Source organism: Bacillus sp. TL12, from assembly GCF_022625245.1.
Taxonomy (GTDB): Bacteria; Bacillota; Bacilli; order Bacillales; family Bacillaceae_G; genus Bacillus_A.
The window spans coordinates 57,672-113,106 of the sequence record NZ_JAJJBY010000001.1; the positions used below are offsets into that span (position 1 = coordinate 57,672).

The 55,435-nt window shown below is 36.1% G+C and carries 72 protein-coding genes and 1 pseudogene (2 of these 73 only partly in view); 19 read left to right on the forward strand and 54 right to left on the reverse strand.

Annotated features, from left to right (window positions below; genetic code table 11):
- A protein-coding gene (locus tag LOK41_RS00325; protein WP_241814716.1) for a sigma 54-interacting transcriptional regulator crosses the window boundary here: on the reverse strand, window positions 1-1,468 show its 5' portion. The gene continues 605 nt to the left of window position 1, outside the view; the window shows 1,468 of its 2,073 coding nt (coding positions 1-1,468); it begins with the start codon at window positions 1,466-1,468; the stop codon falls past the left edge of the window.
- Between the two features lie 138 nt (window positions 1,469-1,606).
- Between LOK41_RS00325 and LOK41_RS00330 the strand changes: the two genes are divergently transcribed.
- Window positions 1,607-1,840: a DUF2627 domain-containing protein gene (locus tag LOK41_RS00330; protein WP_174099075.1), complete on the forward strand. Its 234-nt coding sequence runs from the start codon at window positions 1,607-1,609 to the stop codon at window positions 1,838-1,840.
- A 40-nt stretch (window positions 1,841-1,880) separates the two neighbouring features.
- On the opposite strand, the gene LOK41_RS00335 is transcribed toward LOK41_RS00330, so the two are convergent.
- Window positions 1,881-2,609 (reverse strand): glycerophosphodiester phosphodiesterase, encoded by a 729-nt coding sequence (locus tag LOK41_RS00335; RefSeq protein ID WP_241814717.1) that lies wholly within the window; start codon window positions 2,607-2,609, stop codon window positions 1,881-1,883.
- A gap of 49 nt (window positions 2,610-2,658) precedes the next feature.
- Here LOK41_RS00335 and LOK41_RS00340 point away from each other — a divergent pair, with 49 nt between their 5' ends.
- Window positions 2,659-2,805, forward strand: coding sequence for a YycC family protein (locus LOK41_RS00340; RefSeq protein WP_241814718.1), 147 nt, complete (start codon window positions 2,659-2,661; stop codon window positions 2,803-2,805).
- A 301-nt stretch (window positions 2,806-3,106) separates the two neighbouring features.
- Here the strand turns inward: LOK41_RS00340 and LOK41_RS00345 are convergent, their stop codons facing one another.
- The 15 genes from LOK41_RS00345 to accB all read right to left on the reverse strand — a co-directional run bounded on the left by LOK41_RS00345 (window position 3,107) and on the right by accB (window position 19,299).
- The gene (locus LOK41_RS00345; RefSeq protein WP_241814719.1) at window positions 3,107-4,432 is read right to left on the reverse strand and encodes a glycosyltransferase family 2 protein; all 1,326 of its coding nucleotides are present in this window, start codon (window positions 4,430-4,432) and stop codon (window positions 3,107-3,109) included.
- A gap of 291 nt (window positions 4,433-4,723) precedes the next feature.
- Window positions 4,724-5,518, reverse strand: a complete 795-nt coding sequence (gene spo0A / locus LOK41_RS00350) for a sporulation transcription factor Spo0A (protein ID WP_241814720.1) — start codon at window positions 5,516-5,518, stop codon at window positions 4,724-4,726.
- A 286-nt stretch (window positions 5,519-5,804) separates the two neighbouring features.
- Entirely contained in the window at window positions 5,805-7,106 is a 1,302-nt protein-coding gene (spoIVB, locus tag LOK41_RS00355; RefSeq protein ID WP_241814721.1) for a SpoIVB peptidase, read from the reverse strand.
- Window positions 7,107-7,224: 118 nt separating this feature from the next.
- On the reverse strand, window positions 7,225-8,964 hold the full coding sequence (gene recN / locus LOK41_RS00360) for a DNA repair protein RecN (protein ID WP_241814926.1): 1,740 nt from the start codon (window positions 8,962-8,964) through the stop codon (window positions 7,225-7,227).
- Between the two features lie 260 nt (window positions 8,965-9,224).
- Window positions 9,225-9,674: an arginine repressor ArgR gene (gene argR / locus LOK41_RS00365; protein ID WP_017150893.1), complete on the reverse strand. Its 450-nt coding sequence runs from the start codon at window positions 9,672-9,674 to the stop codon at window positions 9,225-9,227.
- A gap of 142 nt (window positions 9,675-9,816) precedes the next feature.
- Window positions 9,817-10,656 (reverse strand): TlyA family RNA methyltransferase, encoded by an 840-nt coding sequence (locus LOK41_RS00370; protein ID WP_241814722.1) that lies wholly within the window; start codon window positions 10,654-10,656, stop codon window positions 9,817-9,819.
- Between the two features lie 3 nt (window positions 10,657-10,659).
- On the reverse strand, window positions 10,660-12,552 hold the full coding sequence (gene dxs / locus LOK41_RS00375; RefSeq protein ID WP_241814723.1) for a 1-deoxy-D-xylulose-5-phosphate synthase: 1,893 nt from the start codon (window positions 12,550-12,552) through the stop codon (window positions 10,660-10,662).
- Window positions 12,553-12,904: 352 nt separating this feature from the next.
- On the reverse strand, window positions 12,905-13,798 hold the full coding sequence (locus LOK41_RS00380; protein ID WP_241814724.1) for a polyprenyl synthetase family protein: 894 nt from the start codon (window positions 13,796-13,798) through the stop codon (window positions 12,905-12,907).
- Window positions 13,798-14,028 (reverse strand): exodeoxyribonuclease VII small subunit, encoded by a 231-nt coding sequence (xseB, locus tag LOK41_RS00385; protein WP_241814725.1) that lies wholly within the window; start codon window positions 14,026-14,028, stop codon window positions 13,798-13,800. The genes LOK41_RS00380 and xseB overlap by 1 nt, the downstream gene beginning before the upstream one ends.
- A complete protein-coding gene (gene xseA, locus LOK41_RS00390; protein WP_241814726.1) occupies window positions 14,018-15,376 on the reverse strand; it encodes an exodeoxyribonuclease VII large subunit in 1,359 nt (452 codons plus the stop codon). The genes xseB and xseA overlap by 11 nt, the downstream gene beginning before the upstream one ends.
- 26 nt (window positions 15,377-15,402) lie before the next feature.
- A complete protein-coding gene (folD, locus tag LOK41_RS00395; protein ID WP_174099065.1) occupies window positions 15,403-16,263 on the reverse strand; it encodes a bifunctional methylenetetrahydrofolate dehydrogenase/methenyltetrahydrofolate cyclohydrolase FolD in 861 nt (286 codons plus the stop codon).
- 23 nt (window positions 16,264-16,286) lie between these two features.
- A complete protein-coding gene (gene nusB / locus LOK41_RS00400) occupies window positions 16,287-16,679 on the reverse strand; it encodes a N utilization substance protein NusB (protein WP_174099064.1) in 393 nt (130 codons plus the stop codon).
- A 346-nt stretch (window positions 16,680-17,025) separates the two neighbouring features.
- Window positions 17,026-17,418, reverse strand: coding sequence for an Asp23/Gls24 family envelope stress response protein (locus LOK41_RS00405; RefSeq protein ID WP_017150885.1), 393 nt, complete (start codon window positions 17,416-17,418; stop codon window positions 17,026-17,028).
- 23 nt (window positions 17,419-17,441) lie between these two features.
- Window positions 17,442-18,794: an acetyl-CoA carboxylase biotin carboxylase subunit gene (gene accC / locus LOK41_RS00410; RefSeq protein ID WP_241814727.1), complete on the reverse strand. Its 1,353-nt coding sequence runs from the start codon at window positions 18,792-18,794 to the stop codon at window positions 17,442-17,444.
- 16 nt (window positions 18,795-18,810) lie between these two features.
- Complete coding sequence (gene accB / locus LOK41_RS00415) at window positions 18,811-19,299, reverse strand: acetyl-CoA carboxylase biotin carboxyl carrier protein (protein WP_241814728.1); 489 nt, start codon at window positions 19,297-19,299, stop codon at window positions 18,811-18,813.
- 402 nt (window positions 19,300-19,701) lie between these two features.
- Between accB and LOK41_RS00420 the strand changes: the two genes are divergently transcribed.
- Entirely contained in the window at window positions 19,702-19,899 is a 198-nt protein-coding gene (locus LOK41_RS00420) for a DNA recombination protein RecO (RefSeq protein ID WP_241814729.1), read from the forward strand.
- A gap of 91 nt (window positions 19,900-19,990) precedes the next feature.
- On the opposite strand, the gene LOK41_RS00425 is transcribed toward LOK41_RS00420, so the two are convergent.
- Genes LOK41_RS00425 through LOK41_RS00465 form a run of 9 tightly spaced genes read right to left on the reverse strand, consistent with a single transcriptional unit; the run spans window position 19,991 to window position 25,494 of the window.
- Window positions 19,991-20,629: a SpoIIIAH-like family protein gene (locus LOK41_RS00425; RefSeq protein WP_241814730.1), complete on the reverse strand. Its 639-nt coding sequence runs from the start codon at window positions 20,627-20,629 to the stop codon at window positions 19,991-19,993.
- Between the two features lie 12 nt (window positions 20,630-20,641).
- Window positions 20,642-21,307 (reverse strand): stage III sporulation protein AG, encoded by a 666-nt coding sequence (gene spoIIIAG / locus LOK41_RS00430; protein ID WP_241814731.1) that lies wholly within the window; start codon window positions 21,305-21,307, stop codon window positions 20,642-20,644.
- Window positions 21,297-21,929 carry a stage III sporulation protein AF gene (spoIIIAF, locus tag LOK41_RS00435; protein ID WP_241814732.1) on the reverse strand — a complete coding sequence of 211 codons (633 nt, stop codon included), beginning with the start codon at window positions 21,927-21,929 and terminating at the stop codon, window positions 21,297-21,299. The genes spoIIIAG and spoIIIAF overlap by 11 nt, the downstream gene beginning before the upstream one ends.
- A gap of 12 nt (window positions 21,930-21,941) precedes the next feature.
- Window positions 21,942-23,114, reverse strand: coding sequence for a stage III sporulation protein AE (gene spoIIIAE / locus LOK41_RS00440; protein WP_174099058.1), 1,173 nt, complete (start codon window positions 23,112-23,114; stop codon window positions 21,942-21,944).
- Window positions 23,115-23,124: 10 nt separating this feature from the next.
- The gene (spoIIIAD, locus tag LOK41_RS00445) at window positions 23,125-23,508 is read right to left on the reverse strand and encodes a stage III sporulation protein AD (RefSeq protein ID WP_001167588.1); all 384 of its coding nucleotides are present in this window, start codon (window positions 23,506-23,508) and stop codon (window positions 23,125-23,127) included.
- Window positions 23,509-23,531: 23 nt separating this feature from the next.
- Complete coding sequence (gene spoIIIAC, locus LOK41_RS00450) at window positions 23,532-23,735, reverse strand: stage III sporulation protein AC (protein WP_000020914.1); 204 nt, start codon at window positions 23,733-23,735, stop codon at window positions 23,532-23,534.
- A gap of 14 nt (window positions 23,736-23,749) precedes the next feature.
- Window positions 23,750-24,265, reverse strand: coding sequence for a stage III sporulation protein SpoIIIAB (gene spoIIIAB / locus LOK41_RS00455; RefSeq protein WP_241814733.1), 516 nt, complete (start codon window positions 24,263-24,265; stop codon window positions 23,750-23,752).
- Window positions 24,259-25,185 (reverse strand): stage III sporulation protein AA, encoded by a 927-nt coding sequence (gene spoIIIAA / locus LOK41_RS00460; protein WP_241814734.1) that lies wholly within the window; start codon window positions 25,183-25,185, stop codon window positions 24,259-24,261. Before spoIIIAA ends, spoIIIAB begins: the two co-directional genes overlap by 7 nt.
- A gap of 27 nt (window positions 25,186-25,212) precedes the next feature.
- The gene (locus LOK41_RS00465) at window positions 25,213-25,494 is read right to left on the reverse strand and encodes a YqhV family protein (protein WP_017150874.1); all 282 of its coding nucleotides are present in this window, start codon (window positions 25,492-25,494) and stop codon (window positions 25,213-25,215) included.
- A 299-nt stretch (window positions 25,495-25,793) separates the two neighbouring features.
- Between LOK41_RS00465 and LOK41_RS00470 the strand changes: the two genes are divergently transcribed.
- The gene (locus tag LOK41_RS00470) at window positions 25,794-26,096 is read left to right on the forward strand and encodes a hypothetical protein (RefSeq protein ID WP_241814735.1); all 303 of its coding nucleotides are present in this window, start codon (window positions 25,794-25,796) and stop codon (window positions 26,094-26,096) included.
- A gap of 36 nt (window positions 26,097-26,132) precedes the next feature.
- Here the strand turns inward: LOK41_RS00470 and efp are convergent, their stop codons facing one another.
- From efp to LOK41_RS00490, 4 genes are all read right to left on the reverse strand, one after another.
- Complete coding sequence (gene efp, locus LOK41_RS00475; RefSeq protein ID WP_174099054.1) at window positions 26,133-26,690, reverse strand: elongation factor P; 558 nt, start codon at window positions 26,688-26,690, stop codon at window positions 26,133-26,135.
- A 20-nt stretch (window positions 26,691-26,710) separates the two neighbouring features.
- Complete coding sequence (gene pepQ, locus LOK41_RS00480; protein ID WP_241814736.1) at window positions 26,711-27,772, reverse strand: Xaa-Pro dipeptidase; 1,062 nt, start codon at window positions 27,770-27,772, stop codon at window positions 26,711-26,713.
- Between the two features lie 4 nt (window positions 27,773-27,776).
- Entirely contained in the window at window positions 27,777-28,217 is a 441-nt protein-coding gene (gene aroQ, locus LOK41_RS00485) for a type II 3-dehydroquinate dehydratase (protein WP_174099052.1), read from the reverse strand.
- A 73-nt stretch (window positions 28,218-28,290) separates the two neighbouring features.
- Window positions 28,291-28,755: a YqhR family membrane protein gene (locus LOK41_RS00490; RefSeq protein WP_241814737.1), complete on the reverse strand. Its 465-nt coding sequence runs from the start codon at window positions 28,753-28,755 to the stop codon at window positions 28,291-28,293.
- Window positions 28,756-28,998: 243 nt separating this feature from the next.
- Between LOK41_RS00490 and LOK41_RS00495 the strand changes: the two genes are divergently transcribed.
- Window positions 28,999-29,922 carry a DUF1385 domain-containing protein gene (locus LOK41_RS00495; RefSeq protein ID WP_241814738.1) on the forward strand — a complete coding sequence of 308 codons (924 nt, stop codon included), beginning with the start codon at window positions 28,999-29,001 and terminating at the stop codon, window positions 29,920-29,922.
- 79 nt (window positions 29,923-30,001) lie between these two features.
- The gene (locus tag LOK41_RS00500) at window positions 30,002-30,403 is read left to right on the forward strand and encodes an SA1362 family protein (protein WP_241814739.1); all 402 of its coding nucleotides are present in this window, start codon (window positions 30,002-30,004) and stop codon (window positions 30,401-30,403) included.
- 17 nt (window positions 30,404-30,420) lie between these two features.
- Here LOK41_RS00500 and LOK41_RS00505 read toward each other — a convergent pair whose 3' ends face one another.
- The 3 genes from LOK41_RS00505 to splB all read right to left on the reverse strand — a co-directional run bounded on the left by LOK41_RS00505 (window position 30,421) and on the right by splB (window position 32,780).
- Window positions 30,421-31,077: an HAD family hydrolase gene (locus tag LOK41_RS00505; protein WP_241814740.1), complete on the reverse strand. Its 657-nt coding sequence runs from the start codon at window positions 31,075-31,077 to the stop codon at window positions 30,421-30,423.
- 104 nt (window positions 31,078-31,181) lie between these two features.
- The gene (gene mntR, locus LOK41_RS00510; RefSeq protein WP_241814741.1) at window positions 31,182-31,610 is read right to left on the reverse strand and encodes a transcriptional regulator MntR; all 429 of its coding nucleotides are present in this window, start codon (window positions 31,608-31,610) and stop codon (window positions 31,182-31,184) included.
- A gap of 144 nt (window positions 31,611-31,754) precedes the next feature.
- Window positions 31,755-32,780, reverse strand: coding sequence for a spore photoproduct lyase (gene splB / locus LOK41_RS00515; protein ID WP_241814742.1), 1,026 nt, complete (start codon window positions 32,778-32,780; stop codon window positions 31,755-31,757).
- A 113-nt stretch (window positions 32,781-32,893) separates the two neighbouring features.
- Between splB and LOK41_RS00520 the strand changes: the two genes are divergently transcribed.
- The 3 genes from LOK41_RS00520 (at window position 32,894) to LOK41_RS00530 (ending at window position 34,931) form a co-directional block, all read left to right on the forward strand.
- Window positions 32,894-33,211 carry a PadR family transcriptional regulator gene (locus tag LOK41_RS00520; protein ID WP_241814743.1) on the forward strand — a complete coding sequence of 106 codons (318 nt, stop codon included), beginning with the start codon at window positions 32,894-32,896 and terminating at the stop codon, window positions 33,209-33,211.
- Between the two features lie 5 nt (window positions 33,212-33,216).
- Window positions 33,217-33,888, forward strand: a complete 672-nt coding sequence (locus tag LOK41_RS00525) for a DUF1129 family protein (RefSeq protein ID WP_241814744.1) — start codon at window positions 33,217-33,219, stop codon at window positions 33,886-33,888.
- Window positions 33,889-34,088: 200 nt separating this feature from the next.
- Window positions 34,089-34,931 (forward strand): hypothetical protein, encoded by an 843-nt coding sequence (locus LOK41_RS00530; RefSeq protein WP_241814745.1) that lies wholly within the window; start codon window positions 34,089-34,091, stop codon window positions 34,929-34,931.
- A gap of 29 nt (window positions 34,932-34,960) precedes the next feature.
- On the opposite strand, the gene LOK41_RS00535 is transcribed toward LOK41_RS00530, so the two are convergent.
- The gene (locus tag LOK41_RS00535) at window positions 34,961-35,797 is read right to left on the reverse strand and encodes a lipoate--protein ligase family protein (RefSeq protein WP_241814746.1); all 837 of its coding nucleotides are present in this window, start codon (window positions 35,795-35,797) and stop codon (window positions 34,961-34,963) included.
- A gap of 170 nt (window positions 35,798-35,967) precedes the next feature.
- Here LOK41_RS00535 and LOK41_RS00540 point away from each other — a divergent pair, with 170 nt between their 5' ends.
- On the forward strand, window positions 35,968-36,351 hold the full coding sequence (locus tag LOK41_RS00540) for a rhodanese-like domain-containing protein (RefSeq protein WP_241814747.1): 384 nt from the start codon (window positions 35,968-35,970) through the stop codon (window positions 36,349-36,351).
- A 29-nt stretch (window positions 36,352-36,380) separates the two neighbouring features.
- On the opposite strand, the gene LOK41_RS00545 is transcribed toward LOK41_RS00540, so the two are convergent.
- Window positions 36,381-36,926, reverse strand: coding sequence for a DNA polymerase III subunit delta (locus tag LOK41_RS00545; RefSeq protein WP_241814927.1), 546 nt, complete (start codon window positions 36,924-36,926; stop codon window positions 36,381-36,383).
- A 326-nt stretch (window positions 36,927-37,252) separates the two neighbouring features.
- Between LOK41_RS00545 and LOK41_RS00550 the strand changes: the two genes are divergently transcribed.
- From LOK41_RS00550 to LOK41_RS00570, 5 genes are all read left to right on the forward strand, one after another.
- Window positions 37,253-38,230, forward strand: coding sequence for a LacI family DNA-binding transcriptional regulator (locus LOK41_RS00550; protein WP_241814748.1), 978 nt, complete (start codon window positions 37,253-37,255; stop codon window positions 38,228-38,230).
- Window positions 38,231-38,325: 95 nt separating this feature from the next.
- Window positions 38,326-38,907 (forward strand): TetR/AcrR family transcriptional regulator, encoded by a 582-nt coding sequence (locus LOK41_RS00555; RefSeq protein WP_241814749.1) that lies wholly within the window; start codon window positions 38,326-38,328, stop codon window positions 38,905-38,907.
- A gap of 72 nt (window positions 38,908-38,979) precedes the next feature.
- Window positions 38,980-39,312, forward strand: coding sequence for a DMT family transporter (locus tag LOK41_RS00560; protein ID WP_241814750.1), 333 nt, complete (start codon window positions 38,980-38,982; stop codon window positions 39,310-39,312).
- A 1-nt stretch (window position 39,313) separates the two neighbouring features.
- The gene (locus LOK41_RS00565; protein ID WP_221782413.1) at window positions 39,314-39,628 is read left to right on the forward strand and encodes a DMT family transporter; all 315 of its coding nucleotides are present in this window, start codon (window positions 39,314-39,316) and stop codon (window positions 39,626-39,628) included.
- Window positions 39,629-39,643: 15 nt separating this feature from the next.
- A complete protein-coding gene (locus tag LOK41_RS00570; RefSeq protein ID WP_241814751.1) occupies window positions 39,644-39,901 on the forward strand; it encodes a DUF3975 family protein in 258 nt (85 codons plus the stop codon).
- A 675-nt stretch (window positions 39,902-40,576) separates the two neighbouring features.
- Here the strand turns inward: LOK41_RS00570 and LOK41_RS00575 are convergent.
- The 9 genes from LOK41_RS00575 to gcvT all read right to left on the reverse strand — a co-directional run bounded on the left by LOK41_RS00575 (window position 40,577) and on the right by gcvT (window position 47,901).
- On the reverse strand, window positions 40,577-41,170 hold the full coding sequence (locus LOK41_RS00575; protein WP_241814752.1) for an ABC-2 transporter permease: 594 nt from the start codon (window positions 41,168-41,170) through the stop codon (window positions 40,577-40,579).
- Window positions 41,171-41,190: 20 nt separating this feature from the next.
- Window positions 41,191-41,859, reverse strand: coding sequence for an ABC-2 transporter permease (locus LOK41_RS00580; protein ID WP_241814753.1), 669 nt, complete (start codon window positions 41,857-41,859; stop codon window positions 41,191-41,193).
- Window positions 41,840-42,712: an ABC transporter ATP-binding protein gene (locus LOK41_RS00585; protein ID WP_241814754.1), complete on the reverse strand. Its 873-nt coding sequence runs from the start codon at window positions 42,710-42,712 to the stop codon at window positions 41,840-41,842. Before LOK41_RS00585 ends, LOK41_RS00580 begins: the two co-directional genes overlap by 20 nt.
- Before the next feature lie 5 nt (window positions 42,713-42,717).
- Window positions 42,718-43,092, reverse strand: coding sequence for a GntR family transcriptional regulator (locus tag LOK41_RS00590; protein WP_241814755.1), 375 nt, complete (start codon window positions 43,090-43,092; stop codon window positions 42,718-42,720).
- 116 nt (window positions 43,093-43,208) lie between these two features.
- Window positions 43,209-43,400 carry a hypothetical protein gene (locus LOK41_RS00595; protein ID WP_241814756.1) on the reverse strand — a complete coding sequence of 64 codons (192 nt, stop codon included), beginning with the start codon at window positions 43,398-43,400 and terminating at the stop codon, window positions 43,209-43,211.
- 70 nt (window positions 43,401-43,470) lie between these two features.
- On the reverse strand, window positions 43,471-43,695 hold the full coding sequence (locus LOK41_RS00600; protein ID WP_098358946.1) for a DUF3929 family protein: 225 nt from the start codon (window positions 43,693-43,695) through the stop codon (window positions 43,471-43,473).
- Window positions 43,696-43,964: 269 nt separating this feature from the next.
- Entirely contained in the window at window positions 43,965-45,440 is a 1,476-nt protein-coding gene (gene gcvPB, locus LOK41_RS00605; protein WP_174099029.1) for an aminomethyl-transferring glycine dehydrogenase subunit 2, read from the reverse strand.
- Window positions 45,437-46,780: an aminomethyl-transferring glycine dehydrogenase subunit 1 gene (gcvPA, locus tag LOK41_RS00610; RefSeq protein WP_174099028.1), complete on the reverse strand. Its 1,344-nt coding sequence runs from the start codon at window positions 46,778-46,780 to the stop codon at window positions 45,437-45,439. Before gcvPA ends, gcvPB begins: the two co-directional genes overlap by 4 nt.
- Window positions 46,781-46,800: 20 nt before the next feature.
- Window positions 46,801-47,901: a glycine cleavage system aminomethyltransferase GcvT gene (gcvT, locus tag LOK41_RS00615; RefSeq protein ID WP_241814757.1), complete on the reverse strand. Its 1,101-nt coding sequence runs from the start codon at window positions 47,899-47,901 to the stop codon at window positions 46,801-46,803.
- Between the two features lie 350 nt (window positions 47,902-48,251).
- Here gcvT and LOK41_RS00620 point away from each other — a divergent pair, with 350 nt between their 5' ends.
- On the forward strand, window positions 48,252-49,934 hold the full coding sequence (locus tag LOK41_RS00620; RefSeq protein ID WP_241814758.1) for a DEAD/DEAH box helicase: 1,683 nt from the start codon (window positions 48,252-48,254) through the stop codon (window positions 49,932-49,934).
- Window positions 49,921-50,733, forward strand: coding sequence for a YqhG family protein (locus LOK41_RS00625; protein WP_241814759.1), 813 nt, complete (start codon window positions 49,921-49,923; stop codon window positions 50,731-50,733). The genes LOK41_RS00620 and LOK41_RS00625 overlap by 14 nt, the downstream gene beginning before the upstream one ends.
- 13 nt (window positions 50,734-50,746) lie before the next feature.
- On the opposite strand, the gene LOK41_RS00630 is transcribed toward LOK41_RS00625, so the two are convergent.
- Window positions 50,747-50,893 carry a hypothetical protein gene (locus tag LOK41_RS00630; protein WP_000064866.1) on the reverse strand — a complete coding sequence of 49 codons (147 nt, stop codon included), beginning with the start codon at window positions 50,891-50,893 and terminating at the stop codon, window positions 50,747-50,749.
- A gap of 92 nt (window positions 50,894-50,985) precedes the next feature.
- Complete coding sequence (locus tag LOK41_RS00635) at window positions 50,986-51,213, reverse strand: hypothetical protein (RefSeq protein WP_000032697.1); 228 nt, start codon at window positions 51,211-51,213, stop codon at window positions 50,986-50,988.
- Between the two features lie 84 nt (window positions 51,214-51,297).
- Here LOK41_RS00635 and LOK41_RS29070 point away from each other — a divergent pair, with 84 nt between their 5' ends.
- Together LOK41_RS29070 and LOK41_RS00640 are read left to right on the forward strand one after the other, a co-directional pair.
- On the forward strand, window positions 51,298-51,405 hold the full coding sequence (locus LOK41_RS29070; RefSeq protein WP_337678462.1) for a GTP pyrophosphokinase: 108 nt from the start codon (window positions 51,298-51,300) through the stop codon (window positions 51,403-51,405).
- A gap of 238 nt (window positions 51,406-51,643) precedes the next feature.
- Window positions 51,644-52,276 (forward strand): VC0807 family protein, encoded by a 633-nt coding sequence (locus LOK41_RS00640; RefSeq protein ID WP_241814760.1) that lies wholly within the window; start codon window positions 51,644-51,646, stop codon window positions 52,274-52,276.
- Window positions 52,277-52,435: 159 nt separating this feature from the next.
- Here LOK41_RS00640 and LOK41_RS00645 read toward each other — a convergent pair whose 3' ends face one another.
- The 8 genes and pseudogenes from LOK41_RS00645 to comGB form a co-directional block, all read right to left on the reverse strand.
- The gene (locus tag LOK41_RS00645) at window positions 52,436-52,636 is read right to left on the reverse strand and encodes a YqzE family protein (RefSeq protein WP_000106078.1); all 201 of its coding nucleotides are present in this window, start codon (window positions 52,634-52,636) and stop codon (window positions 52,436-52,438) included.
- Window positions 52,637-52,674: 38 nt separating this feature from the next.
- Complete coding sequence (locus tag LOK41_RS00650) at window positions 52,675-53,172, reverse strand: shikimate kinase (RefSeq protein WP_241814761.1); 498 nt, start codon at window positions 53,170-53,172, stop codon at window positions 52,675-52,677.
- A gap of 167 nt (window positions 53,173-53,339) precedes the next feature.
- On the reverse strand, window positions 53,340-53,714 hold the full coding sequence (gene comGG, locus LOK41_RS00655; RefSeq protein WP_241814762.1) for a competence type IV pilus minor pilin ComGG: 375 nt from the start codon (window positions 53,712-53,714) through the stop codon (window positions 53,340-53,342).
- Window positions 53,711-54,262 (reverse strand): competence type IV pilus minor pilin ComGF, encoded by a 552-nt coding sequence (gene comGF, locus LOK41_RS00660; RefSeq protein WP_481748790.1) that lies wholly within the window; start codon window positions 54,260-54,262, stop codon window positions 53,711-53,713. The genes comGG and comGF overlap by 4 nt, the downstream gene beginning before the upstream one ends.
- Window positions 54,159-54,476 (reverse strand): competence type IV pilus minor pilin ComGE, encoded by a 318-nt coding sequence (gene comGE / locus LOK41_RS00665; protein ID WP_241814763.1) that lies wholly within the window; start codon window positions 54,474-54,476, stop codon window positions 54,159-54,161. The genes comGF and comGE overlap by 104 nt, the downstream gene beginning before the upstream one ends.
- A pseudogene (gene comGD / locus LOK41_RS00670) lies at window positions 54,457-54,900 on the reverse strand (competence type IV pilus minor pilin ComGD); the annotation flags it as partial. The gene comGE and the pseudogene comGD, both read right to left, overlap by 20 nt.
- On the reverse strand, window positions 54,897-55,202 hold the full coding sequence (gene comGC, locus LOK41_RS00675) for a competence type IV pilus major pilin ComGC (RefSeq protein WP_174099019.1): 306 nt from the start codon (window positions 55,200-55,202) through the stop codon (window positions 54,897-54,899). The gene comGC and the pseudogene comGD, both read right to left, overlap by 4 nt.
- 12 nt (window positions 55,203-55,214) lie before the next feature.
- On the reverse strand, window positions 55,215-55,435 hold the 3' end of the coding sequence (gene comGB, locus LOK41_RS00680) for a competence type IV pilus assembly protein ComGB (RefSeq protein ID WP_277818421.1). 820 nt of this gene lie beyond the right edge of the window; only the last 221 of its 1,041 coding nucleotides appear in the window; the start codon falls outside the window, past its right edge; its stop codon occupies window positions 55,215-55,217.

Below are 55,435 nucleotides of genomic sequence, written 5' to 3' on the forward strand. Positions count from 1 at the left end.
CTTTTTCCTGCAAAACGCGTAGTAATTTCGCTTGTGTACTTGCAGATAATTCTCCAATTTCATCTAAAAAAATACTTCCATTATTCGCTTCTTCAAAGAAACCTCGTTTACCGCCTCTTCTTGCCCCAGAAAAAGCTCCTTCTTCGTAACCAAATAATTCGCTTTCTAATAAAGTTTCTGAGATAGCAGCACAATTCACACGCACAAACTTATTATATTTCCGGTTACTTCCATTATGGATAGCATGTGCAAATAACTCTTTTCCAGTCCCTGATTCCCCTCGAAGCAATACTGTTGCTGGTGTATTGGCACCAAGCTTCGCTTGTTCTATTGCCGCCATCGTTTCATCAGACGATCCTACAATATCCTCAAAAGAATATTTTGCTTCTAGCGTCCGAATAATTTGTCTTGCCCGATTTAATTCATGAGTTAACTTTTGAATTTCCGACACATCACGAATAACACCAACGCTACCTTTCAATATGCCATCAACAATAACCGGTGCAACATTTACAATTACATCACGTTTTTTCTGACCGATTTTCATATGAATCCCTCGTACCGCTCTACGCGTCCGAAGTACTTTCATATGCATACTTTCACCCTCTACAATATCAGTCGTTGCAGGTTTTCCAATTATGTCATCCTCCGCAAGACCTGTTAGCTTCGTATAGGCGGGATTTATAACAAGACCTCTTCCCTTCTCATCTACAACAGAAATTGCTTCCTCAGATGAATGAATAATTGCTTCCAATAAGGTTTGAATTTCTTTTAAATCCGTAACCTCTTCTGCTAAATCTACAACTTCTGTAATATCTTTAAAAATGGCAAAAGCTCCTTGAACCTCTCCATCTTCTTTTAAAATAGGAATACGAGTTGTAATAATCTTTTTTTCATTCCCTAACGTCAACTCATGATTCACTTCTATTTGTTTCGTTCGTATAATACGAAGTAATTTACTAGTCGGAATTACTTCTAAAATATATTTCCCTACCGCATCTCCAGTTTTATAACCAATTATACGTTCTGCACTTTTATTAAACAGCTTTATATAACCCTCTGCATCGATGACGATCATTCCATCGTGAGTAGAATTTAAAATCAAATTTCCTCGCTGTGTTTGTTCTTTCAGTTTTTCAATTAAATCCTCTTTCTCATGCGCCAACTTCGTAACGATTTTCGCAATATCCCCTGGTATAAGAAGTGTATTTTCACGCTTTTTTGCTAAAAGAACTTTATGTAAATGATAATCCCCCGTCATATCAAACATTACGTCAATATCAACTTCCAAAAAAGGCTCTATATCCACTCCGATCGCAATATGTTGTTCCTTTGCAAATTGTAACCCTTTCGCCTTGGGATTTATATCTATCATCCCTATAATTTCAAATATATTTGAACTCTGTAGCAAACTAAGAATCGTACTTCCACCTTCGCCTGCTCCAATAATTAATACTTTTTGTTTCACACATTCCACTTCCCCTCGAAGTACCTCTGCAAAATTTTTCACACCTTTATCTTACTCGTTCAGCAATCACTTGACAAATCCCCTTCCCATATAACATCATTTAATATATACAAAATTATCTGAAAAGGAGCGTTACCTATGCAGCGTTACCTTGCTCTTCTATTAGCACTCATTCCTATTTCATTAGCAGTGCTAGGTATAAAATTAATGCGAGATACTGTATTCGGTATTCTTTTATCTCCAATTCCTGCACTATGGTTACAATTTTTAATGGGTATATTCTGCTTTGCAATTGGTTTTTATATCTTCGGTGGGTTCGTTTTATACCGCGATCGTAAACGAAACAAAGTACAAGCTCGTTTTCGAAGATAAGTAAACATAAAAAAAGTGAGACCTTTTCTAATAAAAGGTCTCATTTTTTTACTGGCAATAACACTCTAGCCGTTTCTGGATAATCTGTAATAATTGCAGAAATGTTCATATCAAAATATTTCCGCATAACTGTTTCATCATTTATTGTATAAGGACGAACCTCTACTCCACTATCCATTGTTAATTCAGCAATCGCATCTTGGAGATAGCGATGATTCGGATGAATAGCAGTAGCTCCCATTTTTTTCGCATACGCCCATGGACTATGTAAACCTTCTCGGTATAAAATAGCCGTTTGAATATCCGGAGCCATCATATGACATCTTTTCATACTGTAATGATTAAAAGATGAAAAAACGGTCCTCTCTTCCAAATTAAATTTTCGTATAAGTGTTATAACCTCTTCTTCTAAACCACGATACGGAATTTTATTATTTTTAAATTCAATATTCAGAAGTAATCGATTAGATTGCAGCCACTCTAATACTTCTTCTAATAAAGGAATCGGACAAAAACCAACCTTTTCCGAAAACTTGTGACTCGCATCCAATTTTCGTAAATCTTCATATAAGTAATTACGAACAGCTCCCTTTCCATTCGTTGTACGATCGACAGTTTCATCATGAATTACAACAACTTTTCCATCCTTCGTAAATTGCACATCTAATTCTATTCCATCTGCCTGAAACGATTCAGCAGCCTCAAACGAAATCATTGTATTTTCTGGATACGTGCCCGCCGCACCGCGGTGCGCAAATATATGAGTCATCCTCACTCCTCCAATCTATGCTATACTATACGAAAAAGGAGGTACTTCTATGAAACCATTACAAATTTCTCCAGAAACAGCAATCCGTCTATCAAAAACGCTCGGTGTTCCACTTGAGCAAATCATGCATATGCCACAACACATTTTAGTTCAAAAGTTAGTTGAATTAGAAAAACAAAATAAAGATGAAGAGTAATAGTCCTGTTTTTGCAGGGCTTTTTATTATTTCTCTTTACTATATTTTTATCTCATATATCATAATATCACAAGCGGTTTCTTACATAAATTTAAGAAACATATGTATAACAGAACTAGATCTAAATAAATTAAAATTCTTCACCCTTTATTCATCTTCATTATTCAACCTTCTACTGACACCTATTTATTTTTGTTAAACTTTATGGCGAGGAATCCACAAACTAAAACAAGAAGGAGTGATATCAGACAGCATCTCTCCTTCTTGTCTATTTCTTTATTCATAGTAAGTTATGCGATTATTATTTGCCTTCTTTATGGTTTATAGATGTTTTGTTATGTTCCGTTTTCACCCATGTATGTTGTTGTTTCCACTTGATTAACCCCATAATTTGGGCATATATAAACGTGTATGCATAATAGAAAATTGAGAAACTCATCTGAAGCAATTTATATTTCCGATTTGTATCTACCTTGACTGCATAATACATACAAACAACAAATTGATAAGTAAACAGTACCAAAGAAATAATACTCGCTCCCAAAATCAGCGCTACAAGTCGTTTCCCTATACCCGGAATATCCTGATATGATTTCGTCACAATCACATAGCCAATAGCAATTAAAATTCCCATTAAAGTTATTGTCATTTGAACTGCACGTGTCATACCAAATAAGTAAAATAACTGGTCAATAATTTTCATCTTACCTTTTTCAGTAAATAATTTTTTCATCATCGGTTTAAAGTTCGTAAACGCTACATACCAATGCCCCTGTGACCAACGTGTACGTTGTTTAATACTTACTTTAAAATCATCTGGCTTTTCATCATATACACGAACAAAGTGATTCCATAATACTCGCCCATTCTCTTTAACGATTTCCATTTCTAATTCTAAATCCTCCGTTAAAGAATCAAAACGAAAACCACCGTGTTTCATTAAGTACTCCATTTTAACAATAAATCCAGTTCCACCAATAGCATTCGGTAATCCTACACGATACTTCGCCAACTGAAAAAAGCGATTTGTTAAATAATAACTCATAGCGTATCCGAGAGATAAATTAGTCGCTGAATTCTTTGAATCTAAATAAATTTGAATCGCTTCTGGTTTTTTCTTTGCAATGTACTGAGAATTTAATTCTTGTAAAACATTAGAATCAACGTGATTATCGGCATCCAGAATCATTAAACAGTCATATTTTTGGGTTAACTCTTCAAACCCTAAATAACGTAATGCATATTGCAATCCTGCTGGTTTACCGACTCCCTCGCGTGTAAATAACTGCTCACTTGTATTTATATATCGCATTCCTTTTTCTTCACAAATAACACCTGTTCTGTCGGTACTATTATCATTTACAACATAAATGTCATATAAATCGTCACGATATTGAATTTTTTTCAAATTGTCAATAGTTGAGCCAATTACCTTCTCCTCATTATGCGCTGCTACTAAGATTAAAAACTTTGTCTTATCTTCGACTAATTCATAATCCCGTTTTGCTCTACTAAAGCCAAAAAAAGATAAAATCACATAGTATAGAGTATTAACGTTAACATATAAAGTAATTAAAAAAAATATACCCAATAACACCGTTACTACTTTGCTACCCACGAATTCCATTTTGATCCTCCTACAGTTCGTGTTTTGATTGAATATTCAGTTATTTATAAGCGTTATAACAACTTATATACAATATTCAACCCAATTTTTAATATGAACGAATAACTGTAACTATATAAAGGAAAGAAATTACTCAAATTCAAACAAAAAATACCACCATTCGTTTGATGTGAAAATTAATACAGGGCAGTGTTTATCGAATTATATTACATGTTATTTATTGGCATAAAAAGAAGTTTAGTGGTAACTTTACATTACCACTAAACACTAAAAACTCTATAATATCAATCTTTATGATGCCTTATGTTCAAGCCTCAACTTATCCGCAACCATTGCGATGAATTCAGAATTTGTAGGTTTTGCTTTTGACATTGATACAGTATAACCAAATAAGGACGAGATTGAATCAATATTCCCACGACTCCACGCTACTTCAATCGCATGACGGATTGCTCGTTCCACACGGCTCGCTGTCGTATTATATTTTTTCGCAATATCTGGGTATAAAACTTTTGTAATAGAACCAAGGAGCTCGATATCGTTATATACCATAGAAATTGCCTCTCGCAAATACATATATCCTTTAATATGAGCTGGTACACCAATTTCATGAATAATGCTTGTAATACTCGCATCTAGATTCTTCGGTTTTCCATCTACTGTTGTTGCAGATCGGAAAGATGGTAGTGGACGTTTAATTGCAGTATTCGCTTTACCGCTCACTTGACGAATATGACTCGTTAAATTTTCCATATCAAATGGCTTTAAGATGAAATAAGAAGCACCTAAATCAACTGCTTTTTTCGTTACATCTTCTTGTCCAAAAGCTGTTAACATGATGACATTTGGCTGCTTTAATCGTTCAATATGTCGCATTTTCTCTAATACCGCTAAACCATCTAAATGAGGCATAATAATATCTAAAACGAGTACATCTGGTTGTTTCTCTTTCAGTAAATTTAAACACTCTTGACCATTATAAGCGATTCCAATTACTTCCATATCGTCTTGAGCAGCAACATAACTTTCTAACATTGATACGAGTTCCTTATTATCATCCACAAGACACACTTTAATTTTCTCCACAGCTTTTCCTCCCTTACCGAATCGATTCTCCCGACATGTGTAAGCTTCTAGGCTACATGAATTGTTCGACAATTGTGTGAAATTTCCCTTTTAAAGTTTCTTAATTTCCGATAAAATCACAAAAAAATATGTTTATCGTTCATTTATTCTCTTTCTTTACACATTCCATCATAGGATTACAACGAAACGTTCACTCTTTTCTTTTATTTTACAACAAAAAACAGCTCTTGCGGAGCTTTTACAAAATTTCAACGAATTTCTCAAGAAAAAAGCAAGCTGATGTGAATCAGCTTGCTTTTTTCTCTTGCTCATAAATATTAATTCCTGCTTCATGTAACATCCATTCAATATGGACACCATATCCTGAAGTTGGATCATTAACAAATACATGTGTAACAGCACCAATCATTTTTCCATTTTGAACAATCGGACTACCACTCATCCCTTGAACAATACCACCCGTTTTGGCCAAGAGACGTTTATCTGTAACTTTTACAACCATTCCTTTTGTGGCTGGAAACTTTTGTGGTACCGTGCTTACGATCTCAATATCAAATGCCTCTACTTTATCTTGATCGATAACTGTTAATATTTTCGCTGGTCCTTCTTTCACTTGATGTGATAATGCAATCGGCATCGCTTCATCCATTATGCCATTTTTTATCCCTGTATTTAACTTACCAAAAATACCAAACGGACTATTTATTGTAATATTCCCAATCACTTCACGATCCGGTGAAAATCTTGCTAATTTCTCTCCCGGATTTCCGTGACTACCACGCTCGATGGAAGTAACTGTCGAACGTACAATTTGTCCATCCTCCACTTGAATTGGTTTTTTCGTATCGTTATCAGAAATAACATGACCAAGCGCTCCATATTTCATGGAATCCGTATGAACAAAAGTCATCGTTCCAATACCAGCAGCTGAATCACGAATATATAAACCAATTCGATAAGACGACTCACCATTATCTTTTTCTGGGGTTAGTTTTGTACGAATATACTTACCATCTCGCAATAAGACAAGGTTAAGTGGTTCACCTGTTTTTCCACTATCATGAATGAAAGGTGCCACATCACTCATTCTCTCAATGGTTTTTCCATTAATTTCAGTAATCATATCCCCAACTTGTACACCAGCTACTTCTCCAGGCGATACTTTTCCTTTTTCTGTTTGAATTAAATGATGCCCAACAACAAGTACACCTTTTGTATTCAATTTCACTCCAATTGATTGTCCACCTGGAATTACTTTAAAATCTTTTAATACTTTAACATTTACTTTTTTTACTGGAAAGCCAGCAAGTTGAAATACCATATCCGCTTCACCATTTTGGTGCGAATTTACTACAAGTCCAGAATTCTGTTCTTTATTTGAACTTACCGTAAAAACATTATGATTTGTGGATGAAGCCTGAAAAACCGGAAATGATGCTATTTCTGATTGTTGTCCTTCAAAAACAACGAGTTGCTTTGGGGATGAAATAAACGTACGAAGCGGTTTAAAACATCCGATAAAAATTAATGAAACAAGGAGACAAAGACCTATTATTTTTCGGAATTGCTCTAATTTCAATTCGTTCACTCTCCTCGCTCCTACCCCACATTCAGCCTAACGACTTCATCTTTTAATCTCTCCTTGCAACGCTCTGTTTATAACCGGAAGAATTAAGAAATCATCATTTGAACAAAAAAGCTATCCATTATTGGATAGCCTCTGCTGTCTGTTTAAAATGATGTGCTTGCGTAAGTAACTCTTTTGCATGTTCCGTCGTTAAATCGGTAATTTCCACGCCAGAAATCATTCGAGCAATCTCCGTTACCTTATCCTCTGTACTTAATACAGTAACTGATGTAATCGTCCGATCATTTGCAACTTGTTTGCGGATAAATAAATGCGAATCCGCCATCGACGCTACTTGAGGTAAGTGCGTAATACAAAGTACTTGTGAGTTTACAGATACACGATAAATTTTTTCCGCAATCGCTTGTGCCACTCGACCACTTACGCCTGTATCTACTTCATCAAAAATAACAGATGCAACACCTTGATGCTTAGAAAAAATGCTTTTCAAAGCTAAAATAATGCGGGATAATTCTCCGCCAGAAGCTACTTTTGAAAGTGGTTTTAAAGGTTCACCTGGATTTGTTGAAATATAAAATTCCACATAATCATAGCCATCTACCGTAAGTTTCACTGGCGTCCCATCTACAAGCGGATCATCCATAATTCCAGCTCTTTTCGCAATCCTCACTTCAAATTTTGTTTTTTCCATATACAGTTCTTTTAATTCTTGGTGGATTGCGTTCGTAAGATGATCTGCAAGCTGATGGCGCATATTACTCAACATCGTTGCTTCTTTCAAAATCACGCTTTCTAATTCTTTTAATTTCTTTTTCGTCGTTTCAATATGTACATCTTTATTTTCAATTGTAAAAATTTCCTGCTCTATTTTATCAGCATACGCTAAAATCTCTTCTACAGTATTTCCATACTTTCTCTTAAGCATACGAATTTCATTTAAACGCGTTTCAATTTCATCTAAACGATTCGGGTCATACTCCATCATATCTAACTTTTCCCGAAGCTGATAGGCAACCTCTTCTAATAAGTAGTAGCTATTCGCAATCGAATCATGATTCTCTTGATACGCCTCATCTAGGTGCGTAATACTCTCCATTTGTCCCATTGCATTTCGTACATGGTCAAGTCCGCTACCATCTTCACTTAATGCACGATATGCATCACCCAGCGCTTTATAAATTTTTTCGAAATTTGAGATTTTTAATCTCTCTTCCGTCAATTCATTTTCTTCATCAGCTTTCAAATCTGCTTTACGAATTTCTTCGTGCTGGAATTGAATTAAATCTAACCGATGGGCCATCTGTTGCTCATTCTCTGTTAAAGATTTCAGTTGTTTTTTTAACTGCTCATATTCACCGTATACATCTTGATATATTTCTAATTGATTCGTAATCCGATCTCCATCGAAATGATCAAGCATAAACAAATGGCGTTCCTCATTCATCAAATCTTGGGTTTCATGCTGTCCATGAATATCGACAAGCGTTTTGCCAATTTCTTTTAATATACTCAATGTAACAAGCTTACCATTTACACGGCATACACTTTTTCCATTCGCAGCAATGTCACGCTTTAAAATGATCATCCCATCTTCAATTTCAATATCCAGCTCTTTAGCCTTCGCAATACACGGATGTCTATCATCCTCTATATAAAATAATCCTTCAATTTCAGCTTTCTCTGTTCCGTATCTAACAAACTCTGCTGAACCACGGCCACCAACAAGTAAGCTAATTGCATCAATAATAATTGATTTCCCAGCACCTGTTTCACCACTCAAAACCGTTAAACCTTTTTGAAAAGAAATATTTAATGACTCAATAATAGCAAAGTTTCTAATCGATAATTCCGATAACAATGCCCCATTCACCTCGTTATAAACTAATCCCCTACTAAGTGCTTTCATTACAAACTTTTCACTCAAGTAGTTATTGTATGTATCGTTTACTCTTCTAGACCGCTCCATTGTACCAAACATTTGTTTTACGGGTCAATCCATCGATTTCCTCATTTCACTCTAAAAAATACTATATCTCACTTCACACTCATCCATTTCTCCTAACAAAAAAATATCTTGTTTACTTTTTGCTTTTAGCAAAAAAGTAAACAAGATCCTTTTTACAACATATTCAAGAACCGATCTGATACAAAACCTGTATCTTCAGGCGTACGGCAAATGATTAAGCAAGTATCATCACCACAAATAGTTCCAATAATCTCATCCCATTCTAAATGATCAATAAGTGCTCCAAGCGCGTGCGCGTTACCAGGTAGTGTTTTTAACACCAGCATATGTCCTGCTGTGTCTAACTTTACAAACGAATCAACTAGATTACGTTTTAATTTTTGCAGTGGATTAAATCGTTGATCTGCTGGTAAGCTATATTTATAGCGACCATCATGCAATGGCACTTTTACTAAGTGCAACTCTTTAATGTCACGCGATACAGTTGCTTGCGTTACATTAAAGCCTTCATTACGTAAAATATCAACTAGTTCATCTTGCGTTTCAATTTCTTTATTCGCGATAATTTCTCTGATTTTAATATGGCGCTGACCTTTATTCATACATTTGCACCTCACACTATCTCTTACCATAGTTTAAACATTGGTATACTTCACTTATTTATGTTAACTTATAATCGTTTACTTGTACATAATTGTTTTTACAATCATTATACAATTCCAGCAAAAAGAGGAACAACAACAGTTATTCCCCTTTCCCTTTTTGTTTTAAAATTTCATGAGCTTCTGCTACCACTTGTCTTGCAGAAACTAGAGAATGATTCGCACCACTCTCGCGCTCTCCATGCCATTTTAAATGAATTAAAAACTCAATATTTCCGTCCCCACCTGTAATTGGAGAGAATGTTAAGTTTTCAACATCATATCCTTCTTTTATTGCGAAATCAACGATCATTTCTACGACAGCTTCATGAACTTTACGATCACGAACAATGCCTTTATTCCCAACTTGCTCTCTTCCAGCTTCAAATTGTGGTTTAATTAAAGCCGCAACATCACCATTTGGAGTCAATATCGTTTTTAAGACCGGAAGAATTAATTTTAATGATATAAATGAAACATCAATGCTAGCAAACTGCGGCAAACCACGCTCTAAATCAGCCGGTGTTACATAACGAAAATTCGTTCGCTCCATAACAACAACGCGCTCATCTTGACGCAATTTCCAAGCAAGTTGATTGTAACCTACATCTAAAGCATAAGATAGCTTTGCACCATTTTGCAACGCACAATCTGTAAAGCCACCAGTTGATGAACCAATGTCTAACATAATTTTATCTTGTAAATCAAGATGAAAAGTCTCTAATGCCTTCTCTAACTTATAACCACCGCGGCTCACATATGGCATAACTTGTCCTTTTACCGTAATCGGTGTATCTTGTGGAATTTTTTCCCCTGGCTTATCGAGCCTCATTTCATTTGCATATACAAGTCCCGCCATAACAGCGCGTTTTGCCTTTTCACGCGTTTCTATAAGCCCTCGTTCTACTAATAGTACATCTACTCTTTCTTTTTTTACACTCATTTGTTACGCCCTTTTTTGTTTTGATGGAATCATTGTATGAATACGGTCCACAACAGCATCTGTCGTTAAACCAATTTCTTCTAATAGCTTTGTAACACTACCATGCTCAATGAAATGATCCGGAATACCCATTCGTTCAATTAAATTGCTATGATACCCATGGTCAGTAGCAAATTCAACTACACCTGTTCCAAATCCACCAATTAAGCAAGCTTCTTCAATGGTTAAAATTGGCATATTCTTACCTAAAAGTTCATGTAAATACGTTTCATCCATCGGCTTAATAAAGCGAGCGTTTACTACTTTCACTGAAATACCAGCCTTTTCAAGACGCTCCGCTGCTTCCATCGCCATCGAAATCGTTGTACCAAACGTTAAAATTGCCGCTTGCGTGCCTTCTTTTAACGTTTCCCATGTCCCAATTGGAATAGCCTGCAATTCGTCATCCATTGGAACGCCAAGCCCATTTCCACGTGGATAACGCAGAGCAATTGGACCATCTTCATATTGCATTGCCGTGTACACTAAATGCTGACCTTCATTTTCATCTTTCGGCATCATGAGCACCATATTCGGCAAGTGACGTAAAAACGCAATATCAAATACACCTTGATGCGTTTCACCATCCGCTCCAACTAGTCCTGCACGGTCAATTCCAATGAAGACATTTAAATTTTGACGACATATATCATGAACAACTTGATCATATGCCCGTTGCAGGAATGTTGAATAAATTGCTAAAAACGGCTTCATTCCTTGCGTTGCCATTCCAGCCGCCATTGTTGTCGCATGCTGCTCAGCAATCCCAACATCAATCATACGATTTGGAAATTCTTGATGAAATTTCTCAAGTTTAGATCCAACTGGCATCGCTGGTGTAATAGCTACAATCCGCTCGTCCGTCCTTGCAAGCTTACGAACTGTCTCACTCACAACGGCACTCCATGCTGGTGCAACTTCTTTCGGCTTCACAAAATCACCAGATTCGATTTTATATGGACCTGTTCCATGCCAAGTTCCAATTACATCGCTCTCTGCTGGTTTATAGCCTTTTCCCTTTTTCGTAATCACATGAACAAGTACCGGGCCTTTTGTTTTCTTTGCATATTGAAGCGTTTCAAATAGGTTTTCATAACTATGTCCATCCACAGGACCTAAATATGTAAACCCTAACTCTTCAAAAAAGACACCTGATACAAGCAAATATTTTAAGCTATCTTTTACTTTTTCTGCTGTTGCTGCAACTTTCCCGCCAACTGCTGGGATTTTCTTGAGTAAATATTCTAACTCGTCTTTCACCCATTGATATTTTCCAGCAGTACGCAGACGGCCTAGAACATTATGAAGAGCGCCAACATTCGGAGCAATCGACATTTCATTATCATTTAAGATAACAATCATATCTGTTTTTTCATGCCCAATATGGTTTAATGCTTCTAAAGCCATTCCACCAGTCAAAGCACCATCCCCAATAATTGGTATAACACACTCTTTCGTTTTCTTTAAATCACGCGCTAGAGCCATTCCCATTGCAGCGGATAATGAAGTCGAACTATGACCTGTTTCCCATACATCATGCTCACTTTCACAGCGCTTCGGGAAACCACATAGGCCTTTATATTGTCTTAATGTGCCAAACTCTTTTGCACGCCCTGTTAAAATTTTATGCACATAGGATTGATGTCCTACATCCCATAAAAATTTATCTTTTGGACTATCGAATAATTTATGCAGAGCAATTGTGAGTTCTACTACACCTAAGTTAGGAGCAATATGTCCACCCGTTTGAGAGAGCTCTTCAATTAAAAACTTCCGAATATCCTCACTCAATGCCTCTAGTTCACTGATAGACATATCTTTCAAAAAACTAGGGTTTTGAATTTGCGTTAGATCCACATGGATCACTCACTTTCGTTTCATAATCTGTCAACATGTCAAATACTGTGAAAAATATTTGCACAATACAAGAAATTCTTCAATATCTTTCCTATTACGCTCTATTCTATCGTGCTTGAACAGACAATCTGCCATCTTTCTCTACGTTCTTAGAAAGCGAAATATGCCTTTCAGCTAAGAAGCCGTCAGTTATCGTCTCTTCTCTATCCGATGAAAAAAAGAGCCGCTAACACAAAGTGATAACGGCAACGTAATCTAGATATATTTTTGCCAATAACGAGTAAAGAAAAACCTTTTTCTACATTTATACCACAAAATGATAAATGACTCAACAAATGAAAACGCTCTTACATTAGTTATTACGCTTTGCGATTAAATCACAAATAGATAATAAATGCTCATCTTGTAATTGTAAAGATGCAATCGCATCTTTCGCTTTGACAATTGTTTCTTCTAAGATACATTTTGCCTCATCTATAGTAAATAACGTCGTATATGTACTTTTTTCATTGAAAGCGTCACTACCAATAGGTTTTCCGATTTCTTCTTCTGTACCTTCTACATCTAAAATATCATCTCGAATTTGGAAAGCCAGACCAATATATTTTGCAAATGCAAGTAGTTTTTTCTCTTGTTCTGGTGTTGCTCCTGCAAGTATAGCTCCTGCAAGCACAGCATATTCTAATAATCGTCCTGTTTTGTGCTTATGAATATATTCTAATTCTCTAAGCGTAAGCTGCTTTCCTTCCGCTTCCATATCTGCTACTTGTCCAGCAACCATCCCTTCTGGCCCAGCTGCTTTTGCAAGTTCAAGAGCAAGTCTTAGCTTTGTTTCTGTAGAAACATCTTGATGATCGTACGCTGTCACTGCCTGAAAAGCATATGTCAACAAGCCATCTCCTGCTAAAACGGCCATCGCTTCACCAAACACTTTATGGTTTGTTGGTTTTCCTCGTCTTAAATCATCATCATCCATACATGGTAAATCATCGTGAATTAACGAATATGTGTGAATCATTTCAAGAGCACAAGCTGCTCCTATACCTAATTCTCTTTCTTTTTCAAACGCTTGCAACGTTGCAAATAAAAGTAACGGACGGAGACGTTTTCCGCCCGCTTCCAATGAATATATCATCGCTTCGCGAAGTACATTTGGACATTGTAATTGATTTGCATAGCGCACAAGCTGCTCCTCAACGAAAGCTTTACTCTCTTTCACAAAAGCATCAAAAGCTACATATGCCACTATGCTTCATCTCCTACAGCAGTAAATGGTTTAAGTTCTCCATCCTCTCCAAGGATAACTGCCATTTGTTCTTGAACATCTTTTAATTTCTCATCACATAGCTTAGATAACTCCATACCTTCTTTAAAATATGAAATTGCCTCTTCTAATGGAACATCACCTTGTTCAAGCTTAGAAACAAGTTGTTCAAGCTGAGAAATCGCTTCTTCAAAACTTAATTTATTTTCCATTGTTCAATTCACGCTCCTCTATGCCCGATACATTACAATCTAACACTCCATCTTGTAATTGTACGGAAACACCCTCACCAAGGCTAACATCTTTCACGCTTTTTAACACTTTCTTTTTCTCGCTATATACGAGCCCATATCCCCTCATCATTACTTTAAGTGGACTAAGTGCTTCTAGTTGCTGAGCCGCCCTCATAAAAGTAAACTCTTTCGTTTGCAGCAATGTTTGCATTTCACGTTGTAATTGCTTTTGCAACGTTTCTACCCTTGTCTTCGTTTGCAAAATTTTTTGAGATGGATGATGCTTCTCAACATAAAATGAGAGCTGTTTCAATTGATTTACCTTTTTCTCTATATAACGTTCTTTTGCTAAAATAAGCTGTTCAAGAGTGCGATCTAACTGCTCTTCTTTTTGCTCGTACACTTGCTTTGGATAACGAAATGCATACGATTTTTGAAGGGTTTGCAGTTGTTCTTGCTTTTTATGTAACATCTCTCGCATTGCTCTTTGCATACGAAGAGTTCTTTGTAACACTTTCTCTTGTAATTCAAGTATATTCGGTGCTGCAAGTTCTGCTGCCGCCGTTGGAGTTGGCGCACGTAAATCGGCTACAAAATCAGCAATTGTAAAGTCCGTTTCATGTCCAACAGCTGAAATGATTGGAATTTCACTTGAAAAAATCGCCCGTGCAACACTTTCTTCATTAAAGGCCCATAGTTCTTCAATAGAACCACCCCCACGACCAACAATCAATACATCTATCTCTTTCATCTCATTCGCTGTTTGAATCGCTTGTACAATTGAGGGAGCCGCAGACTCCCCTTGTACAAGTACCGGAAATACAATCACATCCCCAATTGGATAACGGCGTTTAATTGTCGTTATAATATCTCGAATCGCAGCTCCTGTTGGTGATGTAATGACACCAATTGTTTTGGCATAGGCAGGAATTGGTTGTTTATAAACTTGAGAAAACAGCCCTTCCTCCTCTAATCGAACCTTTAATTGCTCGTAAGCTAAGTGAAGATTCCCAATCCCATCAGGCTGCATATCCTGAATATAAATCTGATAGGAACCACTCGCTTCATAGACAGAAATTTTCCCTTTTACAAGTACCTTCATTCCATCTTCTGGTCTAAACTTTATATTACGATTATGCCCCGCAAACATAACCGCTGCTATCCTTGCATTTTCATCCTTTAATGTGAAATACATATGGCCACGGCTATGATATTTAAAGTTTGAAATTTCTCCTTTTAACCAAACAGACTGTAGATGCGGGTCATACTCTATTTTTGTTTTTATATAGCGTGTTAATGCTGTAACGGTTAAATATTGCTTTTCCATCTCTCTCTCCTCATAGCCGATTCAAATTATTTACAAACAACCCCTGCACGTTTTGCAGATTCAACTGTATTATGAAGGAGCATTGTAATTGTCATCGGGCCGACTCCTTTTGGTACTGGTGTAATATAGCCTGCGATATCCAGTACATTATCAAAATCAACATCACCGCATAGTTTTCCTGTTTCTAAGCGATTGACGCCAACATCAATTACAACTGCACCTTCTTTTATATAGTCAGCTGTTACCATTTTTGGTCTTCCAACAGCTACAATTAAAATGTCAGCTAACTTTGATAATTCTTTTATATTCTTCGTTTTGGAGTGACAGTATGTTACAGTTGCATTTTCATTTAAAAATAGCTGTCCCACTGGTTTCCCAACGATATTACTTCTTCCAATCACCACAACATGTTTTCCTGAAATATCAAGATTTGTTTCTTTTACTAATTCCACGATGCCATGCGGTGTACACGGAAGGAATGTATCTTGACCTGTCATCATACGGCCAACGCTGATTGGATGGAATCCATCTACATCCTTTTCAGGTGAAATTCTTTCAATGATAGCTTTCTCTTCAATATGTTTCGGTAAAGGTAATTGTACTAATATTCCATTAATACGGTCATCCTCATTTAAGCGATCGATTTCAGCTAACAAACGCTCTTCTGTAATTGTATCTGGAAACTCAATTAACTCTGAATAAATCCCAACTTGTTCACAGCCCTTTTCTTTTCCTTTTACATAAGAACGAGATGCTGGATCTTCTCCAACTAAAATAACTGCTAATCCTGGTACAATCCCTTGCTCTTTCAATTTCACAACTTCTTCTTTTAATTGTGCTCGTTTTTTCTCCGCAACTTCATTTCCTTTGATGATTACTGCTACCATTTTAAGATTCCCCCTTAAAGAAATTAAATTGTGTCTTTTATATTAGATAAAACGCCGTTTATAAAACGACGAGATTCCTCATCCCCAAATGTTTTTGCAATTTCAATTGCTTCATTAATTGTTACATTGTGTGGAATTTCTTCCATGTACTTCATTTCATACACAGCTAGACGTAAAATACTGCGGTCCACAATACTAATACGTTCTAATTTCCACTTTTTTAAATTTTGACGAATTGCTTCATCAATTGTTTCTTTATGTTCTACAAAACCAACAACAAGTGAATCTAAAAACTCATTTGTTTCTTCGCCTTCTTCTAGCGTATTTTCCACCGCTACTTTTGGCTCTAATTCTCCAGTAATGTCCATTTGATATAATGCTTGCATGGCTCTTTCTCTAGCCGTCCTACGTTTCATTGTAACTCTCCTTTATACTTCAAGTCTTTCCTTATGTTTTGTTATATTATTATAATTTATAAGCCGTCAATTTACTTACTCTTACAGTTTTCATTGATTTTTCAACCTTATAATACAATGATAATAACACAATTTATCGTTTCATACACGAGTTACAAGGCTGAAAAATAATAAAAAGATTAACTTCAAGTTCCATATCCTATCACAATGTACGTTTTTTGGAAAAACACATCACTTCTTTTTTATATTCTTTATTTTTAAAATAGTATAATAATTAGAAAGTTTTGTGCATGAAGAGATGAAACGAGAAAAAAGGTGCCCATTTGACAAGGCACCTTCCCATTTTTTACACTGGCTCGATTTCTGTTTTTTGCGTTTCGAATGTTACTCCAACGATGTGAACATTCACTTCTTTCGGCTCAAGACCCGTCATTGTAAAGAGTGCTTGGCGAATATTATCTTGAATTTTTTGTGCAACAACTGGGATCGCTACACCAAAATACATGACAACATAAACATCAACGATAATATCGTCGTTTACTAATTCAACCTTCACGCCTTTACCGTGATTTTTCTTCCCTAACTTCTCAACAACATCTGTAGCAAAGTTACCACGCATTGCTGCTACACCATCTACTTCAGCAGCAGCGATGCCTGCAATTACTTCAATTACTTCTGGTGCAATTTCTACTTTTCCAAGGGTTGTATCTTGACCCATATCTAACATATGTTCAGCCATGAAAAAAACCTCCTTTAAATGTATCACTGCGTCACAAGTTCATGCTCTTCCAAGAATTTCGTATTAAATTCCCCTTTTATAAAGTCAGGATGATCTAGCAATTGTAAATGGAACGGGATTGTCGTATGTACGCCTTCAATGACAAATTCACTAAGTGCTCGCTTCATTTTTGCAATTGCTTCTTCACGTGTTTTCCCATGAACAATTAATTTTGCAATCATTGAATCATAAAAAGGTGGTATTGAATATCCAGGATAAACAGCTGAATCGACGCGAATACCATATCCTCCTGGCGGTAAATACATTTCTACCTTACCTGGAGACGGCATAAAGTTTTTGGCAGGGTTTTCCGCATTAATTCGACATTCCATTGCCCAACCGTTAAATTTTACTTCTTCTTGCTGTAACGATAGTGTTTCTCCAGAAGCAACACGAATCTGTTCTTTAATTAAATCCACCCCTGTTACTAGCTCTGTAACTGGATGTTCTACTTGAATTCGTGTGTTCATTTCCATAAAGTAAAAACTTTTCGTTTTATATTCATAAATAAACTCAACCGTACCAGCACCTGTATAATCAACTGCTACCGCTGCTTTTACTGCCGCTTCACCCATTTCCTTGCGAACGTTGGCATCAAGTGCAGGCGAAGGACTTTCTTCTATCAATTTTTGCAAACGGCGCTGAATTGTACAATCACGCTCTCCTAAATGAATCGCATTGCCATGTGTATCTGCCATTATTTGAATCTCAACATGGCGGAAATCTTCAACGTACTTTTCTAAGTATACACCAGGGTTTCCAAAAGCGGTACTAGCTTCTTGCTGTGTAATTTGAATTCCTTTTACAAGCGCCTCTTCATCGCGAGCAACACGAATTCCTTTTCCGCCGCCACCCGCAGTTGCTTTAATAATGACCGGATATCCAATTTGATTTGCAAGTTCTATCGCTTCTTCTGTATTTTTTATAATTCCTTGTGAACCTGGTACAATCGGAACCCCTGCTTCTTTCATTGTATCACGAGCAACGTCTTTTGTACCCATTTTTGAAATTGCCTCAGGACTAGGACCAATAAAAATTAAATTACACTCACAGCATAGTTCTGCAAAATCTGCATTCTCCGCTAAAAATCCATAACCAGGATGAATTGCATCACAGCCTGTTAATTTTGCAACGCTTATAATATTTGTCAAATTTAAATAGCTTTCTTTCGACAGTGTCGGTCCAACGCAATACGCCTCATCTGCGATTTGCACATGAAGTGATTCTTTATCTGCTTCTGAATAAATAGCTACTGTTTCAATATTCATTTCTTTACAAGCACGAATAATTCGTACAGCAATTTCCCCACGATTGGCTATTAATACTTTTTTTATCATCACAAAGACTCCCTTATTACGCTTTTACAAGAAATAGCGGTTGTCCATACTCAACAAGTTGTCCGTTGTTAACAAGAATTTCAACAATTTCTCCAGTTACTTCTGCTTCAATTTCATTAAAGAGCTTCATCGCTTCAACAATACAAACAACTTTCCCTTCTGAAACACGATCACCAACGCTTACATATGCAGGCGTATCAGGCGAAGAAGAAGCGTAGAATGTTCCAACCATCGGTGATGTAATTTTATGTAAATTCTCATCTTGAACAATTTTCTTTTCTTCTTGCTTCGGTACTTCTACTTGCGCCGCTGCTACCGTCGTTTCAAGTTCTACTGCTGGCATTTGTAATGCTGCTTTTGCCGCTGGAGCTGCTTGCACAGAAACAACTTCATTACCACGTTTTTTCATTTTTATTGTGGTACCATCTTTTTTGTATTCAAATTCATCAATGTTAGAGCTATCAATTAACTTAATTAATTCACGAACTTCTTGAATTTTAAACATGTAAAATCCACTCCCATACACTTGTTTGTCTCGCTCTTACAGATACGAACATATAAAAAAGCTACGTTGTCTGTAAAGATACGATTCATCCTACTAGAAAAATTATTCCTATCACATTTTCTAATAGAAACTTTTACTACTCTCATCTTACGATAAATATTTTCAACATTCCAATTTATATTTCTTTACGATAAATCGAAATTCCTGTAAAAATATTATTTCGATAAAAAATTGTCACCTAGTAATAATACCAAGTTTCACTCGAAATTGGCAAGACCACTGCATAAAAAAACATATTTTTACCAAATATTATTTTTTTATTTACAAGCCGTTCATCCTACCTTCACATACGAATAGTATGTTCAAAGTATAGTAAATTATCTTGTAGTGAGGTGCAGAAATATGATATGGCTCATCTTGTTCGTACCAGCTGTATTGATCTGGCTCATCATTGTCTTTACTCATATAAAATATGGAAAAGGCAATCACCATTACCACGAACCTTTAATTTTTCACTCTCAGCGTATTTCTCCTTTCCCTATAGAAAACATTACAGCCACTCAAAAAGCTGAAACAGAAAAAAGCTATCGAAAACGATAGCCTTTTTTCTGTTTCCCCATTGTCCACGAATAGGAATCCGCCTAACTTATCACCATTCGCAATGCGTATTTAAAACTAGCGGATATATATTTTATTTTGCTGGATCGAACTTGACACCTACATCTTTGGAGCCTGCTTCAGCGCGAACAAGTTGGATAATTTTATTTGCTTCTTTTTGGGAATGTTTCGTAGCTTTTACTGTCACTTTAATATCCTCTCCATCCGCCCTTACAAGAGCATCTTTATAGCCACCTTGTGATTTAATTACTGTTTCAAGTAATCCTTCTTTTGTTTCCATTTTATCGATTGCGTTCAATTGATCTTTCGCTTTACTTATTTCTTCAGCAGAAGATTTTGTTGATTTCATAACTTCTTGTAATTTTTCTTTCTCTGCACTGCGTTGGTCTTCCATTTTTAAACGTAGTGCTGTAAAATTCTCATCACTTGATTGAACCGTTACATTACTTTCCTTTTTACCTGTTTCCTTTTTACTATCATCTTTTTTCTCTGTTTCTTTCGTTGTTTCTTTTGAAGTAGCTTCCTTATTTGATGTTTCCTTTGTCGTTTCTTTCGTCACTTCTTTTTCAACACCCTGCTTTTCTTGTCCAACCTTTTCACCTACTGTCGGTGTTGCAGTATTCATTTTTTCAGGTGTTGTAACATAGTATACGGATAGCACAACTACTAAACTTAGCATTGTTAATAACCAAACTGTTTGTTTTTTTAACACTTTAGTTCCTCCCTAACCCTTTTTTGGTAGTACCGCTACGCGGTGAGATGGTACATCAAGCATACGCGTCACCGCTTCTTTCACCATTGCTTTTATTTGTATATTATCCACTCCTTTTGCTACGACAAGGACACCTCGTACTTTCGGTTTCTCTGTTCGCAGTACAATCGGAGTTTCTTTGTCACCTTCACGTATAATCACTGTTTTTTCATCAGTTGATTCATCTTCAACTTCCCTTTTGCCTCCAGTTTTATCTGTTTCCCCTGTTGTTTGTGATCGTTTTACAATATTTTTTTCAAGTATTTTTTGTTCAGATGAATCTAAATTCACTTCAATAGATACATCTTTTACCCCTGTTATATCTTCTAATGAAGATTTCAATTCTTGTTCATATGCTTTTTCATATTTTTCTATAATTGACATATTATCGTTATTCTTTTGTCCAAAGGTTGGCACATCTTTTCCTGTATCTTGACTTGTCTTTTCTTTAAACACAGGCAATTCTTCTTTTTTCGGCCCAAAGAAATTACTAGAAAACATAAGTAACATTCCAAGTATGAGTAGGACAAGCAAAAATTTCGGTGTTACCTTTTTTCCCTTCTCCTTATCGTCTTTTTCGTTCCCTTTTAATAAGTTGCGAAAAAATGAGAATTTCGAATTTTTATGTTTATTGTCCATTTACTCTACCTGTCCCCCCTTCCATTTGAACTTGGATTTGTTTATCCTCTAGTTGCCACCTGCTTGAAAAGAACTCTTTCATTTCTACGTTTGTTTCTTCCGAAGTTTTTCGTGGTTCTTTCGTATCAATTTCAATTGGTTTTACTGTTTCAATTGCATCATTTTTCTTCGGTTCAGTTTCTTTTAATGTCACAATAACAGATTGAATATCCTTCGCTGTTTTTACTTCTTCCTTCGTTTCTGCTGCGATTACTTTTATTTCAGACACTGTCACGCCATACTTTTTCTCAAATTCTTTTCCAACTTCTTTTTTCATTTTGACAGCCATCTCTTCTAAACTATATGCACGTGTTAGGGCTTGTATTTCTTTTTTCTTTTCATCAATTGAATTTTTTATTGATCCGTCCGCTACGTATTTTTCTTGATTAAAATTCGCAATCACTTCATTTACATCTGTTTGTAACAACTTAAATAGCGGCGTTAAGATTAAAACAACTAACAGTAAGCTCACGACAAACTTGACATACTTTTGTAAATTTGAGTTAGGAAGGATAAGATGCAGCATCGTCGCTAAGAGTAAAAATACGATAATATTTCGAATCCACTCTGTAATAAATTGCATACCCGTCACCTCCTATCGCATCATAAGGGTAATATTTCCCGCGGCAATAATAATGGTAATGCTTAAAAAGAACATAAAAGATACGATAGCTAAGCAGGCAAATACATAAATGATACTTCGTCCTATAATATCTAAACATTTAATAATAGCTCCGCCGCCAACCGGCTGTAGTACTGCCGCTGCGAATTTATAAATAAACGCGATACAAAAAATTTGAATCGCCGGAAAAGCAACGATTAAACATAAGATAACAAGTCCGATAATCCCGACCGTATTCTTTAACAATCCAGAGGCGCTAATAACAGTATCCGCCGCTTCTGTAAACATCCGGCCTACCACAGGAATAAAATTCCCCGTTACAAACTTTGCTGTTTTAACAGCTATCCCATCAGCAACTGCTGTTGCTGTCCCTTGTACAGATAATACGCCTAGAAAAATTGTTAGAAAGATACCAATGATCCCAACGCTTACATTTTGCAGGAGCTTGGACAATTTCGTAACTTTATATTGATCACTCATTGTACTTACAATGCTTAAGATGGTCGCTAGTAATAAAAGTGGAAGTACAATATAATTCATGAGCAGCCCACTTGTATTCATTAAAAAAATGATAATCGGATGGAAGAATGATACGGATACAACACCGCCCCCTGTCGCTATGAGTGCTAGAAGAATAGGAAGTAGCGCTAATATAAAATCTACCATTGTTTGAATCGTTTCTCGTGCATACGTCATTACGACATAAAAACTATTTAAAGCAAAAATAATGAGCACCATGTATACAACTGCATCTGCAATTTTACTAACGCTACTCTTTGAAAAAGCTGATTGTAGAGACTGTAATAACGCGCTAAAAATTGTCAGCATAATGAGCGTTCCGAGTAACTTTCCATTTGCAACAAGCTCATGAAATAAATATTTTAATAATCCTACCATCCATTCTTTTATAGAAAATTCCTTTTCACCCTTTACAAATTCCATAAAACTTCCCTTTTGACTCTCTGGTAAATAGCCTCCATACTTTGTGACAAGCCCGTCCCAAAACTGCTTCACATCTTCAATCCCTAATTTATCCAATTGCTGATCCACCACGTTTTGTTCTACAGGAGAAGCTTGTACGACAATTGGTAAAGAAAAGAAAAGGAAGCAAGCAAACAGCAGCTTAGCTCCAAACCTTCGCAACATTCACTCCTCCTTATCCCGTAGGTAAAAAGCCGAGAATTGTTTCAATAACAACCGTTAAAATAGGAATAGCCATAACAAGAATTAAAATCTTTCCCGCTAGTTCAATTTTTGAAGCGATTGCGCCTTGACCAGCATCTTTTGTAATTTGTGCCCCAAACTCAGCAATGTAGGCAATTCCAATGATTTTCAGCAGCGTCTCCACATAGACATTGCTCACTTTCGCCTCACTTGCAACTCTCTCAATCATTCTCAAAATAGAATGAATTTGATCGATTAGTAGCAGAAACATTACACTCGCAACAAACACAATAAACAAAGAAGTAATACTAGATTTATGTTGATTTAGCACAGCTGCTAAAAATGTCGCAACGAGGCCCAATCCGACAATTTGCAAGATTTCGATTCGAACCGCCCCCTTTACTGGAAGAGAAAAACACTTTTAATCTTGTCAAACAAAGTATTAATCAAAAAAGCAACATGAAATAAAATAACGACAAAACCAACAAGGATCACCCAGTTTGCAATATCCTCCCGCTTTAACTCTTTTAAAACTGTATGAATAAAAGCTAAAACAATGCCGATTCCGGCGATTTGAAATATTAATCCAACATCGATGGACATCGCCTTTCTCCCCCCTATAGCAGTAAAATTACGATAAGTAGCCCTGCTAATACACCCAAACTCTTTATCATCTTTTCATATTGGAATTGCAGCGCTTTCGCTTCACCCTCTTCTCTTTCTAAATGCGTAATACATAAGCGAATATGCTTTTGCTGCGATTCACGGTCATGCTGCCCTAATGTTTCACCAAATTGTTGTAAAATCTCATATTCAGTTTGTTTAAATGCAGTGAGTTTCCAATTTTCTTGTAAACTGTCGAGCCAAGCTTCTCTAACTGTTTGTTCACCATTTTCTAACCGCTTTGAAAAACTTTGAAATATCCAGTTTAAAGGCTTCGGCATTTGTTTTACTAAGCGTTCGGCTGCTTCCGATAAAGGGGTATGCCCATACATAATTTCAGCCTCTAGGGATTGCAGCGCTGCTTTTAAAAGCCTAAGTTGACGTGGGCGTTCACTATACCTTTTCGCGTAAGAAAACCCCAAAAAAGTAGTCACTGCTACAATTAACACTGCACCAAATATTTTCACCATACACTTTGAGCCTTCCCTTGCCTTTGAACAGGCTTGCCATCTCCATCTTTCACTTGGACAACGGTTCCAGGTCCCTTTGCTTTTGATAGTTCAATAAAGCGATCAAACACCCCAAGTTCCATCACAGCCTTTAAAGATGGTCTTTTCATTACATCATCAAAAGAAAATCCGTGAGCACTTATAAAAAGCTGAACACCTGCATGAACTGCCTCCATAATAGCTTCACTATCTTCCATACGCCCAATTTCATCCACTATTAATATATCGGGACTCATAGAACGAATCATCATCATCATTCCTTCTGCTTTTGGACACGCATCTAGCACGTCAACACGGGGGCCAAACTCATATTGCGGAACCCCTTTTACACATCCAGCAATTTCTGAGCGTTCATCAACAATCCCCACTTTACAAGAAGGAATTTTATAAGCACGAACTCCTTGACTCATACAACGTGCCACATCCCTGAGAAGTGTTGTTTTCCCTGTTTGTGGTGGACCAATTACCATCGTATTTAACCAACGTGAGTCGTACAAATAAGATAGGAGCGGCTCAGCTATCCCAATTTTTTGACGCGCGATCCGAATATTAAATGACGACACATCCCGGATCATTTTTACTGCACTTTTCTCGGTAATTACTTTTCCAGCTAAGCCAATTCTATGACCACCACGCAAAGTAACATACCCGCGCTTTAACTCTTCTTCCATCGTATAAATTGAATATTGACTCAGCTTATTTAATAAATAGATTGCATCCTCTGCTGTAACGACATAGTCATAAAAGAACACTTCTCCGTGTGCAATACATTCAAGCGGCCTTCCAATCCGGACCCGAATTTCTTCTAACACGCTATATTGTTCACAGCCTTCAATGAACTGTTTCATATGCTTTGGTAAAACTTCTAATACTTCCTTCATAAGCTTCTCCCCACTATAATTGACTTACTATTTCAGCACCGCAATAAAAATACAGCCAATTCCAAGAGTTAGAAAAAAAAGTTTCAGAAAGGAAATTTCATTTGCAACGCTTGCAATACCGATTGTCATCGTTAGAATCAATACAGTCGGTCCAACAAATGCCAGCATACCGTTTATAAACAATGCTTTTTTTGCATCATTCACATAAAGCATTAGCAAAGCGGCGAATATTTCCGCGCTACCTGAAAACAATCGAAGCAACCCCATAACAAGCACAGATGTCTCCATTGCCGCTAGCCACTGTTTCATTTTCCCACCTTCTCTCCTTACCAATTACTTTTCAAGTAACTTCTTAGACTTACTGAGTAAGTCGTACTCCAAAAAGCATATATTTGTACAACCATATGCAGAGGTTGTCTATTTCAGAAGTAAAAACATAATTTTTCATATTACCCACCATTAAAGTCTGAATATTCCTATTATTTCATGTTATACTTAGTACGAAAGGGGGCTTTTTATGAAGCATTTCACTCCCCTTGTATACTTCATGTTATATCTCGTGAGAATTTTTTGAGTTGGATGACATTAAATAGCGAGGAGGTTTTGTAGTGAACGCAATTAAATTTATTATTACAATCACATTGGAAGTAATTGGCATTTACCTTTTTTCCAAACTGGCGAGTTGGTCATTTATTGAGACGTTTTTTCTAGGGAGTCTAGCTATATTCGGTATTATTTGGTTGCTTGCGTTAAATATCAATCTTAATGCCAATATGGATCACACTATATACAAAACAGGGAAAGTAAAACCATTCCAATTCATTTGGAGTCCTTACATAATGGGAACAATTAGTCTTATAGCTATCAGTCTTATTACAAGCATCATTTATTATCTACCGTATTTCACATAAAAAAGCACTCGTGATAATCACGAGTGCTTTTTCTCACTATGCACGAGAAACGTATTTACCTTCACCTGTGTTGATGATAAGCATTTCACCTTCGTTAATGAAGATTGGCACTTGTACAACAAGACCTGTTTCTAATGTAGCTGGTTTCGTTACGTTAGAAGCTGTATCACCTTTAATACCTGGTTCTGTTTCAACAACTTTTAACTCAACAGTATTTGGAAGTTCGACTCCAAGTACTTCACCTTGGTATGTCATAATAGCTACTTCCATGTTTTCTTTTAAGAATTTTAGTTCATACTCGATTTGAGCTTCGCTAAGTTCGATTTGCTCATAAGTTCCATTATCCATAAATACGTGAGCCTCACCACTCGCGTATAAGTATTGCATACGACGGTTTTCGATATGTGCTTTCTCTACTTTTTCACCAGCACGGAATGTTTTTTCTTGAATCGCACCTGTGCGAAGGTTACGTAGTTTAGAACGAACGAACGCAGCACCTTTACCTGGCTTTACGTGTTGGAAATCAATAACTTGCCAAAGGCTGTTGTCCACCGCAATTGTTAAACCTGTACGAAAATCGTTTACTGAAATCATGCAAAAAATCCTCCTGTGTATTACAAAATAATAAGTTCTTTTGGAGACTTCGTGATTACTTCATTACCGTCACTTGTTACAATAATATCGTCCTCAATACGTACACCGCCAACACCTGGAATATAAATACCTGGCTCTACTGTCACAGCCATACCAGGCTCAAGTACCGTTTCAGAGCGGAATGCTAAACCTGGTGCTTCATGAATCTCAAGACCCACTCCATGACCTGTAGAATGTCCAAAGTATTCACCGTATCCTTTTTCAGTTATGTAGTCACGTGTTAATGCATCAGCTTCACGACCAGTTAAACCAGCTTTAATGCCGTTTACACCACGAAGCTGTGCTTCTAAAACGACATTGTAAATTTCTTTTAATTTATCAGATGGCTCACCGACTGCAATCGTACGTGTAATATCAGAGCAATATCCTTTATAATAAGCACCGAAGTCTAGTGTTACGAAATCTCCCTTTTCTATCACTTTTTCAGATGCCACACCATGCGGCAATGCTGAACGAAGTCCTGAAGCAACGATAATATCAAACGAAGAAGATGTTGCTCCTTGTTTTCTCATGAAAAATTCAAGTTCATTTGACACTTCAATTTCAGATACGCCTGGGCGAATGAATGATAGAATATGTTCAAAGGCAGCATCTGCAATCTGTGCAGCTTCCTTTAATATCTTAATCTCTGAATCAGTCTTAATCAAGCGTAACTTTTCTACAAGCCCAGAAGTTGGAACAAATTCTGCTTCAACTGCTTCTTTATGTGCTGTATAAGAGCTATATGTAAGCGTATCTTGCTCAAAGCCAAGCTTTTGAATTCCCAAGTTTTTCACTTGTTTCGCAACTTCATCAAGAATTGGCCCTGTATGTTGTACAATATCATACCCAACAGCTTGCTTACCAGCTTGCTCTACATAGCGGAAATCTGTAATAAATAGGGCGCGGTCATTCGAAATAAGTACAACACCAGCTGTTCCTGTAAAGTTCGTCATATATCTACGGCTATATTCATTCGTTAATAAAATACCATCAATACCAGCTTCACCAAATGCACTTCTTAACTTCGTGATTTTTTCCATCAGCTTATGCTCCCCTCAGTTTCTCCAATAATGCAAATAACGCTAACTTATAACCATAAAAACCAAATCCAACAATTTGTCCCGCTGCGACCGCTGCCGTTACAGATTCATGACGAAACGATTCACGCTGATGAATGTTAGAAATATGTACTTCAATAACTGGAATCGAGATACTGGCAATTGCATCTCGAATCGCATAGCTATAATGCGTAAATGCCCCAGGATTTAGAATGATTCCTTCATATATGTCATCTGCCTCATGAATGATGTCAATAAGAGCACCTTCATGATTCGATTGAAAACATTCTAACTCCACTCCCAATTTCTCTGCTTCTTGCTTCATCTCTGTTTCAAGTGTCGCTAACGTTCCTTTCCCATATACATTCACCTCTCGAACACCGAGGCGATTTAGATTAGGACCGTTAACGAGGAGTAATTTCTTCATCTTGCAAAACTCCTTAATATAAAAATGTCTATAAAACATTTTAACACAGGAGTCACTTGTTTGAATAGTTTGTCTACTCTATCCCTTCTCCCCGATTCACATTATTCGCTTCAAACGAAACAGAGTATGTGATAAATACACCATATAAAATAAAAATACATATCGTTGTGACAATTGTTTCTTTCGGTAAATGAAGTGCATTTTTAATAACAGGTGCAATAGAACCAAGCCCAATAAATAAAAGACTCCACCAAAAAAGACCATACAATATTCCAGGCAGTATCCCTTCAAATCTTTTGAAAAGAGCCTTATAGAGAAATGCCACTAAAATAGAAAGAAGCCCCATACAAACAATACCTAATACATTTCCCCAAACTCCTTCTTTCCACGCTCCAAGCGCAAATGGTAAAAGTAAATAGTTTGGTCCAGCTTCTGTAAATGAAAAAACATGAAGAAAATACCATATACTCCCCCAAAAAACACCACCAAATAAACCAATCTGTACAAATTTCTTTGTTATTGATTGTTCTTGCTTCACATCAACACCTCCGCTTATTAGTATGTCCGAAACTATTTTGAAGCATGTTTAAATTATGCGAAATTTGTCTATAAAAAGAATAAGAAATGTATAGCTTCCGTAACAATTTTCCTTGTCAGCAGCTTGTGTTTGTCGATAAAATAAAGGAAACTCGGTGATTGTCAAATCTCACAATGACAGAACCAAGTGTGACAATTGCCTCTTTTCTACATAAGAGAGAAACAAATACAGGTTGGTGTTAACATGGCAGAGGAGACAAAACAAATATACGGAGGGCAAGCGGTCATAGAAGGAGTTATGTTTGGCGGTAGAGAATATACTGTTACAGCGGTTCGTCGTAAGGATAAATCAATCGAATTTTACCGATTACCACGCGTACGCAATAAGGTATTATCTGTGCTGAAGAAGATTCCATTTATACGTGGCATCGCAGCTATCATTGATGCAAGCGCTAATGGAGCAAAGCATTTAAACTTTGCTTCGGAACGATTTGACGTTCATCCTGAGGACGATGAACAGCTTGCAAACAAAAAAGAAGAACAATCAAAATTGACGATGATATTAGGAGTAGCCGCAGTCGGAGTCTTATCGTTCGTATTCGGCAAAGTTATTTTCACAGCAGTTCCCGCACTTTTAGCGGAATTGACAAGGCCGATTTTCCCATCTCACACTGGGCAAATCGTTGTTGAAAGCATCATCAAGCTCATCCTTTTACTGAGCTATATATATATTGTGTCATTAACTCCGCTCATTAAGCGTGTATTTCAATATCACGGTGCGGAACATAAAGTCATCAATGCTTACGAAAACAAACTTCCACTGACAGTAGAGAATGTACAAAAACAAACTCGTCTCCATTATCGCTGTGGTAGTAGTTTTATTATATTTACAGTCATTATCGGAATGTTTGTTTATTTTCTTGTTCCAACTGATCCCCTTTGGGTCAGAGTGGTAAATCGAATTTTATTAATTCCAGTTGTTCTAGGTATTTCTTTTGAAGTCTTGCAATTTACAAATCGATTACGAGATATTCCGGTCTTGCGCGTATTAGGATATCCAGGATTATGGCTTCAACTATTAACAACGAAAGAACCAGAAAATGATCAAGTTGAAGTTGCAATTGCATCTTTTGAAGAATTATTACGTTTAGAAGGAAAACAACAATAATTTTTCAAAATGGTACTCAACTCCTTCCCTTGTCGCTAATATACTAATTTAAATATATGTTATTTAGGAGGTGTTCCCTATGAACGGTCGTTCGTTTACGTTCGCTTTAGTCATGCTTATTATTGGGTTAGCAATATTTGGTCTCGTATCATCTGCAATTACAAATCCATACGGAATGATCAAAAACATTGCCATCATGTTACTTGTTGTTGGTGTCTTTTATTTATTATATAAAATGTTTACAAGCTCCAGCGGTTCCGCCAATTCGCAAAACTCGTATAAGCGTGCTGCGAAACAATCGAACCGAAAATACGGAAAACAAAACGTAGCACCCCTAAGCAATTCTTTATTAAAGCGAAATGCTTCTGATGACAAAGTTAAGAAAGGCAATTCATCCGTATTAAAAAGGAAGCGAAAACAATCTCATTTAACCGTGATTGAAGGTAAAAAAAATAAAAAGAAAGACCGCGCTTCCTTTTAGGAAATGCGGTCTTTTTTTCATTTATGCTCTCTCACATATTGAAGCACTTCTGCTAAACTCTTGTCTTGCATGCTTTCTAAGCGAAGATCGTGATTTTCAAACTGCAAAGTCTTTGTAACTTCATTTGGAACAACGACACATTTTAATCCCGCTGCAATCGCTGCTTTCAATCCATTTACTGAATCCTCAAATACAACAGCTTCTGAAGAATCAATTTCCAATTCTTCAATAGCTGCCAGATACAGCGCTGGATCTGGTTTTACTTTCTCAACATCTTCTTTTGTTTTAATCACTTCAAAATACTCTCGTAGTCCTAAATCTTCCAAAAACCCAACAACCCATTTTCTTGAAGAACTAGAAGCTAAACCAATTCTTACTCCAAGACTTTTTGCTTCTTCTAAGTATTCTTTCACACCTTCACGAGCTACTGGTATTTTCATTTTCTCTTGATGTACAGCCGAAACTTTTTCTTCTAGCAATGTTTTATTAAATTTCTCTTTCAATTGTTGTTCAATATATGTATAAAGCACTTCATCTGTTGTTCCAATACATTTAGCAAACTCTTCTAGAGGTAACTCACCACCATATTCGCGCATCACTTCCTGAAAAGATTGAAACCAAATTGTCTCTGTATCTACAATTAATCCATCAAAGTCAAAAATAATTGCTTTCATTCCTATCCCACCTTTTACAAAACGATTCTTCACATTTCTATACATTCAATTTAAAGAAAGTAATTTCCTTTTCTAAACAAAAAAGGAAACGCCTCTCGTTCCCTTTACTTTCCCCGCTCTTCATTTGCTTTTTGAACACCACGAAGTGTTTCAATTCGAAGTTCATCTTGCTCAAAATATTGTACTAAATCACCAATGCGGTCAATAGCTTCCCAACTTAAATGATGTTCAATTCCTTCTACATCATTATAAATCTTACTTTCATCCACACCGATGATACGCAAAAATTGTTCTAGTAACTCATGACGATATACAAGACGCTCCCCGATTTTTTTCCCTTTTGATGTTAATACAAGCCCTCTATATTTTTCATAAATGAGATACTCATCTTTATCTAACTTTTGTACCATTTTCGTTACAGAGGATGGATGTACACTAAGCGCTTCAGCAATATCAGATACGCGGGCATATCCCTTTTCATCAATCAACAAATAAATTTGTTCAATATAATCTTCCATACTAGGGGTAGGCATCGGTTTCCTCCATCCAATTTCATTTTGTGTTTTCCGCACTAAGCAATCAATAAAATGATACACCAGAAAGGATATCGTGACAAGGGTGGAAACAAGCCTAAAAATACGAAATAAAAAAGAATCTGCAAATTACTACAGATTCTTCTATGTGAAATATTGAATTTCAGCATCTGGAAAATACTCGTGAATATATCCTCGTATTGTTTCCTCTAACCTTACTGCATCATCTTTCTGATATACATACTTTCCAATGCCATACCGTCCCCATTTATATTTTCGTTTCTCCTCGTCCATTTCGAGTTTTGTATTGGGATAACGTTGTTGTATTACCTTTTTCGCTGGCTTAGTAAAGCGATGTTGAATTAATTCGAATGATAAGTTTGGCAAAGTTAAATCTTTTAACGCATCAAAAAGTCGTTTAAATAATTCACGATACCCGTCTTCCCAACCTTCATGCATATAAATTGGAGCAACAATAAAACCAAGTGGATAATTTGCCCTTGCTACTTTACGAGCCGCTTCAATTCGATCTTCAAATGATGAGGTACCCGGTTCAAAATTTTTTATGACATATCGAGAATTGATGCTAAAGCGAAAACGCGTTTTCCCATTATGCTTTGCATCTAATAAATGGTCAACATGAGAATATTTTGTGACGAAACGCAAACGACCATAGTCGCTCTCTCCAATAAATTCGATCGCTTTCTTTAAAGCGTGCGTTAAATGATCGATTCCGACGATATCCGACGTACATGCTGCTTCAAAACGCGTTATATCTGGCGCTCTTTCATCCATATATTGCTGCGCTCTCTCAAAAATTTCATCCAAATTTACATATACACGAACATATGGCTTATCGCCTAGTGTTGTTTGCAGATAACAATAATGACAATGTCCCATACAACCTGTTGCAAGCGGGATTGCATATTCAGCCGATGGTTTAGATGTATCAAACTTCAGCATTCGTCTTACACCAACAACAAGTGTCGTTTTCGCATTACGATATTTTTGCAAATCATTCTCTCCAGGTAAATTACGAATTTGATTATGTGATGTTGTTTCTCGAATTTCTAGACCCATCTTTGTAAACTTCTCATACAACTCTTTTCCAAGTGGATACTGGAGTGCCCCTGGTTCAAAATAAACAAGCTTTGGCATAAACGGCTTCATACAACTTCCCTCCCTATTCCTAGTATGAACAGACAATCGATAACAACGCTGTTTAAAGTTTTCCACTTCAGTAACTTGCACAACAAGTTACCTGAATTAAAGGTGGTGAAATCATGCATAGTCAAATGTTAAAAGGTGTGCTCGAAGGATGCATCTTATATATCATTTCCCAAGAAGAAGTGTACGGATATGAGCTAAGCACGAAATTGAACCAACATGGTTTTACATTCGTAAGCGAAGGTAGCATCTATCCCCTTTTGCTACGAATGCAAAAAGAAAAACTCATTGCTGGCACATTAAAAGCTTCTAGCCTTGGGTCAAAGCGAAAATATTATCATGTAACCGATAAAGGATTCGATCAGCTAGAAGAGTTTAAGAAGAGCTGGGGAATGGTTTCAACGACAGTAAATAATTTATTGCAAGGAGAGTGAAATCGATGAAAGCGAAAGGTTTAATTGAGCTAAATAATAAAAAACGTAAATTATTGACTAAAGAAAATGAAGTTGCTTATGGGGATATGCTCGTATACATCCGATTAGCTAATATCCCAGAACAGCAAGTAGAAGAACTACTATTAGAGATTTTAGATCACTTGCTTGATGCGCAAGAAGAACAGAAAACTGCTTATACTATTTTTGGAAATGACTTACAAGCTTACTGTGATGAAATTATCGCTGCTCTTCCAAAACAAAATAGGTGGCAGTGTATAGCAACACCAACATTTATGAGTAGTTACTTACTCGCTATATTTTTCGCTATAAATTCTCTCGTTGCTTTTATTTTACCCTTTTTCTCTAACAACGAACGGTTTCAATCTGTACATGTAAACCTTATCTTTATATTTATAATCATTATTACAATACACCTTCTTATTGATTTTGTATTTGATTTTATTAAAGGTGATTTATTCAATAACCAAATGAGTAATTGGAATCGTATAAAGAGATTCATTTTTCAACAAAGTCCATGGTTTATACTCATTGGTATTTCTTTATTCTTTATAGATCATCCGTTTTTAAATTATCAGCTTTCTCCTTGGATTGGGGCATTCCTTGCCATCATTTTGTATCTTTTTTATAAGTTTTTTTATAGACGTATAAATTTTTAACAGCCTCCAAAAAGGCTGTTTTTCTTCTGTCTAATTTTACAAATTGAAAAATTTCATAAAGAAAAAAAGAAAAATGCAAAATAATTAAAGTTAATTGTTGACGTGATGCTTTTATTATCGGTATCATATTTCTTCGTGAGCAATTATTTTTCGTTATACGATTTTTTTATTATTACTGAATTTTTGAGAGGGGAAATTTGATGTCACTTAAGAAGAAAACGCAAGTACGCACCGGCAAAATGGTACGTGAACTAATGTTAGCAGACGAAGATGTAAATGCTTCGCTAATTATGGTATATAGTGAAAACGGTGTAAATGCAGAAATTAAAATCGAGGGCTTAACGCCGAAATGTAACGAAGAATTATTTTTGAGCGGAAACGTAGATTGGAACAAAAGTGTGATTTATAAAATTGTCGATTTTACAGGTAACGCTGAAGTTGGTAAAGTTACATTAACAGCAATGAACAAAAACAATGTTTCCCTAGAAATCGAACGCGTCATGTGGAGTAAAGAAAACAAAGAGGCAGCTGAACAAGAAGTAACACCTGTAGAAACTGCGCCAAAGAAAGAAGTAGTTGTAGAAGCACCAAAAGTAGTTACAACTGCGCCTAAACCTGTTACACGTGTTGAAGAATCTGTTGTAACACCTAAACCTACTCCAACACCTGCATCGAAGCCAGTGCGTTCAGAAACAGTTGTAGTGGCACCTACTCCAGCACCTGTAAAAGGGGCAGTACCTACTCCAGTTGCAAAGAAAGAAACGACTGTAGCTATGCCTACAAAACCGAAACAAACAGCTGTGGCGGAAACAAATTCAAAACTACAAGAGAATTATGTGAAGCTTGTGAAAAAGACAATCGAAGTTTGTCAAGATTACGAGCTTGGCATCGACATAGATGATTCTATTGAAAATTTAAAAGAAGAATTACAAAGCCAAGGAATTAGTGTTACTTTTGATAAAGAGATTATGGATGTTGTAAATCGTCTTCGTTCTTTACAAGAAAAAGGGATTAAAGTAGAAAAGGTACTAAATTTACTATAAAAAACAAGGAGATGGCAAATGCCGTCTCCTTATTTTTTATAATTCCATTCATTACTTTCGTACTTTTCTTTTGCTAATGTTTGTACTTCCTGAAGCTGTTCTTCCGTTAGTTCATACGGAACTAGCTCTACATCTAAACCTTTTTCAAATCCAATTTGGAACGCTTCAATCAACTGTTCAATTGTAAACGTACGATCTGTTAATTCATTGATTGCGACTGCTTTTGAAGAAAACATACTCTTCATACGCTCTTTCACTCGATCATTTGGGAATAGGAATAAATCATATAGCTCATCTAAGTCAATTTCTAACGGAATTGACCCGTGTTGCAGAATAACACCTTTTTGACGCGTTTGAGCGCTCCCAGCAATTTTTCTACCTTCCACAACAATTTCATACCAAGATGGTGCATCAAAGCATACACCTGAACGTGGATTTTTTAAATTCTCACGATCCGCTTCTGTTTTTGGAACTGCATAGTACGCTTCTAATCCTAGCGCCTTAAAACCTTCAAGTAACCCCTGCGAAATTACACGATACGCTTCTGTAACTGTTTTTGGCATATTAGGATGATCTTCAGAGACAATGACACTGTAGGTTAATTCCTTATCGTGCAATACGCCCCTACCACCTGTCTGACGGCGAACAAATCCATATTCCTTCTCTTTCACTACATCCATATTAATATCTTTTTCCACGCGCTGAAAATACCCTACTGTTAATGTTGGCACTTCCCATTCATAAAAACGAATTGTTGGTGGCATTTTCTTTTGACTTTGCCAATTTAACAAACATTCATCTAACGCCATATTAAATGCCGGTGAACATTGACCAGAGTTAATATAACACCATTTTTCTTTTCCCATCCTGCACCTCATATAACCAATTATTTTTCACAATCTCTAGTCTAACAAATTCGACAAAATTTGTGAAAGAATACGAAATTTCTTCTTCTCACCGAACGAACCTGTTGCATAAATACATATGGGCATTATAATATTGAAAGTAGGATAAGAAAAAAGGGAGCGATAGAATCGTGTCAACAAACTTAATTATTATACTAGCCGTATTTCTAGCATTCATCGGCTACTCTGTATGGATGTTTTTCTATCAGAAGAGATTAATTAAAACACTTTCAGAAGAAGAATTTCGCGCTGGCTACCGTAAAGCACAGCTTATCGATATTCGTGAAGCAGATGAATTTAACGCTGGTCATATTTTAGGTGCTCGTAACATTCCGTTATCACAAATTCGTATGCGTTACAAAGAGCTACGTAAAGACCAACCTGTCTATTTATACTGCCAAAGCGGATTCCGTACAGGACGTGCCGCTCAATATCTAAAAAAACAAGGTTGCAAAGATTTCTACCAATTACAAGGTGGATTTAAATCTTGGACAGGCAAAATTAAAAAGAAATAATATTTTAAAGAACTAGCATAACTCATCAGCTAGTTCTTTTCTTCCATGTTGTTCGCAATATACAATAAGTTTTGCTTCACTTCTTCCTCATTTCCTAATTCTACATTGCGGTATAGCAATTGATACTCTAATCCTTTCTCTCTCCAAATGAGTGTCGCAAATTCTTCCCCCTGTTCACCCTCATCCCTATTTTTAAAATAGGTAGCTGAACCATTATCTAATCTCATTTTTTCATGAAATCGATTTTGTTCTACAATATAAGGAAAACTGTAAGAAAAATTAGCAACTGTTAATTCTACATAATCTTTTCTTCCTTTTTCTTGTGGTTTATATTTTATCGTCAAGACAGCGTTCTTCTTCCCAATTGTTCTTACTTCTCCTTTTACATCATTCATAACATCGTACGGCAAATACGTCGGAACTTTATATGCTGCCGAAAAATATTTTTTTGTATCTTTTAACGAAATGGGACCAGATACAAGATCTACAGCTCCATCCGCATTTCCCACAAATTGTTTTTCTTCTTTCGCCGTTTGTTGGAATGAACATGAGCTCAGCAACATACTAGAAAACACGAAACAAATGATTCTTTTTTTCAATTTGTTTCCGCCCTTTCATACCGCTCCTTTTGCAAACAAAGCGTTAATATGTTTTTCATATTCGCTTCTACTATCCACTCTCCCTTTGAAAACTTTCCTTGTTATTTTCACACATTTTGACATGCGGTATCTTTTTAGACAAAAAAAGACTTTTCGTTATCCTTACGCCCAAAAAGGTCACGCGAATAACGGAAAGTCTTATTTATAAAATAGATTGTGAAAAGCTTTTCAGGTCAAGTCTTTTTCACTATTTTTCCATTCCTATCTATTTGCCTTTATAATAAAGTCTAGAGGTGATACATATGGTCAATATAAAACAAATCGCGAAAACCGCTGGCGTATCCATAACGACGGTTTCACGTGTATTAAATAATCATCCTTATGTGAGTCAAGAAAAACGCGAACGTGTTTTAGCCGCCGTTGAACAATTAAATTATGCGAAAAATATAAATGCAGTTCACTTAATAAGAGGAAAGACATTTACAGTTGGTGTCATGCTTCCTTTTATCAATTTACCCTACTTTAGTACCCTTATTGAAGGGATTGGAAATGAAGCATTAGCTGCTGGTTATCATATTAATCTGTGCCAAACGAATTACGATATCAAAGAAGAACTTCGCGTCCTAGAGATGATGAAAATGAAACAATTTGATGGCATGATTATTTGCTCACGAGCAAGCTCGTGGGAGAAGATTGAACCTTTTGCAAAGTTTGCCCCTGTCATCTCATGTGAAAAGATGACGCCCCCCCTTATTTCATCCGTATATGTTGATCATTATGAAGGATTTCGCATCGGTACAGAATATTTATTACAAAAGGGACATGATTATATCGGTGTTTGCCTAGCTCGCGAACACAGCGCCAATACAATACAACGGAAACAAGCATTTTTTAATACGCTCCTTTCATCTGGAAAAACGGTTCATCAAAACTGGATGTTTTATCAATGCTATACGATGAAAGACGGTTCCAAAGTCATGCAAAACATATTAAAAATGAAAAAACGTCCCACTGCTATCTTTGCTGCAAACGATCAAGTTGCAGCTGGTTTATTAACAGAAGCAAAAAAACAAGGTCTGCACGTTCCAGGTGATATAGCAATTCTAGGGTTCGATAACCATGAAATTTCCGAAGCTTTAGAGATTACAACAATTGAACATCCTGGAAAAGTCATGGGGTCTCATGCTTTTTCCATGTTTTATAAACAAATACAAAACGAGCAAATCCAAAATAATTCAAAAGAACTCTCTTTCCGATTAATTGAGCGTCAAACCGTATAAAGAGTATCTAATTAGGTACTCTTTTTTAGATGTTCTTCCTATTGACTTTATTTTTTCTTTCTTTTATACTCAAACTAACGAACGGTAGGTAGGGGATGAAAATGACAGCAAACCGCATTAAAGCTGTAGCACTCTCTCATTTCGCACGCTACGGCTATGAAGGGACTTCATTAGCAAATATTGCTCAAGAAGTCGGGATTAAAAAGCCATCGATTTACGCACACTTTAAGGGAAAAGAAGAATTATATTTCATCTGCTTAGAAGCAGCCCTGCAAAAAGATTTACAATGCTTTACTGATGATATAGAAGCACTTTCGGAATCATCTACTGAGGTATTGCTCGTAAATCTGTTAAACGGTTATGCAAAACGATTTGGTGAGAGTGAAGAATCAATGTTTTGGTTACGCACTTCTTATTTTCCACCCGATGCATTTCGCGAGCAAATTATTGAAAAAGCAAATGCTCACATTGAGAATATTAGGGAACTTTTATTTCCTGTATTTAAACGAGCAAATGAACAAGGTGAACTGCATAACATTGAAATTAAAGACGCTCTAGAGGCTTACTTATGCTTACTTGATGGTCTTATGGTTGAACTATTATTCGCAGGTTTAAATCGCTTTGAGACCCGCTTAAATGCCTCTTGGAAAGTGTTTTGGCGCGGCCTTTCAAAATGACGGATTGCTTTCTTTGCAATGCGTCGTTTTTCAGCCCTTTACCTAACGACTGGTAGGAAGGAGAAATAATATATGGCATGGATTTATGTAATTTTAGCTGGTATTATTGAAATTTTTTGGGTGATTGGACTAAAGCACGCAGAGGCACCACTTGAATGGATTGGTGTCGCTCTATTAATTACAATTAGTTTTGTCCTATTATTTAAAGCCTATAAAGATTTACCTGTAGGAACTGTATATGCTGTGTTTACAGGTATCGGAGCTGGTGGAATCGTTCTTACAGAGATTTTTATTTTTGGAGAACCTTTTTCAATTGTAAAAGTTTTATTAATCGGTTTAATCTTCTTCGGAGTAATTGGTTTAAAACGAGTAACAGGTGAACAAGAAGAGAAGGAGGCCGCATAAAATGGCATGGGTATTTTTAATTATTGCTGGTATTTGTGAAATCGTTGGTGTACTGTTTATGAAAGTAGCCACCGAAAAGAAAGGCTGGACACCTAAGCTTATTTTAATTGCCAACTTTGGCGTAAGCTTCTTCTTCTTATCACTTGCAATGGATTCATTACCGATGGGAACAGCTTACGCAATTTGGACAGGAATTGGAACGGCTGGAAGTGCACTTTTAGGCATTTTGATCTTCCGCGAATCAGCTGATTGGCGTCGTCTTGCCTTCTTAAGCTGCATTTTATGCGGTGCAGTTGGCTTAAAATTAATGAGCTAACGTGAGGTGAATGTCATGTGGAAAGAAAAGGGGAAACAGCTTCTAACAGGAACTCTGATTGGAATCGTTATTCTACTGCAAATGAGCTTTCATATGATAGAATGGCTATTCCATAAAGTTATTTCTGTTCTTACATTCCTTCCCAACATGGCACCTGAAGTCGCATCCATCGTTTGGTCGATTATTGCATCCATTACAATCATTATCGTTTGGAGTATCGCCAAACTTTGGAACAAACTATTTAAAAAGGACAGTCCTTCTGAAAAGAAGTAACTGTCCTTTTTATTTACCCTTCTTTGTTTCTTGGTGCCCGAAAAAAATTAGATACACTCAAACATAATACTCCAAAAATAAAGACCCTAACTCCAGCAAGTTTATTTGTATGTCCAAAAAAATTAAGATCACTATAAAATCCCATTAACATAAGACCTAAAGAAAAGAAAATTAATCCAACTCCATACAGCATTTTTCTTATAGATTCCCGCTTTCTCATCATTTCATCACTCTCCCACTTTTTTGAAATCTATTCATATTTCTAAACTTGCGGGACATACTATCCCCAAGGAGCTGGTTATATGCAAAATTCCATACATAAACATATCCTATTGTTATTCTTCTTATTTCTTTTCTTTGTAATATGTTTCAGCCTAATCTTACATGCACCAAAAGAGATGCCAAGTACCGTTTTAGTTTATAAGTTACTCCTTTGTTATTTTGCCTAGTGAAAAAGGTGTCTTATGATGAGACACCTTTTTCACTGTACGTTTTTCCTTTTTTCTAATGATACTCCCTGTTATTACGAAAATTGTTCCGAACAATAGACACGTAGGTACTGAAATAGATGAAGGAATGACATGTATTGTTGTTCCTATTCCAATTCCGATGATCAGGAGAAGTCCAGCAATGCTAAATAGAATACCTATGATTTTTATTATCTTCTCTCCCTTTTTATAGGTCTCTTTGTTCATATAATTTTGTACAAACTATCATCGATAACAGCATCATACAAGTTGCACCTATGAATAAAAACCCACTATGTAAATTCAATCGCTCTATATTTACTTTAAAGAAAACTTCTAAAATAAATATAGGTGCAATTAATATAAAACAAGCAATCATAAACGTTTTCTGATAACCGAACAAAAAGTATATTGGTAAAATTAAACTAAAAACAATAAAACTGAGGCTCATACTAGCTACAACTGTCGTTTCTATAAAATCCACTGTCCCATTCCGTAGCTGAATACCTACTGTAAAGTAAGCAATGATAACACTGATCATTAAAATAATCGATGCAAACATATACTTTGCCAATATTATTTGTTTTCTAGATATCGGTAAACTATTAAACATTTTTTCGATTTGATTTTTTTCATCACTATAAAAAGTTCTCATCATCAATATAACAGGAATAATAACTGTCGTAAGTGTGAATGTACTATGGTTATTGTGCGTTGCCATGTAGAATAAAAAAGGATACATGATATACCAAATGAGCATGTTCCTTTGCACAATAAAATCTTTCATAATAAGTTGCTTCATATGAATCCTCTTTCCTGTTTTTATAAGTCGCGTTCTTCATAAAGCTTAATTGTGAACACCATCGAAAGAATATATATACTCACTAATATAACTCCACCTGTTATAAGGATAGCAATGTGCGATACATTCAAAATCGAATGACCAAAAGGCTCTCTTGAACCATCAACTATCCAAAAACTAATCCCAACTGAGAACGCTGCTGCTAATGCAGACATTACACTTGCTATCCCTTTCCCCTTCTTCTTTCTCCCATACTCAATAGGGATGCAAATAGCAAAATATAAAACAGCTAATACCATACTTCTAATCACTATATACCATGGAACATCAATATATAAATTTGGATGATATATACTACTGTCACCAATTGACGAGATTCCTCTACCTATTAAAACAACAGCTGTTGTAGTCATTATTCCTATTACAATAAATATTGCACAGGAAATATATTTAGCTACAATAATATCCTTTCTTTCTAACGGTAAACTGTTTAAAATCTGTTCACTTTTATTTTTTTGGTCAAAAAATTTTATTGTTTCAAATGAAAACATTGGAATAAATAAGCAACTCATCATAAACGCAATTTGACCATCGTCAATATCTAAAAGAAAGAGTACAATTGGTATCACAAAATAACCAATACACATTTTATAAAAAAAGAATAGGTCCTTATATACGAGTTGACGCATAAGCACCCCTCCCTTTCGCCATGTACACAACAATATCATCTAAAGTCGGTTTCTCTAGTACAACTTCACTCCCAAACCAATCTTCAATCGCTTGCTTATCCTTCGCTAAACCCTCAAAACCAAATTTATTTTTACGTATTCCAACAAAAAGTTCTTTTCCTTCTGGATCTAATAAGTCATTGCTTCCTTTAACAATCACATGTTTTTCTAATATTTCGTCTTTTTCTCCCGTAAAGATAATTTCACCTTCGTGAATAAATGTAATATAATCAGCAATTCGCTCTAAATCAGTTGTAATATGCGTTGAGAATAGTACGGATGCTTCTTCTTCCATTACAATCTCTTGCAAAATATCAAGCAGTTCACTGCGGACAACTGGATCTAAACCTGATGTTGGTTCATCCATAATGATAAGCTTTGCATGATGCAATAACGCCATCGCAATTGCAAATTTCATTTTCATCCCCTTTGATAACTGCTTAATCTTCTTGTCGTTTGGAACTTGTAATTGCTCCATATATGATTGATATTTTTCTTCATCCCATTTTTTATATAGTGGTGCGATAATTCGCTTCATTTGTTCACACGTTAACTCTTCATAGTAGTGATTTTCATCATACACAAATCCGATATTTTGCTTAATTTCCTTCTCTGCTTTTTGATTGTCTTTCCCAAAAATCATAATATCCCCACTATTTTGTTTTACTAAGTTCATTATCATTTTAATAGTCGTACTTTTCCCGGCACCGTTTGGCCCGACAAATCCCATAATATATCCACGTGGCAATGCAAAACTTACATTTTTCACCGAAAAATCTTTATAGTTTTTATAAATATTTTTCAACTCTAACATGTCGCTTATTCCCCCTTATATAAAAACGCGATCATTTGCTCTAACTCTTCAAGTGAAAGCTGCAAAAATTTACTTTCCTGAACAACTTCTTCCACTTTACTTTCTAGTAAACGCAATCGTTGTTCCCTTATAAGCTCATTATTTTGCCCAGAGACATACGACCCTTTTCCCGCAACCGTTTCAATGTAACCTTCCTTTTCAAGTTCCTCATACGCACGTTTCGTCGTAATCACACTAATTTGTAATTCTTTTGCTAATACGCGAATAGATGGCAATTGATCTCCACCCTTTAAACGACCATTTAAAATAAGCTGCCTTAACTGCTTACTAATTTGTTCATAAATAGGGTCTGGAGAAGAATTTGAAATGATAATATCCATGTTTCCCTCCAATGTGTATATACTGTATATACTTTATATGCACAGTATATACACACCATCCTATTTTTGGCAAGAAAAAAAGACCAACTATTTCCTGTTGGTCTTTTGTATATGTATCACTTCTCAAAGCGATCTAACATTTCATCTCTCATCCCAAAACTAACAACCGCAATTCCTACATACATAAAAATAAGAAATGCTGGATGCACTGCATTGTACCAGCTGCTATCAACAATTAAATATACCGTTAATGCCACAACAAGTGCAAACGCTAAAACAAACATATAAAAGTGTCTTGTACTACCCATGATAAACTCCTCTCTTCTCACTTCACCATTCAACAGTATATTTTATCGAATAATTCGATATGACTCAAGGTTAACTTTCTTTTATATAATCGAGTTCTACTTTTACAATGTCATCGCAAGCTATTGAAATAATTGTTCCTTGCTTATCAATTGCTGTCACTTCTACGTTATCCATTACACGATGTGCTACACGCTCTAACATTTTCCCATGATCCCGATAACAAAATTCCTTTATATCTTTAATCGTTTTACCATTTTCTAAATGATACACCATCCTGTAACACTTATAGCCCATTCTCTCACCCCAAATTGTTCGTTTTTTCACATATACATAAAAATGAGTTACGTCTCTCTCATTACACCCTCTTAATTTCAATAAAATTCTAACAAAAATACACAATTTTATCAAACTGACTTTTTCAACAATAAAACCTAAAAAACAACTTTCTTCCGCACTATTACATAAAACCTAAAAATTCTTTACATGATTTTCATAATTTCTGCACAAATTCTCCACAAAAAAAAGAACTCGCGTATAGCGAGTTCTTTTCATTTTACATATGCTCAAACTTGTACAGGAGCTGGCTTTTGATAACGTAAAACTGGTTTACGAGCAGCCATCGTTTCATCAAGACGCTTAATTACCGTCGTATGTGGTGCTTCTTGTACAACCTCTGGATTTTCTTCTGCTTCTTTTGCGATTTGAATCATCTTATCGATGAATCCATCTAACGTTTCTTTTGATTCTGTTTCTGTTGGCTCAATCATAATACATTCTTCCACGTTTAGTGGGAAGTAAATTGTTGGTGGATGGTAGCCAAAATCAAGCAGACGTTTTGCGATATCTAATGTACGTACACCAAGTTTCTTTTGACGACGACCTGATAATACAAACTCATGCTTACAATGTCTATCAAATGGAAGATCATAGAACGGAGCTAATCTTCTCATCATATAGTTTGCATTTAATACAGCATATTCTGTTACTGCGCGCAGTCCATCTGGACCCATAGAACGAATATACGTATAAGCACGAACGTTAATACCGAAGTTTCCATAGAACGGTTTTACGCGTCCAATTGCTTGTGGACGATCGTAGTTAAAGTGGTAACCATTTTCTGTTTTCTCTAAAATTGGTTTTGGTAAAAACGGAATTAAATCTGCTTTTACACCTACTGGACCAGAACCTGGGCCACCGCCGCCATGCGGACCTGTAAATGTTTTATGAAGGTTTAAATGCACAACGTCAAATCCCATATCACCAGGACGTGCTTGACTTAATACCGCATTTAAGTTCGCACCATCATAATACAATTTACCACCTGCATTATGAACGATTTCTGCCATTTCTAAAATATTTTCTTCAAATAAACCAAGTGTATTTGGATTTGTTAGCATAAGTGCTGCTGTTTCTTCGTTCACAACACGTTTTAAGTCTTCTAAATCAACAAGACCATTCTCATTTGATTTTACTGTAATTGTTTCAAATCCTGCTACCGTTGCAGACGCTGGGTTTGTTCCGTGCGCAGAATCCGGCACAATTACTTTCGTACGGTTAAAGTCACCGTTTGATTCATGGTATGCACGGATTAACATTAATCCTGTCCATTCTCCATGTGCACCAGCTGCTGGTTGAAGTGTAACAGTATCCATACCTGTAATTTCAATTAAATGTTCTTGCAAGTCGTACATTAATTCCATTGCACCTTGCACCGTTTTTTCGTCTTGAAGCGGATGAATATTCGCAAAGCCTGGGAAACGTGCCACATTCTCATTGATTTTTGGGTTGTACTTCATCGTACAAGACCCTAATGGATAAAATCCAGAATCAACGCCGTGGTTACGGTTTGAAAGTGCTGTGTAATGACGCATAATGTCAAGCTCCGATACTTCTGGAAGCTCTGCATCTTCAGTACGAATATAATCGCTCTCAAACACATCTTCTAATTTTACTTCTTCTACATCTAATTGGGGTAAGCTATATCCTACGCGTCCTTCTTTACTCATTTCAAAAATAAGTGCTTGGTCTTGGTTCTTCATTGGATAGCCCCCATTTCGTTTACAAGTGTGTCAATTTCTTCTTTTGTACGAAGCTCTGTTACTGCTAAAAGCATATGGTTCGCTAGCTCTTTATAATCACGGCCCAGGTCATAACCACCGATAATATTCTTTTGAACTAATGCATCATTTACTTCTTGTACTGAACGTTTGCAATCTACAACAAATTCATTGAAGAATGGACCAGCAAATGTTACTGTAAATCCTTTTGCTTCAAATTGACGTTTTGCATATTGTGCTTTAGAAATGTTTTGACGCGCCATTTCTTTCACACCTTGTTTTCCAAGTGCTGTCATCGCAACAGATGCTGCTAATGCGTTTAATGCTTGGTTAGAACAAATGTTAGATGTCGCTTTATCACGACGAATATGTTGTTCACGAGCTTGCAATGTTAATACAAAACCACGTTTACCATCTGAATCTACAGTTTGTCCTACAAGACGCCCTGGAATTTTACGCATAAATGCTTTCGTTGTTGCGAAATAACCGCAGTGTGGTCCACCAAACTGTGTTGGGATACCAAATGGTTGTGCATCACCGATTACAATATCAGCACCAAATTTTCCTGGTGGTGTTAATGCACCTAATGATAATGGATTTGAAGAAACGATAAATAATGACTTTTGCTCATGAACGATTTTTTCAATATCAGCTAACTTTTCAACTTGTCCAAAGAAGTTTGGATATTGAACAATTACACAAGCTACTGTATCATCTACTTCGCTTTGCAATACGTCTAAATCTGTTACGCCGTCTTTATAATCAATTTCAACAACTTCAAGATGTTGACCTTTTGCATATGTTTCAAGTACTGCTCTTGATTCTGGATGAACTGCTTTAGAAACAAGAATTTTCTTTTTACGAGTATGACCAGCTGCTAGCATTGCCGCTTCTGCTAAAGCTGTACCTCCGTCATACATAGAGGAGTTTGCCACATCCATTCCTGTTAATTCACAAATCATTGTTTGGAATTCAAAAATCGCTTGTAATTCCCCTTGTGAAATTTCTGGTTGGTATGGTGTGTACGCTGTATAAAATTCTGAACGAGAAATAACATGATCAACAATTACTGGAGCATAATGATCGTATACGCCTGCTCCTAAGAAGGAAGCATAATCTTTTAAATTCGCATTTTTACGAGCCATACCAGTCAGTTCTTTTAAAAGTTCTGGTTCTGACTTCGCTTGTTTAATTTTTAAATCCCCTTTAAAACGAACACTCTCTGGAATATCAGAAAATAATTCATCGATCGTTTGAACGCCGATCGTTTGTAACATTTCTTTTTTGTCTTCTTCTGTCATTGGAAGATAACGATGCAACATGAAATCTACCCCTCTCCCCGTTACTTTGAACGTTTGTAAAATGGTGTTGGAACGACTACTGCTTTGACGCGTTTATTACGAATCTCAATTTCTACTTCTGTATCAACTGCTGCGTATTTTACATCAACTAATGCTAAGCCAATGCTTTTCTTTAACGTTGGAGATTGTGTACCACTTGTAACTTCACCGATTTTTTCTTCGCCTACATATACTGGATAATGTGTACGAGGAATACCGCGCTCAATTACTTCAATACCGACTAATTTACGAGGTGCACCGTTTTCTTTGTATTCTTTTAATGTTTCTTTTCCAAAGAAATCTACCTCTTTGTTTGTTTTTACTGCAAAACCAATTCCAGCTTCAATTGGTGTAATATCTTTCGATAATTCTTGACCGTAAAGTGGAAGTGTTGCTTCAAAACGAAGTGTATCACGTGCTCCTAAACCACATGGTTTTAAGCCGTCTTTTGCTCCAACTTCAAGAAGTTTCTCCCAAAGTTTTGCAGCATCTTCACTCTTACAGTAAATTTCAAATCCGTCTTCGCCTGTGTAACCAGTGCGTGATACAAGTGCAGGAGTACCATCTACAAGAATATCGTTTTTAAATTTAAAGAACTTAATTTCTTTTAAATCTTCTGACACAACTTTTTGTAAAATGCCTTCTGCTTTTGGTCCTTGAATTGCAAGCTGTGCAATTTCACTAGAAACATTGACTACTTTCGTATCGCCAATTACATGACTTGCTAACCATTCGTAATCTTTCTCGATGTTCGATGCATTGATTACTAATAAATAGTCTTCTTCGCCACGTTTGTAGATTAATAAATCATCTACAGTACCACCATTTTCGTAACACATTGCTGTATATTGTGCGCCTCCTACCTTTAAGGTAGAAACGTCATTTGTAACAACACGTTGTAAAAATGCTAAACTATCTGTGCCCGTTACTTCTACTTCTCCCATGTGAGACACATCAAAAAGACCCGCTGCTGTACGAACAGCTTCGTGCTCTTCTTTAATGCTTGAAAATTGAACTGGTAATTCCCAACCACCAAAGTCGATTGTTTTCCCACCATACTTCGCGTAAACATCAAATAGCGGTGTACGTTGTAATGTAATCATGTTCTTTCCCCCTTATGCTGTCTATGACAAATCAATAAAAGTTGGCTTCCCGTATCTAAACATTTTTCATTCAGAAAAGATGGGATATACGGAATCTCAATGCATTTTTTTATGAAAGCGTAAATAAAAAAGTACTTTCTTGGATAAAATACGAAAGATTCCATTCATTTCACACCATTATCCTAACATTTTTCGATCTATTTCATCAATATTCTAGCATAAAAAATAATTTGGAATTTTTTATTCTTATACTTGCAAAAACGACTTCCCCTAAAAATGCTAGAAATTATCGTTTTGGGTGAAGGATATAATAATAACCGTTTTAGTTTACAAAAGGTGGGAGAGTTTTCATGAATGTTGATATTTCCGTAGATCGGACATGGCAAGAAAATTTTTTAAAACGAATTGATGAGGACGGTCCTTGGACAAATTGGGAATTGTATAATTTAGCCTACGAAACAGAAAAGTCGTTACTTGTCCCTACATTCGATGGTTTGCAAGCACCAAAACATTTATCTCATTTCACACCGCTTCCTCATCAATTAGAAGTTGCACAAACTGTGATTGAGCAAATGAATGGAAAAGCGATACTAGCAGATGAGGTTGGACTTGGAAAAACAATTGAAGCGGGTCTGATTTTAAAAGAATATATGGTGCGTGGTCTTGTTAAAAAAGTACTTATACTCGTTCCAGCCTCCCTTGTTTCCCAGTGGGCATATGAACTTAACACCAAGTTTTTTATCCCTGCAGTTGCCCAGAGAAAAAGCTACTCATGGGAACAAGCTGACGTCATCGTTTCATCAATTGATACAGCAAAGCGTTCACCGCATCGTGATATCGTTTTGAACCTAGAATATGATCTCATCATTATTGATGAGGCACATAAACTCAAAAATAATAAAACAAAAAACTATGAATTTGCGCAGCGTCTAAAAAAGAAGTTTTGTTTATTACTAACTGCAACACCTGTCCAAAACAAAATCGATGAAATCTTTAATCTTGTTTCTTTATTAAAACCCGGTCATTTAGGGAATCAATCTAACTTCGAAGAATACTATGCTTCTAAAAATCGCTCTACAGAGTCAGATGAAGATTTGAAAGCCCTTATTAACAAAGTCATGGTACGAAATCGCCGAAACGGTACAGGGATTGAGTGGCCTAAAAGGCACGTTCGAACCATATTTGTTGATTTTAATGGAGAAGAACGAGCTCTGTATAACGCGATTGAACATTGGAAAGGACAAGACGCGTTTACCTCTGCCTTTTCATCATTAACTTTGAAAAGAGAAGTATGCAGTAGCCGGGAAGCAGTTTATTATTCACTTAAAAAACATGTAGAAAAAAGACAAAAAGAAAATGAAAATTATATACCAGATCCATATATCGATGTTTTAATGGATAAAATCAACCATATTCCTTTTAATTCAAAAGCAAATCAAGCACTAGAGCTTATAAAAGAAATTGATGATAAAGTCGTTATCTTTACAGAATATAGAGCAACACAAATGTACTTACAATGGTTTTTAAAACAACATGGTATTTCATCAGTTCCCTTTCGAGGTGGATTCAAACGCGGAAAAAAAGATTGGATGAAAGAACTCTTCCAAAATCATGCGCAAGTGTTAATCGCAACAGAAGCAGGCGGTGAAGGGATTAACTTACAATTTTGTAGTCATATGATTAACTATGACTTGCCTTGGAACCCAATGCGGCTTGAACAACGGATTGGACGTATTCATAGGCTTGGACAAAAAAATGATGTCCATATTTATAACTTAGCGACAAAGCATACAGTTGAAGAACATATTTTGAAACTTCTATACGAAAAAATCAATTTATTTGAGCGAGTCATCGGTGAACTTGATGAGATTTTAACAAGAATCAATATGAAAAATATCGATGCGCATATTCAAGAGATTTTCGCAGGGTCAAAGAGCGAAGGAGAAATTCGAATTAAAATGGAAAATTTAACATCCATCATCGACTTTGCGAAGAGAAACGAAGCTGAGGTGCAAGGTTATGCAGCAACATGAAATTCATAATTATTTATGGAGTTTTTTTGAAGCAAACGACTGTGAAATTTCCCGACGTTCCCCGCATCTACTAGATGTACAATTAACAATTGAGATGGATAAACTATTGATGAATCGCCCTTTTTACTGGCATTACCTTGAGAAAACAGGCGGCGTTCCAAATCCGATGAAACTTACTCTCATTACAAATCCAGAGAACGAAGAGGAGGAAGGTGAGCTTATTCACTATGGCTCTCCTCGCCTGCATCAAATCTTTCAAACAACAAAAGAACTTGGATCCTACATACGTTTATTCGAAGAAGTGAATTCAGGTGGTACAACTCATACACCACTTCACCCATGGCTTGGCGTTAATGTCAAAGTATGTTATCAATGTGATCGAAAAAAAGACATGCTTCATTCCATTGGGATTCATCTTATTTCTGGGACAATGATTACAAACTTTCATGAAACATTAGCAAAAATTCGGCTCACGCCAAAAATACCAGATTTCAGTTTTACGCTTACTCCAATTATTAAGCCACAAAGCGGACTCCAGCGAATAGAAGATGCACTAAAAAATCTCATCGCAGCAGATAATCATACATGGGCTGAAGAAGCACATGTGCGCTGGAACCATGACTTAGCGCTTCTAAATCGCTTTTACGAAGAAAGCGAAGAGCTTCCCGAAAGCTACAAAATAGAAAAGCAAGCATTACAAGAGCAATACGAACCTCGTATTACAATGCAAATTATAAATGGTGGACTCTTTTATGTAACCGCTAATCATTTTTTTCATGAGAAAAGCCCCTTCATATGAGAAGGAGCTTTTCTTATATTTTTCCATTATACTTCCGGCCATCGTTATGTTCTTGTTGCTGCTTTTCTGTCATTCGTTTTTGATATTCCCTGTCTTTTGCACTCACATGGTTTGCATCTGTGGGAAGATTCTTTTTCGAACGCCCTACGCCATTGCTCATCTTTTTCACCCCTTATGTTTTTCAAATTCGTTCTTATTGTCAGCTACATGTGCAATCCTTATACAAAAATAAGAGGAGCTTTTTCGCTCCTCTTATTCCTTTACATATTTCTGAAACATATCGTGTAAGCCTTGATTTACAAGATGAGAGATCTGTTCGTCAGATTTATCCGGATAACGATCACGTAATCTGATAGATGCTTTCACCATTAAATTTTCTAATACAGAACGGCCACCTTCACCATAAATAATTTCAGCATATTCTACAAGCCTTCCATCTTCTATTGTTGCTGGATTATGATTGAAAAAAAATTTACTCATTGCCTCCACCTCTCTTTTTGGTAACGTTTACATTTATATAGATTATTTATGTTATTTATTTCACAATATTGTATGCATGTATAGATGATTAGTTTCATTATAAAACAACATGACGATAGGAATAACCTAAGTTTTCGTCAATTTTGTGAACAAACTTTTAAAAATGAAAGCGTTTTAATTATTATATACTAAAAAAGATTACCACGCTAGGGGCAATCTTTTTATTTCTACCAAACTATGATTTTCGCTTCATTTCGTATACGCTCAAAATGTTTACATAGCATTTACCGCTTATATACATGGCTAAATTCTCTCTCCTAACCAAAAAGAAGGGATTTATATCGATTTTTTAACTTTCATTATCAATTAATCTTGTACAATATTCAGAAATTCTATTGTAAAATATACCTATTACTTAAGGAGGCATAAAATGAATCAAAATAAAAAAGCTATATTCGATATTGTCTTTTACCTCGTCTTCCCTTTTGTTATTTGGAAATTTGCAAAAGCACATATTGATCCTTATTATGCAATGCTCATTTCCTCGGTACCGGGAATTCTTTATACACTGTACTGCTTTAAGAAAGAAAAGCAGTTCAACGTCACAGGGTTCTTTATTTTAATTACCCTCGTTGCTAACACGGCAGTAGATCTATTATCCGGATCTGCCGAGCGAATGCTTTGGAATGACGCATATTATCATATCGTACTCGGGTGCATTGTTATTTGCACAATCTTTATTAAAAAACCACTCATGTTATATTTCGCAGCTGATATTGCAGCACTGCAAGGACATGACCGAGATAAAAGTCGCGTCCTTTACCGCGACAAACGCATATATCCAGCACTGCAATATTTAACACTATTTTTCGGTCTCCAATTCATTTTAAAAAGCTTTTTAAAAATCTATTTCATCTCTGTGTTTGGTGTGGAAGGATATGGTGAAATGAGAGCAATCATGACTGCAGTTGGTTGGGGAATTTCTATATGTATTGGTATAGGATTTGTATGGGTGAATAATAAAATACACGCAGTAACTGAACAGAGCGAATCTACCCAATAGAGTATAGATCATCAAAAGAAATAATGAAAATCCCCCTGTACATGTACAGGGGGATTTTCATAGGTTTGTCTGTCGAATCAATGACAAGTATATACTCGTCGCAAAAATTTTACTATACCGCCTAGCATAATCACTAGCGGTAAATCATTCCAATTTTTATTAACTTGTTTTTTTTCTTTTCTTCTTTACATTTTGATAAAACAAAGCAGCACTAAGAGGCATCATTCCAAACCATCTGTTTAAAAACGGTGCTTTTTCAGCACGGCGTTGTTCTTTCTTCTGCTTTCGATCCTCTTTTGGAGCATCCATATATGATACAAATTGTTGCGTCACAAAACGCACATAATCATTAGTAGACATATTATCATCACCTCTACTTGATTAGTATGCCCACTTTTTTACGCATTAATCTTTCGCAGTAGCTCTTTCACAATCTCTTCCACATTTTTATTTGTCGTATTTATATAGATATAAGCTTCTTCATAATATGCCCGGCGGTTCTCAAACTTCTCTACAAACGCCCCTATGTTTTCTTTTTGAAATAATGGACGCGTCATATCTTCGCGAAGGCGTTCCGCAATAACATACGGATCACAATATAAATACACAACCGTCCCATTTTCTTTCATCCACTGGCGATTCTCAGCTCGCTCAACGATACCTCCACCAGTTGTAATAATTAAGTTACTCGTCGGCAAAGAGCACAACATTTCGCTTTCATATTGCCGAAATGTATTTTCCCCTTCTTCTGCAAAGATATCACGAATTAACTTCCCTTGCTTCTCCTCAATTTTTTGATCTATATCTACAACTGGAATATGCAATCGTTCACTTAGCACTCTCCCAATTGTTGTTTTTCCTGCTCCCATGTAACCTGTTAGGTAGATGGATTTCATTTTGTTACCTCTTTTCTATCGAGTTGGTCATTGTTTAATTATTTGTATTATAACGAAAAATTGACTGATGGGGTTTATTTTATATGTAACTTGCGCACATTAATAAAAAACGTTTTGCCCTTAATTCTGTATCAAGAACAAAACGTAACAGTAATGAACCTTCTACCTCATCTCTCCTCTACCCAATTCATAACCCGTTTATTTATTTTATCGTATTGAAAGTTCACTTTATAAGAATGCTTTTGTCTCGTCATGCACTGTAATGTAACAAAAACGAGTTTGTTCTCAAATGCATAGTTCCCACTCGCCTCACCATTTTTATATCGAAATGAAAATACATCATTTTGTTCTTTTTCCAGCAAATCTGCCTTTATCGAGGCAATCGCTTGATCGGTGATCTCTTCTAACAAAAATTTCTGCTGCGCCTCTTTATAAAATCTTTGATCAGATTGTAACATATTTATTTCATATATAAAAAATGAAAACAGTAAGAAAAGAAGAATTAATGTTCCTGGCATCGCAAAACCATCTTGCTTTCTCATGTTTTCAACTCAATAGGTGTGTAACGTGTTGCTATACCATGATACATTTTACCCCTTATATCTTGCACATGTATGGTTAATACATTAGGTGTTACGTCATAAGAAACCGAACTTACCTTTTGTAATATAATCTCCATCCCTAGCGTATTTACTTTTCTCACGATATTATTTCCTAACACTTCATATGTTACATTAACTCCGCTACTCAGTTGAAAAAGGAGTAAATCTTCTTGATTTTCTAACTGAACACCTTTTCCCATCTGACTCTCCCTAAATTCTAATTGCACTTGTTCCATGAACACATCCCATTCCCAACTATTTATTTGCTTCGAATACGGTTTCTCGATAAATAAACCATGGAGGCGCGGCACAAGAAGAAAGAAAGTAGATAAAAACAATACACATAACAGCATTTCTAATAACGTAAATCCTGCTTCTCCCTTTTTACTTTTGGACATAGCGACATTGTTCCATTCTTTTTTGTTTAACGTCTTTCCAAATTGCACAAACCTCTTCTCCTTGCCAATGCGTCTTGTATACAACACCATCTATTGTCTCCTCTTTTTGCTGCTTCGGCCGATTTTGATACATATATAGCGCCGCTTCCCTCTTCAACACTACATGTGCTTTATACCGAAATTGAATATTTTTTCTTTCTTGCATAATAAGAAGTGTTTGCGGAAGCAACAGTGACACAGCCATCATTAATAAACTTAACGATACGAGCATCTCGAGCATAACAGATCCTTTTTGGCACTTCACGATACGCAAATCTCCCTCTCCCAAGTTGAAATACAACTTCATAAGTGTGTGAGCGATAAGAAAGTATGATTGTACCACCTTGGTTTATATTCCCATTTGCATTATAGGTCATTGGATTCGGAAAAGTATTTAAATCAATCTTTATATCACGTTCATATTCCCGGATAAACAAGGAACGTTTATCCCCAGATTCCCAAATACTGTACATATGTTTTTCAGGGACCCATCGTAACATATGAAGATTCCGGCGGTTTATAGCTAACTGCTGCATATATAATATATCTTGCGAAAATTGTTTTAAAAACTGTTCGACTTTCTGCCTTTCATATAATGGTGTAACGTTAAAATAAGTAACAACGCTCAATATCGAGATGATGGATAGAACGAGGAGCATCTCTAAAAATGTAAATCCCTGTTGTTTCACGATTTTCCAACTACCGATACTGCACCATCATCACTTGAAATACTAATTTGTTCCCCTTTTGGACACGTTGTGGAAGTAATGTACTTATCTTTCACTAATTCGTCGATGGTAGGTATCTTATTATGTTGTAATTGATAAGCCTGCACTTGCGATTCGACCGATTTTACGTAAGCATCACAACCTTTTCCTTGTACGGAAGAACGCTGTTTAATGACGTTTGGAATAATTAATAGAAGCAATACCGAAATAACAACCATCACTAACAGCATCTCTAAAAGAGTAAATCCTTTTTCATTTTTCATATAACTTACCTCCTAAATAGAATTCATCATTTGAAACATCGGCATGATCATCGCTAAATACATAAGAACAACAATTATGCCAATGCATGTAAACAGGAGTGGCTGAATAATGACTAAAATACGTTGAATCTTTCCTTCCATTTTTTCAATCGTTAATTCGCTATAATCACCTAATTCTGTCGCTAAGTTTCCGTTTGCTTGTCCATGCGCAATAACGTAAGACAGTTCACGCT

Excerpts from the sequence above, each read along its gene's own strand:
- spoIIIAB (WP_241814733.1), bottom strand. The coding sequence starts at position 24,265 with ATGGTGAAAATATTTGGTGCAGTGTTAATTGTAGCAGTGACTACTTTT.
- nusB (WP_174099064.1), bottom strand. The coding sequence starts at position 16,679 with ATGAAACGTAGGACGGCTAGAGAAAGAGCCATGCAAGCATTATATCAA.
- LOK41_RS00635 (WP_000032697.1), bottom strand. The coding sequence starts at position 51,213 with ATGAGTAAATTTTTTTTCAATCATAATCCAGCAACAATAGAAGATGGA.
- LOK41_RS00405 (WP_017150885.1), bottom strand. The coding sequence starts at position 17,418 with ATGGCTGAACATATGTTAGATATGGGTCAAGATACAACCCTTGGAAAA.
- LOK41_RS00570 (WP_241814751.1), top strand. The coding sequence starts at position 39,644 with ATGTGGAAAGAAAAGGGGAAACAGCTTCTAACAGGAACTCTGATTGGA.
- mntR (WP_241814741.1), bottom strand. The coding sequence starts at position 31,610 with ATGCCTACCCCTAGTATGGAAGATTATATTGAACAAATTTATTTGTTG.
- xseA (WP_241814726.1), bottom strand. The coding sequence starts at position 15,376 with ATGGAAAAGCAATATTTAACCGTTACAGCATTAACACGCTATATAAAA.
- comGF (WP_481748790.1), bottom strand. The coding sequence starts at position 54,262 with ATGGTGTTGTATACAAGACGCATTGGCAAGGAGAAGAGGTTTGTGCAA.
- LOK41_RS00555 (WP_241814749.1), top strand. The coding sequence starts at position 38,326 with ATGAAAATGACAGCAAACCGCATTAAAGCTGTAGCACTCTCTCATTTC.
- LOK41_RS00520 (WP_241814743.1), top strand. The coding sequence starts at position 32,894 with ATGCATAGTCAAATGTTAAAAGGTGTGCTCGAAGGATGCATCTTATAT.
- spoIIIAG (WP_241814731.1), bottom strand. The coding sequence starts at position 21,307 with ATGGACAATAAACATAAAAATTCGAAATTCTCATTTTTTCGCAACTTA.
- LOK41_RS29070 (WP_337678462.1), top strand. The coding sequence starts at position 51,298 with ATGATTAGTTTCATTATAAAACAACATGACGATAGGAATAACCTAAGT.
- LOK41_RS00585 (WP_241814754.1), bottom strand. The coding sequence starts at position 42,712 with ATGTTAGAGTTGAAAAATATTTATAAAAACTATAAAGATTTTTCGGTG.
- LOK41_RS00595 (WP_241814756.1), bottom strand. The coding sequence starts at position 43,400 with ATGGGTAGTACAAGACACTTTTATATGTTTGTTTTAGCGTTTGCACTT.
- LOK41_RS00645 (WP_000106078.1), bottom strand. The coding sequence starts at position 52,636 with ATGTCTACTAATGATTATGTGCGTTTTGTGACGCAACAATTTGTATCA.
- LOK41_RS00330 (WP_174099075.1), top strand. The coding sequence starts at position 1,607 with ATGCAGCGTTACCTTGCTCTTCTATTAGCACTCATTCCTATTTCATTA.
- LOK41_RS00560 (WP_241814750.1), top strand. The coding sequence starts at position 38,980 with ATGGCATGGATTTATGTAATTTTAGCTGGTATTATTGAAATTTTTTGG.
- efp (WP_174099054.1), bottom strand. The coding sequence starts at position 26,690 with ATGATTTCAGTAAACGATTTTCGTACAGGTTTAACAATTGCGGTGGAC.
- argR (WP_017150893.1), bottom strand. The coding sequence starts at position 9,674 with ATGAATAAAGGTCAGCGCCATATTAAAATCAGAGAAATTATCGCGAAT.
- spoIIIAA (WP_241814734.1), bottom strand. The coding sequence starts at position 25,185 with ATGAAGGAAGTATTAGAAGTTTTACCAAAGCATATGAAACAGTTCATT.
- LOK41_RS00535 (WP_241814746.1), bottom strand. The coding sequence starts at position 35,797 with ATGGGAAAAGAAAAATGGTGTTATATTAACTCTGGTCAATGTTCACCG.
- LOK41_RS00590 (WP_241814755.1), bottom strand. The coding sequence starts at position 43,092 with ATGGATATTATCATTTCAAATTCTTCTCCAGACCCTATTTATGAACAA.
- LOK41_RS00625 (WP_241814759.1), top strand. The coding sequence starts at position 49,921 with ATGCAGCAACATGAAATTCATAATTATTTATGGAGTTTTTTTGAAGCA.
- pepQ (WP_241814736.1), bottom strand. The coding sequence starts at position 27,772 with ATGGAAAAAATCACGAAGTTAAGAAGTGCATTTGGTGAAGCTGGTATT.
- spoIIIAF (WP_241814732.1), bottom strand. The coding sequence starts at position 21,929 with ATGCAATTTATTACAGAGTGGATTCGAAATATTATCGTATTTTTACTC.
- LOK41_RS00370 (WP_241814722.1), bottom strand. The coding sequence starts at position 10,656 with ATGAGTGTAAAAAAAGAAAGAGTAGATGTACTATTAGTAGAACGAGGG.
- LOK41_RS00340 (WP_241814718.1), top strand. The coding sequence starts at position 2,659 with ATGAAACCATTACAAATTTCTCCAGAAACAGCAATCCGTCTATCAAAA.
- LOK41_RS00575 (WP_241814752.1), bottom strand. The coding sequence starts at position 41,170 with ATGAAGCAACTTATTATGAAAGATTTTATTGTGCAAAGGAACATGCTC.
- LOK41_RS00500 (WP_241814739.1), top strand. The coding sequence starts at position 30,002 with ATGAACGGTCGTTCGTTTACGTTCGCTTTAGTCATGCTTATTATTGGG.
- xseB (WP_241814725.1), bottom strand. The coding sequence starts at position 14,028 with ATGGAAAATAAATTAAGTTTTGAAGAAGCGATTTCTCAGCTTGAACAA.
- folD (WP_174099065.1), bottom strand. The coding sequence starts at position 16,263 with ATGGTAGCAGTAATCATCAAAGGAAATGAAGTTGCGGAGAAAAAACGA.
- LOK41_RS00420 (WP_241814729.1), top strand. The coding sequence starts at position 19,702 with ATGATATGGCTCATCTTGTTCGTACCAGCTGTATTGATCTGGCTCATC.
- LOK41_RS00525 (WP_241814744.1), top strand. The coding sequence starts at position 33,217 with ATGAAAGCGAAAGGTTTAATTGAGCTAAATAATAAAAAACGTAAATTA.
- LOK41_RS00465 (WP_017150874.1), bottom strand. The coding sequence starts at position 25,494 with ATGAAACAGTGGCTAGCGGCAATGGAGACATCTGTGCTTGTTATGGGG.
- comGG (WP_241814762.1), bottom strand. The coding sequence starts at position 53,714 with ATGAGAAAGCAAGATGGTTTTGCGATGCCAGGAACATTAATTCTTCTT.
- LOK41_RS00530 (WP_241814745.1), top strand. The coding sequence starts at position 34,089 with ATGTCACTTAAGAAGAAAACGCAAGTACGCACCGGCAAAATGGTACGT.
- LOK41_RS00335 (WP_241814717.1), bottom strand. The coding sequence starts at position 2,609 with ATGACTCATATATTTGCGCACCGCGGTGCGGCGGGCACGTATCCAGAA.
- gcvPB (WP_174099029.1), bottom strand. The coding sequence starts at position 45,440 with ATGAAGAACCAAGACCAAGCACTTATTTTTGAAATGAGTAAAGAAGGA.
- aroQ (WP_174099052.1), bottom strand. The coding sequence starts at position 28,217 with ATGAAGAAATTACTCCTCGTTAACGGTCCTAATCTAAATCGCCTCGGT.
- splB (WP_241814742.1), bottom strand. The coding sequence starts at position 32,780 with ATGAAGCCGTTTATGCCAAAGCTTGTTTATTTTGAACCAGGGGCACTC.
- LOK41_RS00495 (WP_241814738.1), top strand. The coding sequence starts at position 28,999 with ATGGCAGAGGAGACAAAACAAATATACGGAGGGCAAGCGGTCATAGAA.
- LOK41_RS00580 (WP_241814753.1), bottom strand. The coding sequence starts at position 41,859 with ATGCGTCAACTCGTATATAAGGACCTATTCTTTTTTTATAAAATGTGT.
- accB (WP_241814728.1), bottom strand. The coding sequence starts at position 19,299 with ATGTTTAAAATTCAAGAAGTTCGTGAATTAATTAAGTTAATTGATAGC.
- spoIIIAC (WP_000020914.1), bottom strand. The coding sequence starts at position 23,735 with ATGTCCATCGATGTTGGATTAATATTTCAAATCGCCGGAATCGGCATT.
- LOK41_RS00345 (WP_241814719.1), bottom strand. The coding sequence starts at position 4,432 with ATGGAATTCGTGGGTAGCAAAGTAGTAACGGTGTTATTGGGTATATTT.
- LOK41_RS00600 (WP_098358946.1), bottom strand. The coding sequence starts at position 43,695 with ATGGGCTATAAGTGTTACAGGATGGTGTATCATTTAGAAAATGGTAAA.
- spoIIIAE (WP_174099058.1), bottom strand. The coding sequence starts at position 23,114 with ATGTTGCGAAGGTTTGGAGCTAAGCTGCTGTTTGCTTGCTTCCTTTTC.
- LOK41_RS00650 (WP_241814761.1), bottom strand. The coding sequence starts at position 53,172 with ATGAAATCCATCTACCTAACAGGTTACATGGGAGCAGGAAAAACAACA.
- LOK41_RS00565 (WP_221782413.1), top strand. The coding sequence starts at position 39,314 with ATGGCATGGGTATTTTTAATTATTGCTGGTATTTGTGAAATCGTTGGT.
- gcvT (WP_241814757.1), bottom strand. The coding sequence starts at position 47,901 with ATGATTACATTACAACGTACACCGCTATTTGATGTTTACGCGAAGTAT.
- accC (WP_241814727.1), bottom strand. The coding sequence starts at position 18,794 with ATGATAAAAAAAGTATTAATAGCCAATCGTGGGGAAATTGCTGTACGA.
- LOK41_RS00620 (WP_241814758.1), top strand. The coding sequence starts at position 48,252 with ATGAATGTTGATATTTCCGTAGATCGGACATGGCAAGAAAATTTTTTA.
- LOK41_RS00630 (WP_000064866.1), bottom strand. The coding sequence starts at position 50,893 with ATGAGCAATGGCGTAGGGCGTTCGAAAAAGAATCTTCCCACAGATGCA.
- LOK41_RS00640 (WP_241814760.1), top strand. The coding sequence starts at position 51,644 with ATGAATCAAAATAAAAAAGCTATATTCGATATTGTCTTTTACCTCGTC.
- gcvPA (WP_174099028.1), bottom strand. The coding sequence starts at position 46,780 with ATGTTGCATCGTTATCTTCCAATGACAGAAGAAGACAAAAAAGAAATG.
- comGC (WP_174099019.1), bottom strand. The coding sequence starts at position 55,202 with ATGAAAAATGAAAAAGGATTTACTCTTTTAGAGATGCTGTTAGTGATG.
- LOK41_RS00505 (WP_241814740.1), bottom strand. The coding sequence starts at position 31,077 with ATGAAAGCAATTATTTTTGACTTTGATGGATTAATTGTAGATACAGAG.
- LOK41_RS00550 (WP_241814748.1), top strand. The coding sequence starts at position 37,253 with ATGGTCAATATAAAACAAATCGCGAAAACCGCTGGCGTATCCATAACG.